This is a genomic window from Arcticibacter eurypsychrophilus, from assembly GCF_001730525.1.
In the GTDB taxonomy this organism is placed as follows: domain Bacteria; phylum Bacteroidota; class Bacteroidia; order Sphingobacteriales; family Sphingobacteriaceae; genus Arcticibacter; species Arcticibacter eurypsychrophilus.
The window spans coordinates 1-57,671 of record NZ_MDFN01000005.1 but is presented as its reverse complement, the minus strand read 5'-3'; the positions used below and the strand labels follow the sequence as shown (position 1 = coordinate 57,671).

General features: G+C 39.4%; 52 protein-coding genes and 1 pseudogene (1 of these 53 running past the window's edge). 27 read left to right on the top strand and 26 right to left on the bottom strand.

The window, feature by feature from the left end; genetic code table 11:
- Positions 1-177: the final stretch of a 5-(carboxyamino)imidazole ribonucleotide synthase gene (locus tag BFL47_RS04185; RefSeq protein WP_069658556.1), read on the top strand. It extends 963 nt beyond the left edge of the window; 177 of the gene's 1,140 nt are visible here — the last part of the coding sequence; its start codon lies beyond the left edge, outside the window; the stop codon is at positions 175-177.
- A gap of 8 nt (positions 178-185) precedes the next feature.
- Positions 186-683, top strand: a complete 498-nt coding sequence (gene purE / locus BFL47_RS04180) for a 5-(carboxyamino)imidazole ribonucleotide mutase (RefSeq protein WP_069658555.1) — start codon at positions 186-188, stop codon at positions 681-683.
- 399 nt (positions 684-1,082) lie between these two features.
- On the opposite strand, the gene BFL47_RS04170 is transcribed toward purE, so the two are convergent.
- The gene (locus tag BFL47_RS04170; RefSeq protein ID WP_069658553.1) at positions 1,083-1,646 is read right to left on the bottom strand and encodes a YqgE/AlgH family protein; all 564 of its coding nucleotides are present in this window, start codon (positions 1,644-1,646) and stop codon (positions 1,083-1,085) included.
- Positions 1,647-1,742: 96 nt separating this feature from the next.
- Between BFL47_RS04170 and pdxH the strand changes: the two genes are divergently transcribed.
- From pdxH to BFL47_RS04155, 3 genes are read left to right on the top strand one after another with little or no spacing between them, the layout of a single operon-like run.
- Positions 1,743-2,399, top strand: coding sequence for a pyridoxamine 5'-phosphate oxidase (gene pdxH, locus BFL47_RS04165; RefSeq protein ID WP_069658552.1), 657 nt, complete (start codon positions 1,743-1,745; stop codon positions 2,397-2,399).
- Between the two features lies 1 nt (position 2,400).
- A complete protein-coding gene (locus BFL47_RS04160) occupies positions 2,401-2,898 on the top strand; it encodes an NADH-quinone oxidoreductase subunit C (protein WP_069658551.1) in 498 nt (165 codons plus the stop codon).
- Positions 2,898-4,073, top strand: a complete 1,176-nt coding sequence (locus BFL47_RS04155; RefSeq protein WP_069658550.1) for an NADH-quinone oxidoreductase subunit D — start codon at positions 2,898-2,900, stop codon at positions 4,071-4,073. The genes BFL47_RS04160 and BFL47_RS04155 overlap by 1 nt, the downstream gene beginning before the upstream one ends.
- A gap of 4 nt (positions 4,074-4,077) precedes the next feature.
- Here the strand turns inward: BFL47_RS04155 and BFL47_RS04150 are convergent, their stop codons facing one another.
- Positions 4,078-5,175 (bottom strand): S1C family serine protease, encoded by a 1,098-nt coding sequence (locus BFL47_RS04150; RefSeq protein ID WP_069658549.1) that lies wholly within the window; start codon positions 5,173-5,175, stop codon positions 4,078-4,080.
- A 10-nt stretch (positions 5,176-5,185) separates the two neighbouring features.
- Positions 5,186-5,752, bottom strand: coding sequence for an RNA polymerase sigma factor (locus tag BFL47_RS04145; protein ID WP_069658548.1), 567 nt, complete (start codon positions 5,750-5,752; stop codon positions 5,186-5,188).
- Between the two features lie 138 nt (positions 5,753-5,890).
- Between BFL47_RS04145 and BFL47_RS19210 the strand changes: the two genes are divergently transcribed.
- The 4 genes from BFL47_RS19210 to BFL47_RS04125 all read left to right on the top strand — a co-directional run bounded on the left by BFL47_RS19210 (position 5,891) and on the right by BFL47_RS04125 (position 8,768).
- Positions 5,891-6,079, top strand: coding sequence for a hypothetical protein (locus tag BFL47_RS19210; protein WP_083256998.1), 189 nt, complete (start codon positions 5,891-5,893; stop codon positions 6,077-6,079).
- A gap of 111 nt (positions 6,080-6,190) precedes the next feature.
- Positions 6,191-6,397: a hypothetical protein gene (locus BFL47_RS04135; RefSeq protein WP_069658546.1), complete on the top strand. Its 207-nt coding sequence runs from the start codon at positions 6,191-6,193 to the stop codon at positions 6,395-6,397.
- 360 nt (positions 6,398-6,757) lie between these two features.
- Complete coding sequence (gene purB / locus BFL47_RS04130; RefSeq protein ID WP_069658545.1) at positions 6,758-8,101, top strand: adenylosuccinate lyase; 1,344 nt, start codon at positions 6,758-6,760, stop codon at positions 8,099-8,101.
- Between the two features lie 115 nt (positions 8,102-8,216).
- Positions 8,217-8,768 carry a NifU family protein gene (locus BFL47_RS04125; RefSeq protein ID WP_083257006.1) on the top strand — a complete coding sequence of 184 codons (552 nt, stop codon included), beginning with the start codon at positions 8,217-8,219 and terminating at the stop codon, positions 8,766-8,768.
- A gap of 261 nt (positions 8,769-9,029) precedes the next feature.
- On the opposite strand, the gene BFL47_RS04120 is transcribed toward BFL47_RS04125, so the two are convergent.
- From BFL47_RS04120 to BFL47_RS04100, 5 genes are all read right to left on the bottom strand, one after another.
- A complete protein-coding gene (locus BFL47_RS04120) occupies positions 9,030-9,824 on the bottom strand; it encodes an inositol monophosphatase family protein (protein ID WP_069658543.1) in 795 nt (264 codons plus the stop codon).
- A gap of 75 nt (positions 9,825-9,899) precedes the next feature.
- Positions 9,900-11,072, bottom strand: coding sequence for a prolipoprotein diacylglyceryl transferase (locus BFL47_RS04115; protein ID WP_069658542.1), 1,173 nt, complete (start codon positions 11,070-11,072; stop codon positions 9,900-9,902).
- 27 nt (positions 11,073-11,099) lie between these two features.
- Positions 11,100-12,422, bottom strand: a complete 1,323-nt coding sequence (gene mtaB / locus BFL47_RS04110; protein WP_069658541.1) for a tRNA (N(6)-L-threonylcarbamoyladenosine(37)-C(2))-methylthiotransferase MtaB — start codon at positions 12,420-12,422, stop codon at positions 11,100-11,102.
- A 32-nt stretch (positions 12,423-12,454) separates the two neighbouring features.
- Complete coding sequence (locus BFL47_RS04105) at positions 12,455-13,018, bottom strand: UbiX family flavin prenyltransferase (RefSeq protein WP_069658540.1); 564 nt, start codon at positions 13,016-13,018, stop codon at positions 12,455-12,457.
- 301 nt (positions 13,019-13,319) lie between these two features.
- Positions 13,320-14,150 (bottom strand): MBL fold metallo-hydrolase, encoded by an 831-nt coding sequence (locus BFL47_RS04100; RefSeq protein ID WP_069658539.1) that lies wholly within the window; start codon positions 14,148-14,150, stop codon positions 13,320-13,322.
- A gap of 158 nt (positions 14,151-14,308) precedes the next feature.
- On the opposite strand from BFL47_RS04100, the gene BFL47_RS04095 reads away from it, so the two are divergent.
- The 6 genes from BFL47_RS04095 (at position 14,309) to BFL47_RS04070 (ending at position 20,046) form a co-directional block, all read left to right on the top strand.
- Entirely contained in the window at positions 14,309-14,572 is a 264-nt protein-coding gene (locus BFL47_RS04095) for a dienelactone hydrolase family protein (protein ID WP_211480927.1), read from the top strand.
- Positions 14,573-14,599: 27 nt separating this feature from the next.
- Positions 14,600-14,890: a GNAT family N-acetyltransferase gene (locus BFL47_RS04090; RefSeq protein ID WP_069658538.1), complete on the top strand. Its 291-nt coding sequence runs from the start codon at positions 14,600-14,602 to the stop codon at positions 14,888-14,890.
- A 118-nt stretch (positions 14,891-15,008) separates the two neighbouring features.
- A complete protein-coding gene (locus BFL47_RS04085) occupies positions 15,009-15,647 on the top strand; it encodes a (2Fe-2S)-binding protein (RefSeq protein ID WP_069658537.1) in 639 nt (212 codons plus the stop codon).
- Positions 15,644-16,630 (top strand): FAD binding domain-containing protein, encoded by a 987-nt coding sequence (locus tag BFL47_RS04080; RefSeq protein WP_069658536.1) that lies wholly within the window; start codon positions 15,644-15,646, stop codon positions 16,628-16,630. Before BFL47_RS04085 ends, BFL47_RS04080 begins: the two co-directional genes overlap by 4 nt.
- A gap of 25 nt (positions 16,631-16,655) precedes the next feature.
- Positions 16,656-18,788, top strand: a complete 2,133-nt coding sequence (locus BFL47_RS04075; RefSeq protein WP_069658535.1) for a xanthine dehydrogenase family protein molybdopterin-binding subunit — start codon at positions 16,656-16,658, stop codon at positions 18,786-18,788.
- A gap of 274 nt (positions 18,789-19,062) precedes the next feature.
- Positions 19,063-20,046 carry a S41 family peptidase gene (locus BFL47_RS04070; RefSeq protein WP_170827262.1) on the top strand — a complete coding sequence of 328 codons (984 nt, stop codon included), beginning with the start codon at positions 19,063-19,065 and terminating at the stop codon, positions 20,044-20,046.
- A 325-nt stretch (positions 20,047-20,371) separates the two neighbouring features.
- On the opposite strand, the gene BFL47_RS04065 is transcribed toward BFL47_RS04070, so the two are convergent.
- Together BFL47_RS04065 and BFL47_RS04060 are read right to left on the bottom strand one after the other, a co-directional pair.
- On the bottom strand, positions 20,372-21,487 hold the full coding sequence (locus tag BFL47_RS04065) for an acyltransferase family protein (protein WP_069658533.1): 1,116 nt from the start codon (positions 21,485-21,487) through the stop codon (positions 20,372-20,374).
- 138 nt (positions 21,488-21,625) lie between these two features.
- Positions 21,626-22,015, bottom strand: a complete 390-nt coding sequence (locus tag BFL47_RS04060; RefSeq protein WP_069658532.1) for a TlpA family protein disulfide reductase — start codon at positions 22,013-22,015, stop codon at positions 21,626-21,628.
- Here BFL47_RS04060 and BFL47_RS04055 point away from each other — a divergent pair.
- The 4 genes from BFL47_RS04055 to metQ all read left to right on the top strand — a co-directional run bounded on the left by BFL47_RS04055 (position 22,014) and on the right by metQ (position 24,972).
- A complete protein-coding gene (locus BFL47_RS04055) occupies positions 22,014-22,232 on the top strand; it encodes a hypothetical protein (RefSeq protein ID WP_069658531.1) in 219 nt (72 codons plus the stop codon). The genes BFL47_RS04060 and BFL47_RS04055 overlap by 2 nt on opposite strands.
- A 221-nt stretch (positions 22,233-22,453) precedes the next feature.
- Entirely contained in the window at positions 22,454-23,485 is a 1,032-nt protein-coding gene (gene metN / locus BFL47_RS04050; RefSeq protein ID WP_069658530.1) for a methionine ABC transporter ATP-binding protein MetN, read from the top strand.
- A 10-nt stretch (positions 23,486-23,495) separates the two neighbouring features.
- Positions 23,496-24,134, top strand: coding sequence for a methionine ABC transporter permease MetI (metI, locus tag BFL47_RS04045; protein ID WP_449371653.1), 639 nt, complete (start codon positions 23,496-23,498; stop codon positions 24,132-24,134).
- A gap of 13 nt (positions 24,135-24,147) precedes the next feature.
- Positions 24,148-24,972 (top strand): methionine ABC transporter substrate-binding lipoprotein MetQ, encoded by an 825-nt coding sequence (gene metQ, locus BFL47_RS04040; RefSeq protein WP_069658528.1) that lies wholly within the window; start codon positions 24,148-24,150, stop codon positions 24,970-24,972.
- 103 nt (positions 24,973-25,075) lie between these two features.
- Here the strand turns inward: metQ and BFL47_RS04035 are convergent, their stop codons facing one another.
- The 3 genes from BFL47_RS04035 to BFL47_RS20340 all read right to left on the bottom strand — a co-directional run bounded on the left by BFL47_RS04035 (position 25,076) and on the right by BFL47_RS20340 (position 29,353).
- Positions 25,076-26,239, bottom strand: coding sequence for a glycoside hydrolase family 88 protein (locus BFL47_RS04035; RefSeq protein WP_069658527.1), 1,164 nt, complete (start codon positions 26,237-26,239; stop codon positions 25,076-25,078).
- Between the two features lie 349 nt (positions 26,240-26,588).
- Entirely contained in the window at positions 26,589-29,039 is a 2,451-nt protein-coding gene (locus BFL47_RS04030) for a glutaminase family protein (RefSeq protein ID WP_069658526.1), read from the bottom strand.
- A 179-nt stretch (positions 29,040-29,218) separates the two neighbouring features.
- A complete protein-coding gene (locus BFL47_RS20340; protein ID WP_262482879.1) occupies positions 29,219-29,353 on the bottom strand; it encodes a hypothetical protein in 135 nt (44 codons plus the stop codon).
- Between the two features lie 129 nt (positions 29,354-29,482).
- On the opposite strand from BFL47_RS20340, the gene BFL47_RS04025 reads away from it, so the two are divergent.
- From BFL47_RS04025 to BFL47_RS04015, 3 genes are all read left to right on the top strand, one after another.
- The gene (locus BFL47_RS04025) at positions 29,483-30,370 is read left to right on the top strand and encodes a hypothetical protein (RefSeq protein ID WP_069658525.1); all 888 of its coding nucleotides are present in this window, start codon (positions 29,483-29,485) and stop codon (positions 30,368-30,370) included.
- 295 nt (positions 30,371-30,665) lie between these two features.
- A complete protein-coding gene (locus BFL47_RS04020; RefSeq protein ID WP_069658524.1) occupies positions 30,666-31,004 on the top strand; it encodes a CidA/LrgA family protein in 339 nt (112 codons plus the stop codon).
- Positions 31,001-31,708 (top strand): LrgB family protein, encoded by a 708-nt coding sequence (locus BFL47_RS04015; protein WP_069658523.1) that lies wholly within the window; start codon positions 31,001-31,003, stop codon positions 31,706-31,708. The genes BFL47_RS04020 and BFL47_RS04015 overlap by 4 nt, the downstream gene beginning before the upstream one ends.
- Here BFL47_RS04015 and cysK read toward each other — a convergent pair.
- The 5 genes from cysK to BFL47_RS03990 form a co-directional block, all read right to left on the bottom strand.
- On the bottom strand, positions 31,705-32,616 hold the full coding sequence (gene cysK / locus BFL47_RS04010) for a cysteine synthase A (RefSeq protein WP_069658522.1): 912 nt from the start codon (positions 32,614-32,616) through the stop codon (positions 31,705-31,707). The two genes, BFL47_RS04015 and cysK, sit on opposite strands and share 4 nt — an antisense overlap.
- Before the next feature lie 515 nt (positions 32,617-33,131).
- The gene (locus tag BFL47_RS04005) at positions 33,132-33,851 is read right to left on the bottom strand and encodes a DUF3826 domain-containing protein (RefSeq protein WP_245681300.1); all 720 of its coding nucleotides are present in this window, start codon (positions 33,849-33,851) and stop codon (positions 33,132-33,134) included.
- 225 nt (positions 33,852-34,076) lie between these two features.
- The gene (locus BFL47_RS04000; protein WP_069658521.1) at positions 34,077-36,935 is read right to left on the bottom strand and encodes a M16 family metallopeptidase; all 2,859 of its coding nucleotides are present in this window, start codon (positions 36,933-36,935) and stop codon (positions 34,077-34,079) included.
- Between the two features lie 227 nt (positions 36,936-37,162).
- Positions 37,163-37,987 carry a PRC-barrel domain-containing protein gene (locus tag BFL47_RS03995; protein ID WP_083256997.1) on the bottom strand — a complete coding sequence of 275 codons (825 nt, stop codon included), beginning with the start codon at positions 37,985-37,987 and terminating at the stop codon, positions 37,163-37,165.
- 31 nt (positions 37,988-38,018) lie between these two features.
- On the bottom strand, positions 38,019-38,666 hold the full coding sequence (locus BFL47_RS03990; protein ID WP_069658519.1) for an OmpA family protein: 648 nt from the start codon (positions 38,664-38,666) through the stop codon (positions 38,019-38,021).
- Between the two features lie 258 nt (positions 38,667-38,924).
- Here BFL47_RS03990 and BFL47_RS03985 point away from each other — a divergent pair, with 258 nt between their 5' ends.
- From BFL47_RS03985 to BFL47_RS03970, 4 genes are all read left to right on the top strand, one after another.
- The gene (locus BFL47_RS03985) at positions 38,925-39,524 is read left to right on the top strand and encodes a TetR/AcrR family transcriptional regulator (protein WP_069658518.1); all 600 of its coding nucleotides are present in this window, start codon (positions 38,925-38,927) and stop codon (positions 39,522-39,524) included.
- Between the two features lie 221 nt (positions 39,525-39,745).
- On the top strand, positions 39,746-40,876 hold the full coding sequence (locus tag BFL47_RS03980; RefSeq protein WP_069658517.1) for an efflux RND transporter periplasmic adaptor subunit: 1,131 nt from the start codon (positions 39,746-39,748) through the stop codon (positions 40,874-40,876).
- Positions 40,877-40,888: 12 nt separating this feature from the next.
- A complete protein-coding gene (locus BFL47_RS03975; protein ID WP_069658516.1) occupies positions 40,889-44,092 on the top strand; it encodes an efflux RND transporter permease subunit in 3,204 nt (1,067 codons plus the stop codon).
- Positions 44,079-45,500 carry an efflux transporter outer membrane subunit gene (locus tag BFL47_RS03970; RefSeq protein ID WP_069658515.1) on the top strand — a complete coding sequence of 474 codons (1,422 nt, stop codon included), beginning with the start codon at positions 44,079-44,081 and terminating at the stop codon, positions 45,498-45,500. The genes BFL47_RS03975 and BFL47_RS03970 overlap by 14 nt, the downstream gene beginning before the upstream one ends.
- A 2-nt stretch (positions 45,501-45,502) precedes the next feature.
- Here BFL47_RS03970 and BFL47_RS03965 read toward each other — a convergent pair whose 3' ends face one another.
- From BFL47_RS03965 to BFL47_RS03955, 3 genes are read right to left on the bottom strand one after another with little or no spacing between them, the layout of a single operon-like run.
- Positions 45,503-47,617 (bottom strand): xanthine dehydrogenase family protein molybdopterin-binding subunit, encoded by a 2,115-nt coding sequence (locus BFL47_RS03965; RefSeq protein ID WP_211480926.1) that lies wholly within the window; start codon positions 47,615-47,617, stop codon positions 45,503-45,505.
- Complete coding sequence (locus tag BFL47_RS03960; RefSeq protein ID WP_069658513.1) at positions 47,604-48,611, bottom strand: FAD binding domain-containing protein; 1,008 nt, start codon at positions 48,609-48,611, stop codon at positions 47,604-47,606. Before BFL47_RS03960 ends, BFL47_RS03965 begins: the two co-directional genes overlap by 14 nt.
- Positions 48,612-48,640: 29 nt before the next feature.
- Positions 48,641-49,429: a 2Fe-2S iron-sulfur cluster-binding protein gene (locus tag BFL47_RS03955; RefSeq protein WP_069658512.1), complete on the bottom strand. Its 789-nt coding sequence runs from the start codon at positions 49,427-49,429 to the stop codon at positions 48,641-48,643.
- Positions 49,430-49,813: 384 nt separating this feature from the next.
- Here BFL47_RS03955 and BFL47_RS03950 point away from each other — a divergent pair.
- Positions 49,814-50,053: pseudogene (locus tag BFL47_RS03950) on the top strand (manganese catalase family protein); the annotation flags it as partial.
- A gap of 138 nt (positions 50,054-50,191) precedes the next feature.
- Here BFL47_RS03950 and BFL47_RS03945 read toward each other — a convergent pair.
- From BFL47_RS03945 to BFL47_RS03925, 5 genes are all read right to left on the bottom strand, one after another.
- Positions 50,192-51,559, bottom strand: coding sequence for a glycoside hydrolase family 43 protein (locus tag BFL47_RS03945; RefSeq protein ID WP_069658510.1), 1,368 nt, complete (start codon positions 51,557-51,559; stop codon positions 50,192-50,194).
- Complete coding sequence (locus BFL47_RS03940) at positions 51,556-53,340, bottom strand: family 43 glycosylhydrolase (RefSeq protein WP_069658509.1); 1,785 nt, start codon at positions 53,338-53,340, stop codon at positions 51,556-51,558. Before BFL47_RS03940 ends, BFL47_RS03945 begins: the two co-directional genes overlap by 4 nt.
- 461 nt (positions 53,341-53,801) lie before the next feature.
- Positions 53,802-54,482, bottom strand: a complete 681-nt coding sequence (locus BFL47_RS03935) for an NADPH-dependent F420 reductase (RefSeq protein ID WP_069658508.1) — start codon at positions 54,480-54,482, stop codon at positions 53,802-53,804.
- A gap of 245 nt (positions 54,483-54,727) precedes the next feature.
- Positions 54,728-57,145, bottom strand: a complete 2,418-nt coding sequence (locus BFL47_RS03930; protein WP_069658507.1) for a glycoside hydrolase family 2 TIM barrel-domain containing protein — start codon at positions 57,143-57,145, stop codon at positions 54,728-54,730.
- Between the two features lie 277 nt (positions 57,146-57,422).
- A complete protein-coding gene (locus tag BFL47_RS03925) occupies positions 57,423-57,620 on the bottom strand; it encodes a hypothetical protein (RefSeq protein ID WP_069658506.1) in 198 nt (65 codons plus the stop codon).
- Positions 57,621-57,671 lie beyond the last annotated feature (51 nt).

The window sequence follows — 57,671 nt, the reverse complement described above, 5'->3', positions numbered from 1 at the left end:
GTATATGAAGGATTAAACGATATCCTGAAGATGGACGGGGTATATGTCCATCTATATGGAAAGAAATTTACAAAGCCTTTCAGAAAAATGGGACATATTACCATTATAGATGAGATCAGGGAAAAGGCGATAGAAAAAGCCCGTATGATTCAGGAAATAGTTAAAGTTAAAGCATAACAAATAAGATGAAGGTTGGAATAATAATGGGCAGCAAATCTGATTTACCAGTGATGCGAGATGCAGCGGACATATTGTTAAGTTTAGGTGTTGAGTTTGAAATCACAGTAGTTTCGGCTCACAGAACTCCTGAAAGGATGTTTCAATATGCTAAAACGGCATCAGAAAGAGGTATTGGGGTGATTATTGCGGGAGCTGGTGGTGCTGCTCATTTACCAGGAATGGTGGCCTCTATTACGCATTTACCTGTTATAGGCGTTCCAATTAAATCATCTAACTCCATAGATGGATGGGATTCGATTTTATCAATTTTACAAATGCCAAACGGTATTCCCGTAGCTACTGTCGCATTAAATGCTGCTAAAAATGCAGGAATTCTTGCCGCTCAAATACTCGCCCTTTCAAACTGTGACTTAACTCAACGACTAAAAACTTATAAAGAAGATTTAAAACTTAAAGTGGAAGAATCAGCTAGAGAAATGGAGCTTTCTTTTAATTCAAAATAGTTAATATTTACGAAGTCGAATTATTTGGGATTGTGGGTGTTTATTCCCTATTTTGCTGAAAGCAACAACTTGATTATAAGCGAATCCAGCTTTATTACCAACACACAATCTGCTAAACTTAATTTGCTTACTGATCTTTTACATTTGTCACGTAGTTATTTTATCTATTGTAATCTCTTTCACAATCGTTATCCAATAGATTTTCTTTTTGGTGATGTCGCTGTTGCATTATCCTGTCCTGTTATTAATGCTTCTTAGTTGGGAAATGTTCTATTGCATTATCCTTGCACAATACAACCTACCTCCAGCATAAAGATATCGAGACCAGATTTGTATGATCTTTGCAGTTCAAATATTAAAATGACATTAAATCTTCAACTTTCTGAACTATAAGACTCTTTAATTCCAAAGTGGATTTTCTGGAAAATTAGCTATATGAGCATATTTGGGACCAAGTTGCGAAACAATCTCTTTCCATAAATTATCAATGTTATTATTAGTAATCATCTCTGGTTTATACGTATTTTGAACAAGCCATGAATTCTGTTCAAGCTCTTTATTTAGTTGACCAGGTTCCCAGCCAGAGTATCCAATAAAAAACTTGATTTCATGTTTTTCAATATGTTTCGCATTAATCATAAGCATAAGCATTTCAAAATCACCTCCCCAATATATCCCTTTGGCAATTTCTAACCCTCCATCCAATCTATCATTACATATATGAAGAAAATGAAGTGTATCTGCTCCTACTGGCCCCCCGATGAAAATAGGAAAATCTGCATCAGGACAATCCGGAATAACATCATTTAAAAAAAAACTACTTTTTTGATTCAATACATAACCAATAGTTCCTTCTTCATTATGTTCTGTAAGTAATAATACGGAACGCTTAAAGTTAGGGTCCATCATAAATGGCTCGGATATAAGCAAACTTCCTTTTAATGGTTGAGCTTTATTTAACATATTTTTCTAACAATATCAATCTATTATATGTTTTTTACAACTTATTATACAAAAATATAATAGTTAAAATTAATCAATGAGTAGATTTGTATACTTATGACCATACATAAAGCAATTATCCAGAATTTAAGGCAAGATTACCGGGCTGCTACACTTTCAGAAGAAGATGTTGCAAAAAATCCTATCAGCCAATTTTCAACATGGTTTTCAGATGCCATGAGTTCTGAAATACATGAACCAAATATTATGACTTTAGCTACAGCTACTGCAGACGGAATACCTTCTGCGCGTATAATGTTGCTTAAAGGATTCGATGATAAGGGTTTCGTATTTTACACCAATTACCTGAGTCGAAAAGGTCAGGAAATAACAAAAAATTCTAAGGCTGCACTTGTTTTCTTCTGGCAGGATCTTGAGCGTCAGGTACGAATTGAGGGTACTCTCGAAAAACTAGATGAAAAGGAATCTGAAACTTATTTTCATTCGCGCCCTAAAGCCAGTCAGATTGGAGCACTTGCATCTCCCCAAAGTCGAGAAATAGACAATAAACAATTTTTACTAAATAACATCCAATTGCTGGAGGAAAAATATAAGGACATTGCTGAAATTCCTAAACCTCCCCATTGGGGAGGATATATTGTGAAACCTTCCCTTATTGAATTTTGGCAAGGAGGGCATGGCAGGTTGCACGACCGTATTGTTTACAAGTTGGCGGGAAATCAAAATTGGAAAATTACACGTTTAGCACCTTAGAATGACTTTTGAAGAAGTAAAAGAATTACTTATAGCAAAATTTGGGCAAGAAGTAATTGTACAGGAGGAGCCCAATGGACATCAGCCGGCTTTAATTATTGCATCTAAATCTATTGCAGCGATTTGCTTAGAGTTAAGAGACAACGAAAAGACCTGGTTTGACTATCTTTCTTGCCTTAGCGGCATAGATTATGGTGTGGATGAGAATATATTCGGAATTGTTTATCATCTGGCATCACTTCCTTACAAAACTACACTTACTTTAAAGGTCAAGCAGTATCATGATCGAAGCAGAGATGAACTTCCATCTTTTCAAACGGTTACGGATGTTTGGAAAGCCGCAGAATGGCATGAACGGGAAGCATATGACCTGCTTGGTATCAGGTTTGAAAAACACCCTGATTTGCGAAGAATATTATTGCCTGATGACTGGGAAGGTTACCCCTTACGCAAAGATTATAAAGTACAAGAATATTACAACGGTATTAAGGTCGACTAATGGAATCAACGCGCTATCAAAAACTCATATCTAATATTGAGCCAACAGAAATGATTCTCAATATGGGCCCTCAGCATCCCTCCACTCATGGTGTACTTCGTTTAGAACTGATTACTGATGGAGAGATTGTAAAAGAAGTAATTCCACATGTAGGTTATCTTCATCGTTGTTTTGAGAAGCATGCTGAAAATCTCACTTACCAACAAACTATTCCATTTGTAGATCGGCTAGATTATCTCGCTTCGATGAATAGTAGTCATGCCTGGGTCATGGGTGTAGAAAAAATGCTGGGTATAGATGGCGACATTCCTAAGCGCATCGAATACATCAGGGTCCTGGTATGCGAGTTAAACCGTATTGGCTCTCATCTCATCGCTTTAGGCACTTATGGTATTGATATAGGAGCCTTTACTCCCTTTCTTTGGTGTTTTAGAGACAGGGAACATATTATGAATATGCTAGAGTGGGCATCAGGTTCCCGCATGTTATACAACTATATCTGGGTAGGTGGTCTTTTTTACGATCTGCCTGTTGGTTTTGAAGAAAGATGCAAGGAATTTATTGCGTATTTTAAACCCAAGATGAACGAGTTAAACGAACTGCTTACTGGCAATCAAATATTTATATCGCGCACCGCAAATGTAGGAATATTGCCACTTCAAACAGCTGTAAACTATGGATGTTCAGGACCCATGTTACGTGGATCAGGTTTAAAATGGGATCTTAGAAGAGTTGATGAATATTCCGCATATCCGGAACTGGAATTTGAAATCCCCGTAGGTAAAGGAGAAATGGGTACTACAGGAGATTGTTGGGACAGATTCAAAGTTCGTACCGACGAAATAAAAGAATCTGTACATATAATAAGTCAATGCCTGGAGCGCTTACAAACCGATTTAAAAAGAACGCCTGATTTTGACCCGAGAGCTAAGCTACCTAAAAAGATCATTCCTAAAGCCCAGGATTATTATGTGAGAGCAGAAAATCCAAGGGGTGAATTAGGCTTTTATTTCATCACCGATGGAAAGACTGAAATCCCTAAGCGGGTTAAAGCTAGAGCACCCAGCTTTTGCAACTTATCTGTCATTTCAGAGATTTCCAGAGGCGTATTAATTGCAGATATGGTGGCTATTATTGGCTCTGTAGACATCGTTTTAGGAGAACTAGACCGATAATGGACTAGTAAACCTTAACCATGTAAATATAATTCTCAATCCTTTTAATCTGATCACCTCTACTCAATGAAGATAGCGTATTTTTAGTGTTCAATATAACCTTTCTGCCTAAACTATCTTTAGGCATAGCTTGTATAGCCTCTAATAAATACGCTGACTTTATCGCAAATGAAGCACCATCTGTCTTGTCCTGTTTTGCATTAACAATACCAACTACATTTCCTTTGCTATCCAATAAAGGGCCTCCGCTATTACCACCATTTACAGAAATATCTACCTGATAAGCAATCGTATCACCAGCATAACCGCTCATAGAACTTAAGTAACCTCGGGTATAAGTAAGGTCATCTTTCGGGTAACCAAGTGTGTATACATCAACCCCCAGATCAGAGCCTGATTTCTTGAAAGAATATGGTAAAGATCGTAATGTTTTAAAAGAAGGATCAATCACTTTTAAGACTGCGATATCGTAAGAAGGATGAATATATACCGTTGTCGCTTTATAAGAAATACCATCGTTATCTTGAATATATACAGAATCAGCACCCTTAACCACGTGATAGTTAGTTATAACGTAACCATCTGTATTTAATGCAAACCCGGTACCACTAAATAAAGAAGGAGTAGATGGGCTTTTTGAAGAGGCATTAATATTTTGTAAGATTTCATTTTGGGAGCGCTTAACCTTCGTATTGATGTCTCTGCTCCATTCTCTTCTTAAGGCATTATAATCTGATCTGATAGAAGTGGCCTGATTGAAAGATCCTGTAGACAATAAAGTAGTTAAGACAGCCAATATAGCTATAGAAGCCGCTACAGCAACATTAGAATGATACTTTTTCCATAATACCTTCATTTTTACCGATGTAGGAATAACCTCTTCGCGAATGGCAGAAATATCTAATCGAGCATGTATTGCATTCATATCGGAAATCAACTTTCGATGCTCCCCATACTCTTTTATTTGCTTCATAAATTGCTCATGCAGGACCACCTTCCGGTCTAAAGAAGGATCTATAGCCCTTGACTGCTCAAATGCAGCTGATTCTTCATCAGACATTTCATTCATCAAATAAGCTTCAATTTGTTCAGTTATGTCCATTGTTTATTGATTATGCTTGAAAAAATAACTTTTTCAAGCGTTGCAGGCATTTGTACTTTTGGTTTTTTGCATTATCTGCATTGGTATAACCAAACTTTTCACATATATCTTGCATTGACTTACTATTCATATAAAAATCCTCTATAATCGTTTTACAAGGTTCACCAAGACGACCTAGAGCAAGTTCCATTAAATCAAACTGTTTATCCCTCTCTTCATGTTGCTCAATATCATCTTCTACAGAGAGCACCTCTTCAAAATCAACTATATTACCCGTTACCCGACTCTTTTGAGATAGCCTTTTTAACCAAAGCCTTCTGCAAACTGAATAAATAAAAGTTTTCAATTTACTATTCAGTACAAAGTCCCCTTTTTTAACTTTATTGTAAAGAACGATAACAGACTCCTGAAATATATCTTTGGCATCATCATCATTTCCATTGTTCATGACAACAAGTTGTAAAATCATTGGAAAATATGCCTCGTACAATTTATCCAGAACGCCTTTCGAGTCATTAAGAATTCCAAGTATAACCTCATTATCACTTGGTTCAAACCTTTTTACCTCTCTGCTCACTATTTATACTTAATTATGAAATTTGTAACCCAATGATAAATGAAATAATAAATAAAAAATATATTCAATCCCATGGGTTACTTTTTACAATCTTAAGTATTAATCTGTAAATTGTTTAAATTAATAATAATCACCAAGATGAAAAATCTAGTAAAATTCGGTTTCATTGCATTAGCAATCACTTTATCAGCATCTGCATGTAACTCTACTAAAGTTGAAAATGGTACTGACTCTACATCTGTAGATTCTGCTACAACTGATACTACAATGTTATCTGATACTACTGCAGTTATTGATTCAGCAGCTGCTGACTCAACTGGCATGTAATTCACTTACCCTTGAAACAAAAACTTTGACTCATACTCAAAGTTTTTGTTTTTTATAAAGGTTACCTTTTGAAAACTTTGGTATTAACGATAAACTATTAAAAAAATAAATATGAAAAATCTATTTAAATTCGGCTTCTTAGCTCTAGCTATTACTCTTTCTGCAGCTGCTTGTAATTCAACTAAAACTGATAGCAGTACTGCTGATTCTATCGATTCTAACGCATCAGCTAGCATTGATTCTATCGACTCTAGCGCTACAGCTAAAACTGATACTATTGACTCTGCAGCAGATGCTACTGTTGATTCAGTTAAATAAGAACTAAATTATTGGTCTTTCTAAGATTCAATGTAATGCAATTAATCAACAGATTAGTTGCATTTTTTTTGTCTTATATTATTTACTATAACAGATTATATCATACCATCACAAGTCATTTACTTCTATAAAGATGAACTAATAGGTGTTTCTAAAATTAGTGATAAAAAAAATACATTTACCTGCTTAAAACTTTACTACCAAGTCCCGAACACTATTGATTTTTAATAACATATTAAAGTTGCAGTACCAACAGTATTCCCCGGATTATACGCCAAAGGTTACCTTTGTAATACTCATTAATAAACAAATACTATTTAAGCTTTCATCCGGAAAGATTAACTTTGCCAAAAATAAAACATGATATTAACTTCATTAAGTGCCATTTCCCCTGTAGATGGTCGATATAATAAAGCAACTCGCGAACTTTCTGCCTATTTTTCTGAAGCTGCTCTAATACGTTATAGAGTATTTATTGAAGTGGAGTACTTTATAAAATTATGTTCCATTCCTCTCCCTCCTCTGAAAGATTTTCCAGCCGGTAAATATGTCGCATTAAAAACCATTTACGAAAACTTTACTGAAGCTGATGCTCAACGGGTAAAAGATATAGAAAGCATCACCAATCATGATGTTAAAGCAGTAGAATACTTTATTAAAGAAGTGTTTGACAAGCTAGATCTTCATGCTTACAAAGAATTTATACACTTTGGACTTACATCCCAAGACATCAACAATACCGCAATTCCATACTCATTTAAACTTGCTGTAGAACAATCCTATCTTCCGGCTGTAGATGAATTGCTTGCTAAACTTAAAGAGCTTGCTGCAACTTGGGAGAACATCCCTATGCTCGCTCACACCCACGGACAGGCTGCCTCTCCAACACGTCTTGGCAAAGAAATCTATGTTTTTGTTGAACGCATTGAAGCACAGCTAAAACAATTCAAGCATATCCCCTTTTCAGCTAAATTTGGTGGAGCTACCGGTAACTTTAATGCCCATCATGTTGCTTATCCGGAAATAAATTGGAAGCAGTTTGCGGATAACTTTGTTAACGATGAGTTGAAATTAAATCGCTCTCAATACACCACACAAATTGAGCACTACGATAATTTTGCCGCTCACTGCGACGCCTTTAAGCGCATTAATAATATCATACTTGATTTAAATCGCGATATGTGGATGTATATCATGATGAATTATTTCGGCCAAAAGATCAAAGCCGGTGAAATCGGATCGTCTGCTATGCCTCATAAAGTTAACCCAATAGATTTTGAAAACTCTGAGGGTAACGTAGGCATCGCTAACGCATTATTTGAACACTTTGCAGCTAAACTACCAGTCTCTCGACTCCAACGGGATCTGACCGATTCTACAGTGCTCCGTAATGTTGGAGTTCCCATCGCTCATACCTTGATTGCCATTAAATCTACCCTCAAAGGACTTGGTAAATTATTGTTAAATCAGAGTGTCATCGAAAGACATCTTAACGAAAACTGGGCAGTTGCAGCGGAAGCCATTCAAACTATTTTAAGAAGGGAGGGCTACCCGAACCCTTATGAAGCTTTAAAAGAGTTAACACGAACCAACGAAAAAGTAAGCGCAAATACGATAGCTAATTTTGTATCAACTTTAAATGTTTCAGAAAGTGTTAAAGAAGAAATCAGGAAAATTAGTCCCCTTACCTATGTCGGCATCTAAATAAAACAAGTCCGAAAGCCCTGCAAATCTGGGTCATCCACACGTAAAAAGCGATCAGAATGATAATTCGATAAGTTATTTTGATATTTTTGTAGTAGAAACATATCCCATGGCAATAAATATAAACGTATATACCGAAACGACACCTAATCCGGCGTCTATGAAGTTTTTGGTAAACAAGCTTTTACTTAACGGAAGTAGTGATTATCCAACTAAAGAAAGTGCTGAATTATCTCCATTTGCAAAAGAGCTGTTTAAGTTCAACTTTGTAAACGGTGTATTTTTCGCTAGTAATTTTGTTACCATTACTAAAACTGAGGACGCAGAATGGGCTGATATCGAACCTATTTTAAAAGAGTTTGTAAAAGGAGCTACAGAATCTGAAATTCAAATCAAGACAGTTGTTACCGATGAAACCACCTCTTTCGAGGGATCCGAAACCGAAATCAAGATCCAGCAAATCCTTCATGACTATGTTCGCCCTGCTGTAGAGCAGGATGGTGGAGCCATAAGTTACAAGTCATATGAAGAAGGGGTGGTTACCGTTGAGCTAAGAGGCTCTTGCAGCGGATGTCCTTCCTCCACCTATACACTGAAAGCAGGAATCGAAAGTTTGTTAAAAAGGATGGTGCCTGAAGTAACAGAAGTAGTTTCAGAAGCCCTTTAATTTAGAGACAAGAATCTATATGATTTTTAAGATCTTTTTCTAATAAAGAGACGAATAAAATTAGAATAAAAAGAAATAAAAAAATGTTAATATGGCTTTTATTTCAGCAAAACGGCTTGGTCATTTGACGCTGAAATATAAGCCATACTTATTTTATTAAGTTCTTTGTAATCCTTTGGCTATGAAAAAGCACCCACATCAAAAGTTATAATTACTGATACTGATACTTTAAAACTCAGAAACCTTAAAAGATCTCACTGTTTACTTTCCAAAATGCTTACTGATTACACGCAACAACTCCGGAGCAATAAATAAATTACCGGCAATGAGTTCCCTTGAGTCAAATAACTCATCCCCTCCTTTAAAGTTGACCACTTTCCCCCCTGCTTCCCTCACGAGAATAACACCTGCAGCAATATCGTACGAATTCAAATTATATTCAAAGAAACCATCAAACCGTCCACAAGCTACATAGGCAAGATCCATCGCAGCAGACCCTACTCTTCGCAAACCATGACTAACCTGTGTAAGCTCGCGAAACACATTGATGTAACACTCTAACTTTTCAAAGTTGTAAAATGGAAAACCTGTTGCCAGTAGCGACTGCGCAAATTCCTTGTTCTGCGTAACATGAATGACCTGTCCATTTAAATAAGCCCCACCATCTTTCCAGGCATAAAAACACTCATCCCTGTTTATCTCATAAACCACACCGAGAACCAGTTCATCACGTTGCTGAAGTGCAATGCTCACACAAAAAGAAGGCAGACCATGAATAAAGTTTGTTGTGCCATCCAAAGGATCAACGATCCAGGTATACTCCTCAGAAACCTTATTAACCGTTTGCTCTTCGGTAATAAATCCTGCACCAGGCAAAAGTTTAATTAAACCCGCAACAATCTTTTCTTCAGCAGTTTTATCCACATAAGAAACCATATCATTAAGCCCTTTGTATTCAATTTTTTTCGCATCAAAACTTAATGCTTCATGACGGATAAATGCGCCTACCGTTTTAGCTAATGCAGCAACCTGACCCGTAAGTTCTTCAAAATTCATATTTTATTAATAAACATGCTTAAATGGAGCTCCATGGACCATTTGTAGCAGATCCTAATTAAAGAGCCCAAAATCCTATTGAGGAGTAATCTCCGGAGATGACTTTTTATAATTATAAATAGACCATATCGCTCCCATGATACCCAGAATCACCATTATGATCGAAATTAGTTCAGCTTGAGTAAAACCTAATCCCAATACATGATACTTCGAATTCACACGGATCAACTCCAAACAGAATCGTTCCACTCCAGCGATGATCAGATAGATAGAAAACATCATACCCGCCGGTTTAATCTTATCACGAAGTGACCACAGTACAAAAAACAGAATTACACCAGCAAAAAATTCATAAAAAGAAGTCGGATAAACCCCTACCGGAAGTTCACTGCAGTATCTTCCCACACATCCAGGAATTGGGATTCCTTCATTGATTACGTTATGCGGAAACTTAAAAGACCAAACCCAATCAGGCGCCCAACTTAACCAACCAGGTTTAGGATTATAATTTTCAATCCCCCAATCGCCATCTCCAGACATGTGGCATCCCATTCGACCCACTCCATAAGCCAGCAACATACCCGGTCCACCCACATCAAGCATATGTACCGGTTTTATACCCTTTTTATTTGCGAGATATAGTACCGCAGCACCACCACAAATTAGCCCACCGTAAAACGTGAGGCCACTAAAACTAAGCAGTCCCCCAATAGGATCCCTCAAAAAATCATCAAAATACTCCAGGTTATGAAATATTTTAGCACCAAGAAAACCCCATACCGCAGCCCATACAATCAGGGTACTCATATACTGATAAGGATGAACCATTTCCTCCACAATCCGAGGTTTAGGCAGTTGAGCCTTCTTTTTATCATTGAAAGCCATGAAAGCAAACGCAATCCCGACAACAATACCACCAATAAAACTTCCCCTCAAAGACAAAATAAAGCTCTGTGGATCATTTACAAAAGCAGCATAATTAAATAGGGCATCAACAAGTTTAAAGCCTAGTACAAAGCCAAAAAAACCATTAAACACCATTTCGGAAGTAGATGCAGGTTCACCAATAGTTACCTTAGTTTTAAACGCATGAATTAAACCCTGCTTCTCTTTTCTCTTCAGATCTTCACTAAAAGCCCAGTAACCCGCCACAAAAGCAAGGGCTACAAAAAATCCAAATGTTTGAATGGGTAATGGAATATTGACACCTGTAAGGTATTCGATAAGATGAGATAAGTTTGGAAACATGTCTGATTTTAAGGTGATTATATTATTTTAATGGATTAATAGCTCTGTATTGCATTCTGTTATCTCTACATCACCATCATCTGTAACAGCGGTTAGCAAAACATGTCGCGTTTCATTCACTAATAAAGGATCAAATTTAACTTTTACCTTCACATAATTAGCCGTATAACCGTGCATAAAGCCATCTTTATGATCCTGCTCAAACAGCACGTCGTAGCTTTTGCCTATTTGTGTACCATAAAAAGCTCTCCGCTTTTTATCAGATAGGATATGCAACATTTTACTTCTGTCAGCCCGCTGAGCTCCTGGTACACTGCCAGTCATTTCTGCAGCCGGTGTATTTTCCCTTTCCGAATAGGAGAACACATGCAAGTACGAAACATCTAATGAATTAATAAAGTTACAGGTATCCAGAAAGTCCTCACGTGTTTCACCCGGAAAACCAACAATCACATCTACCCCAATACAGCAATCCGGCATAATCGCTTTAATCGCTTCTACCCTTTCCTGGTACAGTTCACGTTTGTATCTTCTCCGCATCAGACCTAATATTTTGTTACTGCCCGATTGCAAAGGAATATGAAAATGAGGAACAAATTTATTGGAACCTGCCACAAAATGAATGATCTCGTTAGTCAGCAAGTTAGGTTCGACAGACGAAATCCGAATCCTATCGATCCCTTCCACATGATCCAGTGCCTGCACCAAATCAAAAAACTTACCATCACGCACACCATTACGAATACCAAAATCGCCAATATTAACCCCTGTAAGCACAATCTCCTTCACTCCTGATGCCGCTACAGCATTTGCCTGAGCCATCACATTTTCGATAGAATCACTTCTACTTGTTCCACGTGCCAGTGGGATGGTACAAAAAGTGCATGAATAGTCACAGCCGTCCTGCACTTTCAAAAAAGTACGCGTTCTGTCACGATAAGAAAATGAAGGAATAAATTCGTTTGCCTCCGAAATTGGCTGATTATGGATAATTGTTTTGGGCTGTTTCGTTAAATCGGTCAGATACTCAATTATCCTGAATTTTTCTGCAGCACCCAATACCAGGTCAACACCCGGGATCTCTGAAATCTCTTGAGGTTTCAACTGCGCATAACACCCTACAATCACTATATAAGCATTTGGAGACTGTTTCAAAGCTTCCTTAACCACCTTACGGCATTTTTTATCCGCATGATCAGTCACTGAACACGTATTGATGAGAAACACATCAGGTGTATCTGTAAAATTAACAGATTGAAAACCCGCATCACTGAACAACCTTCCTATTGTAGAAGTTTCAGAATAATTAAGTTTACAACCTAAGGTGTAAAAGGCAACTTTTCTACTCATAATCAAGAACCAAAGATAGTTAAATTTGCGATTTACGCACCCCAGCGATAAGAAGAAACTTCCAAACCGGAGAGATCAAGTACCCGGTCGACTACCGTGGCAGCTAGTTCCTCAAATGTCTTTGGTAAGCTATAAAACGAAGGAGTTGCCGGACAAATAATCCCCCCTGCCTCCGTAACGGTCTTCATATTATTGATGTGGATCAAACTCAATGGCGTATCCCTAGTAACCACAATGAGCTTTCTACGCTCTTTCAGAATCACATCCGCCGCCCTGGTAGTCAGATCATTTGATACACCCGAAGCAATCCGACCTAACGTTCCCATGGAACAAGGACATATAATCATTGTATCATACTTTGCCGAACCCGAAGCAAAAGGTGCATAAAAATCCATTTTCCCATACCGCTTGAAGGGGTAATCATGATACAATTCATTGCCTAGTTCAAATTTCCAGACCTCTAAAGCATTATCAGACATAATCAAACCCACCTCCAGATCTTCTTGCTGCAAGGTCTTTAATTTATCCAATAATACCTTTGCATACACTGCTCCGCTGGCTCCGGTTATGGCAATAACGACTTTTCTTTTTCCCATTTTCTACTTAACAAATAACTGCACGAATTAGTTGTAATAAAAAAGGGTCGAATACAAGTATTCGACCCTACATCTACCTATGAAAAACATGCCCTTTGAGAGGGCATACAAATATAATTAATCGCTTTGCATCTACAAAATATTTCACGTGAATTAAATAACACATTTTTTTTATTATAAAAATCTAATAATCAATAACATACAAATATAAAATAAATAAAACCATCCTATATTTTGATTGTTTTGCAACAATTCAACACTGAACAGGACAAATCATTTCATTTGAACAATAAGATCGATGTTAAAACAAACTATATTGGGTTAATTTATCTTTAACGACTATTTCGGTCAACAAAGTACTATCAGCCCCCGAAATCTGATAAATTTCAGATTCTACAGACCTGGATGCAACCACCACTTTTGTATGTTGGGCATGCACATTAAATAATCGGGAAACCAAATCCGGACTATTATTATCTTTCGACAAATGCGACAAAAGCAAATGGCTTAACAGTGCCGATTTATGATTTACAAACAAGTTAAGCGCTTCAGTATTGGACAAATGCCCCTTATCACTCCGGATTCTATTTTTAAGATAATACGGGTAACTCCCTTTTTGAAGCATCTCTTCATCATAGTTAGCCTCCAAAAAAACCGCATCACAAAGCTTAAAATACTTGATAACCTGTTCACAAGCCTTTCCAATATCCGTCAGCACACCAATCGTTACATTTTCCGATTGAATGATAAAACTATGCGGATCGCAAGCATCATGGAACTTAGGGAATGCCGTAATTTGCATATTACCGATCGTAACCGGGATATGCGCTTCATAAACCTTCACCAGTTCCTTTTCAACACGCACACAACCATTATGAATCATCGTCAGATTCAAGTAAACAGGAATCTGATATTTTCTGGATAACACATCAATACCTCTGATGTGATCCGAATGCTCATGAGATACAAAGATGGCTTTAACCGATTTCATTGCCAATCCCAATCTATTCATGCGCAACTCTATCTCTTTGCACGATATTCCAGCATCAATTAAAACAGCACCTTCCTGATTACCAACATAATAACAATTACCATTACTCCCCGAATTGATTGATGCTATAGAAACAGACATGTATTTATTTTTATTGATTGTAAAATTACTAAAACTATTAGTGGTTAAGCAAAAGCATCAATAATATTATGCAAAAAAACCCTCTTTTTTATACCTGCAACTGCCTTCATTCCTTTCTTAATCTGGGTTAAGAAATAAGATTTCCACAATTCCGATCTTTGATCAACAAACAATTTGAATTAGCTACCGGTTTAGTAGGCGAACATCTTAACCCCAACAATTATGAAGGTGATTTCGATCAAACACCAGTGTTGACCACCACCGGAAATCCCGATGTACATGTACCCTTAACACGGGTAGAAGAAAGGGTGAAAGTTTTGAAAGAGCTAAATGCTGATGTACATCTAAAAATATACCCAGGAAGATCGCACACCATATCCCTGGAAGAAATTATTCTTGCAAACAAACACATTTTTGCTTAATTACGTTATCCCTACTCATTTAAGAAGATGAAATATCAGGATATCGAACTAGTAAATAATAAAAAGGAGCACAGTTTTGAGTTAACGGTAGACGGAAAGCGTTCCTTCATTGATTACAATCACATAAAGGAAACCTATAATCTTCTCCACACCGAAGTTCCTGAATCACAACATGGCCAAGGTATTGCAGAAGCTATTGTCGAAAAAACGCTACAATACCTTGAAGAGAATCACTTCAAAATGGTGCCCTCTTGTTCCTATATACAAGTATTTTTAAAGCGGCACCCTAAATGGAATAAACTTGTAGCTCAAGATTAACAAACCTTGGCACGGAAAAAGCTTATTTAGAATCTTACTAAATTCCAATTTGCAGCTTTCTCTTTAAAACAACTTATAGTGGAGATAGTTATACTTGATCTACACCTATTTATATTATATGTCAAGTAAAAAGCCATGCATGCCGCCTGACTCAGATGGTGTTCCCAATAAAACCCGTCGTGACTTTCTTAAGAAGTCTTCCTTCCTAACTGCTGCAGCTTTTGTGCCCGTTACCGTAGTAAATGCCGCAGTAAATCAGTGGGATGAAAAACTAGCATCTGTTTTTGAAAAGACTTCCTTGCATCTTGAAGTAAACGGCTTAGCCCTCAATTTATCTGTTGAGCCTCGCACGACGTTATTAGATCTGCTTCGCGAGCAGCTCAACTTAACAGGAACTAAAAAAGGTTGCGACAGAGGCCAATGCGGTGCATGTACCGTTCATGCAGATGGCATGAGGATAAATTCATGTCTCAGTCTGGCCGTAACAAACGAAGGTAAAAAGATCACTACCATTGAAGGCCTTTCTAAAGGCCAGGAACTTCACCCCATGCAGGAAGCCTTTATCAAACATGACGGATTTCAATGTGGCTACTGCACGCCGGGACAGATCATGTCAGCCGTCGCATTAATAAAAGAAGGACATGCCGGTTCCGAAATGGAGATCAGAGAATACATGAGTGGTAATATCTGCAGATGTGGTGCCTATCCCAACATTGTAAATGCCATACAGGAAGTTAAAACGGGAGGATTATCATGAATCAGTTTCAATATGTAAGACCTGCTGAAACATCAGGTGCAATCAAATCTATCGCCTTGGATACCAATGCCCATTTCCTTGCTGGCGGCACCAATCTCATTGACTTAATGAAGATGGGGATTATTGCGCCCGAAAGGCTTGTGGATATTAACAATCTACCCTTAAAAACTATAGAAAATATTCCGGGTCACCTACGCATAGGCACACTGGTTACCAATACCCAAGTCGCAGAAAATCAGTTTATCAAGGAAAACTTTCCCCTGTTGTCCATGGCTATCAATGCAGGTGCCTCTCCGCAGTTAAGAAATATGGCTACTACAGGAGGGAATTTACTGCAGCGGACCCGTTGTCCTTACTTTTTCGATACCACAATGCCTTGTAATAAACGAGTACCCGGAAGTGGTTGTGGTGCATTAGAAGGATATAACCGCATGCATGCTATATTTGGTGCAAGCGATAAATGTATTGCGGTTAATCCCAGCGATATGAACGTAGCGCTTACCGCATTGAATGCGCTGGTTCATGTAAGTGGTCCCAAAGCTGCACGCACGATACCATTTGCAGACTTTCACCGCCTGCCGGGTGACCATCCTGAACTGGATACTACCTTACAAAAAGGAGAATTAATCACTTCTGTAGATATTCCCACCGTTCCTTTTACCAAGAATGTATATTATCTAAAAGTCCGCGATCGTTCATCTTACGCTTTTGCCCTGGTATCAGCAGCTGTGGCCTTAAATATTGAGAATAATACCATCCAAGATGTACGTTTAGCCATGGGCGGCGTGGCACATAAACCATGGCGTCTTATTGCTACCGAAACCTTTCTTAAAGGCAAAACAGTAAGTGAAGAAACTTTTAAACAAGCAGCACAGATAGCCATGGAAGGTGCTAAAGCTTATGAGCACAACAAGTTCAAGTTAAAACTAGCTCCCAATGCATTATTGCAAGCATTAAAAACAGCATCAGGCTTAAAAGCATAAGTGTAAACCGTAATTAATAGACAGCATGAAAAAAGATGCAATAGGCGATTCGTTAAGCCGTGTAGATGGAAGACTAAAAGTTACAGGTGGAGCAAAATATTCCGGAGAGTTTAAAATCACTGGTCTAACCTACGGCGTTTTAGTACCTGCTACAATTACGAATGGAACCATAACCAGTATTGATACAAAAGCAGCAGAACGGGCACCTGGTGTTTTAAAAGTAATAACTTACCTAAATGCGACTAAAGTACCCGGATATCAACCCGATGAGTCAAAGCCCGCCTCTAAAGGACTTAAGCTATTTAACGACAATAAGATCCATTTCAATCAGCAACCAATCGCTCTTGTCATAGCAGATACTTTTGAGCGCGCCACTTACGCAGCATCCTTAATTAAAGCCACTTACCAGAAAGAGCCGTTCAAAACGAACTTCCACCAGAACATAGACAATAGCATGGTTCCACAAGGTGGTAATTATAAAGACTACATCCGCGGTGAAGCGGATGCCTATAAAAATGCCCCTGTTAAAATAGAACAAGCTTATTTGTTACCTTCCGAAATTCATAATCCAATGGAATTGCATGTCACCACCGCATTTTGGAACACAGATGGAAAGTTAACGGTATTCACCAAATCACAAGGTGTTATCAGCTCTCAAAAAGCTTTTGCTAATGCATTTAAAATTGAGCAGAGTACCGTACAGATTAACTCCCGTTTTGTTGGAGGAGCATTTGGTTCTTCACTTCGTACCTGGCCACATGAAATTGCAGCTGCACAAGCTGCTAAAATGCTTAACCGGCCAGTCAAACTTACATTAACCAGGGAACAAATGTTTACACTGGTAGGATATAGGCCACAAACCATTCAAAAAATGGGTATAGGTGCTACTCCAGACGGTCAGCTTGTAGGTATCACACACGAATCACTTTCACAATCAGCAGTATATGAAGAATTCACAGAGCGTTCGGTGAATGTTTCCCGTTTTTTATACGCCAGTCCAAATGCCAACACCCGTTATAAAGTAGTGCCTTTACATGTTGGGGTACCAGCCCCTATGCGCGGACCAGGTGAAGCTACCGGCGCCTTTGCATTAGAATGTGCCCTTGATGAATTGGCTTATGCCCTAAATATGGATCCCATCGCATTAAGGTTAAAAAACTATGCAGATGCCGACCCTGAAAAGAACCTGCCCTGGTCAAGCAAATACCTCAAGGAATGTTATCAAAAAGGTGCTGATAAAATAGGATGGGAAAAGCGTTCTTCTAAACCAGGTACTAACCGCGAAGGCGACTGGCTAGTGGGATACGGTATTGGTTGTGGTGCATTTGGGGCCTATCGCAATAAAGCCCAGGCATATATTAAATTATTGGCTGACGGATCGGTCAATATTAAAAGTGCTACCAGTGATATCGGTCCCGGAACTGGTACTTCCATGGTGCTGATTGCGGCTGACATATTGAAAATATCTGCTGAAAAAATAACTTTTGACCTCGGTGATTCTTCACTCCCTGAGGCTCCCACACAAGGTGGTTCAGCTACAGTGTCATCTGTCGGATCTGCAGTACATGATGTTTGCATAGCTTTGAAAAAGAAGCTGAATACCCTTACCGGGAAACCGGAAAATAACGAAGACCTTGATTATGCCAAGATCTTAAAACAGCAAAACTTACCTTTCATCGAGTTAACGCAAGGGTCAGAAGGTACTGATGAAGCTAAAAACTATTCGATGTATTCCTTCTCTGCACATTTCGTACAGGTACATGTACATGCTTTAACCGGTGCATGGCGAATTAAAAAGGTGGTCGCTGTAGTAGATGCCGGAAAAATTGTGAACAATAAAACCGCAAGTAGTCAAATGATTGGTGGAGCTGTAGGTGGTATAGGAATGGCTATGACGGAAGAAGCCATTATAGATGACCGATTTGGCCGCCTGGTAAACGGTAACTTGGCAGATTACCACGTACCTGTAAATGCGGATATTCCTCAAATCGAAGCCATTTTTATTAATAAACCTGATATGCATACCAATCCACTGGGAACAAAAGGTATTGGAGAAATCTCCCTGATCGGTGTTGCTCCTGCTATAGCGAATGCGGTTTATAATGCAACAGGAAAAAGGATACGGGAGTTGCCTATTACGCCTGATAAACTGATTTGATATTAATTTGTCTCTGGTGTAAAGTTATTTAGAGTTAAGCAGGGGCTATTTCTGTGTACCCCATCGCTCCTATTTTACAGTGGTTTCCTAGTACTTGCATATGTGTTATTGCAATTACATTAAAAAAAACAGTTTGATTTTCACCTTTTGTTTAGATATCTGATTTACTGAATATAAAAAGTAACCTTATCTGTCAAAAATTGATAAAATGTTGCATAATTATTATTTTTATTTAGTTTTCATTATCAGATGTCCTTATACAATTTCCGTACTAATGCGCTATAAAATTAAACCGATTCTTATCTTACTCTTTGTCATCATAACTAGTATACCATCCTGCACATCAAGTAAAAATCAAGAAAATTCGACAGAACAGGATATTACACTGCTTATTAATGCAGTGCGAAATAATTTAGAGCAGCAATATTTTGCTAAAATTAAAGCTCATTTCCTATCAGAAAAGCTAAGGATTATGGAACGCGAAAAACTATTTGAGGGCGTTTCAGCTGAGGTTGCGGCTCAGATGATTACCACAATGCTTAGAAAAGAAACACACGACAAACATTTTAACGTTATTTCTTACCAAATTAAACCAGAAAGTGATCAGGAAGCCTTGCAACCTTTGCCATTTACAGGAGGCATCAGCCGCATAATGATACTGAAAAATAATATTGGCTATTTAAAGTGGGATGCTTGTATTGCAGGGGAAGAAGCGTTTAAGAAAATTAGAGCTGCATTGGATTCAGTAGCAGATTGTAAGCAATTAATTATTGATATTACTGAAAACCCGGGTGGAGATGGAGCTAGCAGCGCTTTTATCAACCAATTTTTATACGAATCAAAGGATTATCAAACCCTTCTTATCAAAAAATGTACGGGTGAAGCCAATTGGCATCAAAGCGAGGTCGTCTTTGATTACACTGAAGGCCCTACTTTTTTCCACATCCCTATTTATATTATGGTTTCTGATAATACCTTTTCAGCAGCCGAATATTTTGCCTTTACAGCAAACGAAATGAAAAGGGCAACCATTTTAGGAAAAATAACAGCTGGCGCTGGCAACCCTGGTAGATTTACAGACCAACGATCTCCTGATTCCAGTACCGCTTTCTGGATGTTTATACCAAATTGTCAAATCACAACAAAAGCCGGACGCTCAATTGAAGGTGTGGGTGTTCAACCAGATATACTTCTTAAGTCAGATAACTGGCTTAACCAAACTATTGACTATATAATAAAGATGGATAGGTCAAAGTAGTGAACCATAGATTTCTGCTTAGTCGCTTCTAAATTCTATATTTTACCTCAATCTATACTCACCAGTTATTTGTCAATACTGTGGTTAACCTTCGTTATTATAAGTTTAAAGGTGTTTTAGAGTTTCCGCTGACGAGCAAGTATTGTCTAATTTAATGCTTATCCCCTGTATACTATAATTTTATGATTACACTTCTTGAAACCAAATCGTGAATCGCTCGTCTACTTGGATCGCTAAAAATTGTCAAAAATGGTATCCATCCTAAAAGAACTTTGAATGGATACCAATAGTTACTTTTCGGCTACCATATTGACGTATTCTGATCCTACGCAAACTTTTTCCGTAACCATTTACGAACCGGCTCATCATACCATTTCAATGAGGCATAGGCCAAAACGATCCCACCTATTAAAATGAGTAACGCATAGGGCCACGCCTGTACGATCGTTACCTCTTTGTGATTGCCGATCCAGGCAACGTAAAAATAGACCAGCGGGTAATGTACCAGGTAAAGCGGATAGGATATATCACCTAAGAATTTGCATATCCTGGTCTCTCTTTGAGTTTGCATCACGCCACTGGCGCCAAGGTATACTATAAGCGGGAAAACGATGATAATGCAAACAGATTCATAGATCCCGTTCATCCAAATATGCTCAGCGCCGCCAATGCGCGGCATATAAAGCACCATAGCTACTAAAAGGCTGCACCATAGAAAGGCATTTTTAATTCGTGTCGGCTTCGCTATACGTGAAAGTAACAGACCGGCAAAGAAAGGGTACATGGTACGGGTTAGCCCAATGCGTACTTGTTCCACATTCAGTGTCCAGCCGCCACTGACATCGCCGTTTGTGATTGCCAGGTGTGCAAGTGCGATAGCAGCGATGCCTACTAAGATACTTAATGCCGTTTTGGAAAATTTCCTGATCCAGATCGCATAAAGAATGTTGGCAATGTATTCAAAGAACAATGACCATCCCACGCTATTCAGGGGGTGCATCTCTTCCCAGCCACGTATATCAAGCGATAATGGTACAGGTAGAATAGTATAACCGATCAGCATCACCAACAGCATCTTACAGATAGGAATAGTATGAATGAGCGGCCATAGCGTAGAATCCGTAAAATAGAATCCGATAGCGCCAAGGGTCATCCCCAAAACCACCATTGGTTGAAGACGTTCGATACGGCGTTTGAAAAAATTGCCGACCGTCATTTTATGCCATCTGTCGTCATAGGCGTAGCCGATCACAAAGCCGGACAATATAAAGAAAAAGTCTACGGCCAGATAACCGTGATTGACAAGAATATCTAAATGACCGGTAGCTAATGGCTCTGCCAAGTGAAATGTTACAACAATTATGGCTGCGACACCGCGAAGGCCGTCTAATATGGGGTAGTGTGGCTTGGTGGCCAGCTCAGTATTTAGGTCAGTTCTCATGTAATGGTTTGTAAAAATCGCAATTTGCAAAAAATAGCTAACATTCAGTTATCTGGCTGAATGCTAATTCCACTACAACTACTCGAAAATTTCCATGTTCTATCTGATTTGATACTACTACCATGAATGAATGTGATATTAAAGATTTTTATTTAAAAACAGATTTAACTCAGCAGCACTGATGTTCTTTTCAAGAATATAGCCTTCAGCATTAAGTAAATAATTGGTAGGAAATGCTAGTATAGATAATGCAGTAGCACCTTTACCGTTCAAATCCCAGTACTGCAACCATTTAAGCTTATGTTTTTCAATAGTTATTGGAAGGTCCTTTTTGTATTTTAATGCATCAGTAGCTATACCTACTATCTCAAATCCTTGAGTGTGATAGGTTTCATATACAGTAGATAAAGCCGGGAATTTTGCAATACATTGGCCACAGTTAGTATACCAGAAATCTATCAATGTGTACTTGCTATTTTTAACCTGAATCCCAGAAGTTTTATTTCCGTCAATATCCAACAGTTCCATGAATGGAAATTTATTACCTACGGATAAGATTACTGAAGGACCTGCTTTAGTAAATATCCTGACAGATCCGAATGCCTTAGCGATGCCTCCAAAAACTGATTTTACACAGATGAAAGGTTTTGCTACCTCAATGACGAAAATGATGTTTAATGGAGAAGTGGATGAGGTGATTGCAATTATCAAATCGAACTTCAAACATATTGCGGAAGTGATCTGATACTTATATCGAATAAGGTTTAAACCGTTGTTTTCTATTAAAAACAGACATGTTATGACATTAATTAAACCTATCAAAACTATAGAGTATTGAAAAAATATTTACTTTTGCACTAATGAAGACGTCCCTGTTGTATTCTACACCTTTAACCACATGATAAAACTCATTTCCCAAACCAATCATCATCATGAAGTTTGGTCTTATAATCTTCTCTACGTCTAATGATTGAGTTAAAAAATATTACTAAAGTTTTTTATAAGAAAAATAATGCGATCAGGGCTTTATCCGATATTTCGCTGCATGTACCGGAAGGGAAAATCTTCGGGGTAATAGGTGCTTCAGGTGCGGGAAAAAGTACGCTGATTCGCTGTGTCAATTTACTCGAACAACCTACATCAGGTCAGGTCATTGTGGATGGAGAAAACTTGACGGATTTACTGCCTGCACAGCTTACTCAAGCCAGAAGGAATATTGGCATGATTTTCCAACACTTTAATTTATTATCGTCAAGAACGGTATTTGAAAATGTAGCCTTCACGCTGGAGCTGAGTAATACGCCAAAAGAGGAGATTAAAAAAAGAGTAACCGATCTGCTCAGTTTAGTGGGTTTGGATGATAAGTTAAATGAATATCCGGCAAACTTATCCGGCGGACAAAAGCAACGTGTTGCTATTGCCCGCACACTGGCGAGCAACCCCAAAGTACTTTTATGCGATGAAGCAACAAGTGCACTAGATCCGGCAACAACACAGTCTATTTTGGCTTTACTGAAAGATATCAATCAGCGTTTCAACATGACGATTTTGCTGATTACACATGAAATGAATGTAGTGAAATCTATTTGTGACGAAGTTGCCGTTATAAGTGAGGGTAAACTGATTGAGCAAGGTACGGTTGGAGAGATTTTCTCTCATCCTAAAACAGACTTAACGCGGCAGTTCATTGCCTCCTCCATTCATTTTGCTATACCGGCGGAATATCAGAAGCGTTTAAGTGCATCTTCCGACGGGTCGAATCGGCCCTTGTTGAAGCTTGAATTTACAGGAGAATCAACCTCATTGCCTGCTTTATCAGAAGTTACACGACTTTTTGATGTGAGCAATAACATTGTTAGCGCACAGATGGATTATGTAGGAGGAATAAGGTTTGGCGTAATGTTAATTGAACTTTCAGGATCGGAGCAAAACATTAAAAAGGCTACTGATTATTATATAATGCATCACATTAAGGCGGAGGTGCTGGGATATGTCTGAAGCAATGATCATGATTATCATTAAAGGAACATTAGAGACGATTGTGATGACTTTGGTATCCGGTTTCTTTGGATTTGTAATTGGCCTGCCTACAGGGGTTTTACTTTTCATGACCCGGAAGGATCAGGTATTGGAAAATCGTTCGGTCAACCGTACCTTATCTGTTATCGTCAATATCTTCAGGTCCATTCCTTTTATAATTTTAATTGTGTGGATGATCCCGTTCACACGAATGCTGGTTGGAACGTCTATAGGGGTTTTGGCTGCGTTGGTTCCCTTAAGTATTGGGGCTGCTCCATTTATTGCCAGGATGATTGAGAATAGTTTAATTGAAGTTCCTCATGGACTAATTGAGGCTGCCAGAGCAATGGGGGCTACACCAAAACAGATCGTAATGAAGGTTTTATTGCCTGAAGCACTTCCCTCTATCATTAATAGTGCATCGATTACTTTAATTACGCTAGTGGGGTATTCTGCTATGGGCGGTGCAGTTGGTGCTGGTGGATTGGGACAAATAGGTTATCAATACGGGTATGTGGGTTATGATGTAATGGTGATGAATACAGTATTGGTTTTGCTGGTGACATTGGTTATTCTGATTCAACAGGCAGGGGAATGGTCTGCTAAGAAGGTTGATCATAGAAAGTAAAATTTAAGAAATTATGATAAAGAAATTTAAAGTTATACTAGCGGCTTTTTCAATCGCTTTTGGTTTAGGTAGTGTAACTGGGTGTGGTGGTGGATCTAAAACCAATGACCCTAACCACATTAAGGTGGGGGTTGAATCAGGACCAGAATTTACGGTTGCACAGGCTGCACAAAAAGTGGCGAAAGAGAAGTTTGGCTTAGAGGTGGAATTGATCCAGTTCAATGACTATGTGATGCCAAACGAAGCGCTTCATCAAGGTGATCTGGATGTGAATGCTTTTCAAACCAAGCCTTATCTGGATGTTCAATCTAAACAACGGGGATATAAGTTTGTTATTGTTGGTAATACTTTTGTTTATCCCTTAGCTGGCTATTCTAAAAAGATTAAAAATGTAAGCGAGCTTAAAGATGGTAATACGATCATTATTCCAAATGACCCCACAAATGGCGGAAGGGCATTGCTTTTGTTGCAAAAGGCGGGCTTAATTAAGCTGAAGACTGGTGCGGATCTGTTAACGACAGTAAGTGACATTGTTGAGAACCCTAAGAATTTGAAGATTCTGGAGTTGGAAGCACCTCAACTACCAAGGGCTTTGGATGATCAGAATGTGACGATTGCGGTGATCAACAATACTTTTGCAGCTCCAATGGGATTGGTTGCTAATAGGGATGGGTTGTTTGTAGAGGATAAAAATTCGCCTCATGTCAACATTATCGTTTCCAGAGAAGATAACAAGGATCAAGAAAAAGTGAAGAATTTCGTAAAGGCTTATCAGTCTGTAGAAGTTGAAAAGGCTGCGGAAAAAGCTTTTAAAGGGGGCGCTATTAAAGGTTGGTAGGTTTACCTAAAGTTCTATATAGTTGTACAAAGATCAGTGCTATTAAAGGATAGCAAATCCAACCATGCCATCAAGTGTTTGAGGGCATGGTTGACACATTTAATTACTTTTTCTTACTTCTTAAAAGTGCTTCCAGGTAGTAATAATCGGCATAATTGATAGGCACATCAATTTCACTTTTGGCTGGACGGTGTCCGGTACTATGATCCAGAATAAAACCACCTTTTCCATTAACTGGTGCATGGTATGATTTACTTAAGCTGCTTAAAATAATATCTGCTTTCTTTTTGTAGAGCGGCAACTTAGCATAACCAGCTAATTCATAAAGAGCTGAGGCTGTAATAGCCGCGGCTGATACATCCCGAGAGGTATTGGGTATGGCAGGGTCATTGTAATCCCAATATGGCACAAGGTCTTTAGGAAGATTTGGATTATTCAGAATGAAGTTTGCAATATTTTTGGCCTGATTCAAGTAAAGAGTGTCTCCAGTTTCCCTAAAACATAATGTAAATCCGTACAAAGCCCATGCTTGTCCTCTAGCCCATGCAGATTCATCTGCGTAACCCTGATGGGTCATCTTTTTACGTACTTCACCAGTTTCAGGATCATAATCAACTACATGATAAGAGCTATAATCGGCCCTAAAATGATTTTTAATCGTGGTGTTTGCATGAGTAACCGCTAATTTATAAAAAGAAGAGTCTCCGGTGAGTTTGGTTACTTCAAACAAAAGTTCCAGATTCATCATGTTATCAATAATAACTGGATATTTCCACTGATTGCTATGCTGATCCCAGGAACGAATTAAACCTACTTTAGGGTTAAAACGGGTGGATAATGACTTGGCGGACTGGATAATGACATCTTTATATGCTTCATCCTGAGTTAAACGGTAGCCATTCCCATAACTGCAATACATCATGAAACCTAAATCGTGGGTGGTGGTATTAAACTGCTCCTTAGCTAGTTTTAGCGTATATTCTTTAGCGTTATCCAGCCACTTCTTATCACCTGTATATTCATACAGATACCAGAGCTCGCCTGGAAAGAATCCACTTGTCCAATCTCTTGAGTTGACTAATTTCAACTTACCGTCTGCAAATGTGCGTGGGGATACCTGATCAGGTTTCAGGTCCGCTTTTTTAATCTCTTGCAGCATATAGTCCGTTTGCCTTTGTGCAAAAACGAACTCCTTTTTAACGTTTACTTTTTGTGCATAAATAGTATTAACAAAAAGAAACAGTAGCAAGCCTATTGGGTATTTCATAATTAAAGGGTTTATAAGTCTAAAAATACGGTTTTTAAATCTTTTATTGCGGCAGCAACTGTAGCAGCACCATATGCTGAAAAATGTTTAGCACAAGCGATAACTGCATCTAGATTACCCAATCCTTTACCTTGAAAGCCTCTTACTCTGGCTCCGGCAATTAAAGATCACAGGTAGGTATCTTCTCCTGCGCCTTCCATGACTCTTCCCGATGCGGCAGCTTTTGTTGCTACAACCCTTGCCGATTGCTCAATTGCTTTCAAATCCCAGCTCGACGCTTCTGCAGGAGGAATTGGAAATTAACACGATCATCTATCCTTTAATTTGCATTTAAACATCTTCATATTATCTACTTCTTTAATTTATCATTCAGCATCTTTATATAAAATCCACCCACAACACTCCGTGCTGTAAAATTTAAACGCAGGGCATTCGTAGTTTCATGCCAATCACTCATAGGGACACGATCAGGCGTCTCCAATACATACTTGTAAACAGGTGCAATCAATGCTTCAAAGTCCTTTTGATCAGAAGCAAGCGTAGCCGTCCAGGTAATCCAATCCGATTTAGTATAGGTTTTACGACTATCTAAGGGAAGCCCATATTCCAACTGTTTCGTTAAGTAAAATTTGATCTCCTTATCATACACTTCATGAGGGAAAAGGCCAAGGATAAGCACCTTGTCCCATACCATATTATATTTCTGACTCCAGGTATCTTTATCATCAAATGTCAAGGCATAATGGTCGCCTGCATCTGCCAATAGCACCCATTTATTAGCCATCTCTTTAGCCATAACCGTATACTTTGCTCCCGTAGCCTGGTCACCCAACATATTGGCCATCATACCATAACCACCTAAAGCCACAATTGCCTTAATAGAAAGATTTGCATTCCTTGCAAGGTGACCTGCAAAATCATCTGTAGATAATTGATTAGCCGGATCAAACCCTTCTTTACTAAGATATTCCGCCCAGATCGTAAGCGTTTTCCAATGCTTCTTAGCATAATCAGCATTCCCTTCCACGCGCGCAATTGCAGCAGCAAGAATGATCATATTGCCTGATTCCTCAATAGGCATATCTTCACCATACGCCTGCCCATTAGCTAAAGGATAAGTACCTAAATCGTGCGACGAATAAGGTTTAGTCCACTTTCCGCTTTCACTATAATAGAATATGCCATTCATCATTCCTTTTACCAGATCAGGATTATAGATCAGGAACAAGGGTGCTGATGGATACGTAATATCTACTGTGCCAATTGAGCCATTACTAAAATTCTCTTTTGAAAGAAATAATATTTCTCCCTCTGGACTTTTTACTAGTTTATGAGCAGATATCGCTTGACGATAAGCCAATACACAAATTTGCGCGTAAGCATCACCACCACTCTTCAGGGCATCAGCGTATAGTTTCAAATCAAAATCAGCGCACTTTTGCATTACCGATTGATACTCATCCGCAGCTAAACTCAATTGGTGTTCTATAGTTTCATTACCCGTATGCCACCAAGGCCTTAAATTATTTTTAAAGTATTGAACCGAATACAAATCATCATAACCCAGCATGATAAATTGTTCTTTAGCTGTACTCCCAACCTTGCCTAAAGGGATCATGGTATTCAACATCAGCTTTTTGCCTTTCACTGCTGATGGAGTATTCGACGTTTTATTAAATACAGAATATAAGGCATCAGCAGATGCAGAAATTGTTTGAACACTTTTATATTGTGAAGGAACAGCCAGATACATATAACCCCAGTCAATCCTTACATCATCCCCCTTTCTGATGAGCATAGGCTGGTCAACCGTACCTGCTTTTAAAACCGAAAGTTCGTCTGCACTATAATGCGTAGCATCAACCTGTTGAAAAGCATTGTGTGTAGCAATAGTTGATGAAGCTCCAAAGTATAACTTGACATCATGCATACCACCATCATTTGCTACAACTTTCGTTGATAAATAGGAAACAGGTCTGGAAAGTAAATCCAGATCATCCATTAACAAAGGAGAAGTAAAGGTGACGGTTAAATCTACCTTTCCACAGGTAAACTGATAGATGGTTTGAGTAGCATTGAACTTAATACTTGTTTGTCGTGCATCAACAATCGTAAAAACATCTTTACCTACTGACTCTTGAACCAATCCTGCATCTAAATAGGAAGGACCACCAGTATTCACCGCATAAACGGCCAATACATTCTTTCCTTTTTTTAAGGTCTTCCTTATGGCTTCGTCAAGAGGTATATAAACAAATTTTTCTTCTAGTTTCTTTACATGGTATATCTCTTTTCCATTCAGGTATACAGTAGCATTATCATCATGCTGAATTTTAAGATATAGTGGGTTATTGCTAATCTGATCCAGTACAAACGTTCTTCTTATCCATACTTCATCACCGCGCCACAAGCTTATAGCCTGCCCCGGCACACTGCCTAAAGATCCTGCTCCTGTTTTCCATCCTTTATCGTTAAAGTCAGGTTTCATCCAACCATCCGCCGGTTTAGCTTCTGTAAAACTTAAAGGAAGTGTAAGCTCATCCGTAGTGGGCAAAATAGAATTATATACTTTTTCAGTTTTTCCTAAAAAGCTGTATATTTTCCCATCTACACCTATTAAACCTGTTAATGACTGGTTAGCACCAGTCCAGTGTTTTGTAGTACCTGTATTTAGGCTGTCTGATGACGACCAAATGCTAAAATATGGATCATGCGCCACCAATGGGTAAGCGGGAGCCATACGCTGCTGGCCGAAAACAGCTGAAAAACTAAAGCAAATTAGGAATATAATTCTTTTCATGTTAGTTTGCTAAAACGATTAAATAGTTTCGCAAATTAAGAACTTTATTTAATTATCCGCATTTATTTCAGCCACAATTTTGAGTGCATATGAATTAAAGCAAACATCTTGAAATCGCATACTTTTATAGAAATGAATTCTTACAGAGCAGTTAAGGCATGCTCTTGAGCTGAAAGACTTTAAAATCCCTTATTTCCTGCCACGACCAGGCTGACCTGAAAACGAAATATCCCTCCCTCAATGGTGAAAAATCTTCGAAGTGTACTTGTTTTTATTTTATACTCATGATCGGGCAATAACAGATACTCTTTCATTATTTAATTCAATTCTATAATGAATAGGATTATTTCTCTATTTTACCTTAGCTTTAGCATGAAATTTAACACACGCAAGACCTTCAACGGTATGAATACAATTTTAAATTCGAACCTAACCAATTAGATATGAAGAAAACGATTTACCTATTAACTATTAGTCTTCTGTTCTCCTTTCATGCTTTTTCACAGGACAAAATTTACAAGAAAAATGGAGATATAGTGGAAGCAAAAGTCATTGAAATTGCTGAGTCTGAGATCAAGTATAAAGTATTTACCGATCAGGATGGGCCTATTTATTCAGTAGATAAAGACCGGATTTCCAAAATAATTTACCACAATGGCAGAGAGGAGACCTATCAAAATAGCTTAAAAGACACCTCTCTTTATACGGGTCAGGCTAAAAAAGCGATTAAGTTGAACTTCCTATCTCCTTTAATAGGGTACACACAACTTAGCTATGAACAGAATTTAAAGCCTGGACGGAGCTATGAGCTCACTATGGGAATTATCGGACTTGGCAAACGTCAAAAAACAGAAGAGTACAACTATTACTCGGATGGCATATCCACATCAAACACGTATTACAGAAAAGCTGCAGGTGTTTTTCTTGGTGCAGGTTATAAGTTTATTAAACTCCCTAACTTTGTGCGAAACGGAGATAAATATAGCCATATCCTACAAGGCGCCTATGCAAAACCAGAACTTATTTTAGGAGGATATTCACAAGTTCCTGCAGAAAATTCCTTTTATGACCAATCAAATAATAGGATTGTGGAAAAGGAAACGGTATTATTCGGAGCATTTATTATTAACCTGGGTAAACAATGGATCCTGGGGGAATCTTTTCTTTTAGACCTTTACGGAGGGATAGGCTATGGCGCAGACAATGAAGATAACAGCACGTATGATAGCTACAACGGCAATCATTTCGGATTAAATATCGCCGGTGATAGCGGAATAGGATTCACTGGAGGCTTAAAAGTTGGTCTTTTGCTCAACAAAAAGAAAAATTAGCATCCTTAATTTTTACCGTGGAATACTTCTAAAAGATACCATTCAGAACCTCAACTATCCTAATCAACCAGGATAGTTTTTTTTTAACTTAAATCCTCAGACCATTTAGTACTCCTCTGACTAAATGGAATAAAAATCATATTTGATTAGAATCACTTATTAAAGCTTGTTTTTAGGTAAACCACGTTGTAACTTTGACCCAATACAAGAAAAATCTCCTATTTCAACCCTCATAATTATTATGAGGGATTAATGATCTTTAATTTCTTTTATAATTTAACTTCAATAAATAGATATGATCATTCAATGCGTAATAATATTCGGCTGTCTGGCATTGGGCGAATTAATTGTAAGTGTCACCGGATTGAAACTCCCCTCGAGCATTATTGGTTTAATTTTACTGACAGTCTTCCTGAAGATTGGTTGGGTAAAAATTAAGTGGGTAAAGGGAATTTCAGACTTTTTATCCTCTAATCTTGCTTTCTTTTTCGTACCCTCAGGCGTTGCAATCATGCTCTATCTCGATGTAATCCGGGATTCCTTCCTTCCTATAGTAGTTGCCGCTTTCGGAAGTACTATCATTATTCTGGCTGTAACCGGCTGGGTTCATCAGATTATTCGTAAAAAGCTATGAAAGCATTCTTAGAAGGGCACATATTCATCATCTCTTTTACCTTTTTAGTTTATTTCCTATCGCAAAGGCTGCAAAAGAAAACGAAACTGATCATACTGAACCCTATATTAGTCTCCATCATAATCATCATTGTTTTCTTATCTCTGCTGAAAATCAATTATGAAGTGTATCACGAGGGAAGCAAACTGATTGATTTTTTCCTTAAACCTGCTGTAGTCTCTCTAGGAGTACCGCTCTACCTGCAACTAGAGAAAATAAGAAAGCAAACATTACACATCTTTGTGTCTCAACTAGCAGGCTGTATTGCCGGTATTGTGAGTGTAGTCCTAATCGCAAAAGCAATGGGAGCTCCTCATGAAGTAATCTTGTCTTTAGCACCTAAATCCGTCACCACGCCTATCGCAATAGAGGTTTCAAAAGCAATCGGAGGTATTCCACCCCTCACCGCTTCTGTAGTTATCGTTGTTGGAATCTTCGGATCTATCTTTGGCTATGCGATAATGAAGTTATTTGGAATCAATAATCCCGTTTCCCAAGGTTTATCTATGGGCACGGCTGCTCATGCCGTAGGCACATCAAAGTCTATGGAAATCAGCCCTACTTTTGGAGCTTTCTCCAGTTTGGGACTGATTCTTAATGGTATTTTTACAGCGATCCTAACCCCTTATATTCTGGAATTATTGGGCTTCTGGATTAAATTTTAAAATAAATCTTCTACAGACAAATAACGTTCACCCGTATCATAGTTAAAAGTCAATATGATACTTCCTTCTGGAAATTCAACAGATTTTTTAGCAACTGCCGCTAATGATGCGCCCGTACTAATACCGGATAGAATTCCTTCTTCTTTGGCCAATCTACGTGTGTACTCATATGCCTCTTCTTTATTCACCTGAATCACTCCATCAAGAATATCCATATTCATAATAGAGGGAATAAAGCCAGCTCCAATACCCTGTAGCGGATGGGGGCCTGAATTTCCACCACTTAATACCGGTGAAAGAACTGGTTCAACTGCATACACTTTTATGGCAGGGAAATGAGCTTTTAATACTTCGGCCACACCTGTAATATGTCCACCAGTACCAACACCCGTAATCAGATAATCAATACCATCGGGAAAGTCAGTCACTATTTCCTGAGCTGTAGTTCTGCTATGTACCGATACGTTAGCCGGATTTTGGAATTGCTGAGGGATAAAAGCACCCTTAATTGAGGCAGCCAGTTCTGTTGCTTTTTCTATTGCACCTTTCATTCCTTTTTCACGAGGAGTAAGTACAAACTCTGCACCATAAGCCTGCATCAGTTTGCGACGCTCAACACTCATTGAATCAGGCATAACCAGGATCAATTTATACCCTTTCACTGCTGCTACCAAAGCCAAGCCAAGCCCTGTATTTCCTGAAGTGGGTTCAATGATAACACTTCCCTCGGTAAGGATACCTCTTTCTTCAGCGTCTTCGATCATTGCCAATCCAATCCGGTCCTTTAAACTTCCACCAGGATTGCTTTTTTCAAGTTTGATCCAAACTTGCTGTGTACCTCCAAAAAGTTTGTTCAAGCGAACATGAGGGGTATTGCCTATTGTGGTTAAAATATTTTGATGTTTCATAAATTTATTTTCAGATTCTAATGGATGATATGAAGTATATAAATTACGACGATTAAATCAGCCAAAACAAAGATATACTTTTAGTTAAGCGAGAAATGATGATGTTCGTCATGTAAAACGTATTCCATTATCAAAAAATTCCAATTTGGTTTATGATAAGTTCCTGCTCGTAGTTCCTAAAATTATCTAATCATCTTAAAATCAAAATCTTAAAATCAACAAACCATAAATTAATTAATTTCTTACTCGTAAAAAGCCGTAAAAGTAGACATAATGACACAGCTTTCTTTATGACCTGCATGTGATTGAACGTATAATGAAAGCAATATGAATCTAGCTTAAGTCCCACTTTATGACCTTTAAGTCGGACTTAAACTGGATTCATATTGCATTTTTACTGCTATCATTAAACATTTGTCTACATTTAGCCTACTCACTACCCTTGTTCAGAATGCAATATGAGGAACGTATAGTTCCATCTCAAGCTAAACGAATATACTGATCGTATAATGAAACTAATCTCTCTTTTTAGCTTCTTCGGCTTTCTTGGCTTTAATCTTATTAGTATAGTCTTTATACATCTGTTTCCAGCTTCGACCATTCGAATTAAGGTATAGTTCAGCCTTGGTCTTATAGATCTCAAATATGGCTGAAATTTGATTCATATTCTTATAATCGAGAGCTTGTTCGCGAGCCTGTTTCAAGAAATTCAAAATTGTATACTCTTCTGCAGCAGTTAAATTGGGAACAATAGCTTTATACCCGGCCATTGTAAAAGCTACTTTTCCGACTGTAAACCGATCCATAACGGCTTCAACCTGCGTTTCGCTTAATTCCTTACGTAGACTACTCATCAACTTTTCATGAACGGTTACTGGCATAACTGAGTTAGCAATTACTTGTCTATCGAGGTCAGAAAGCTTATTACCTGTTGCCGGATTTATTCCTGCAGGAACGGTTGTGTATGGGTGTTCATTATGCCAATCGCGGATAGTTTTCAAATGATCAACCACTGCTGCCTTTAGTCGAGCTCCTTTTGCCGCATCATTTAAATCTAAGCCGGCAATCCATTCTGCAGCTTTCTTTTCCTGATCTAAATCTGATTTAGCACGTATATCAGCAGTCATCGTGGTCTGTTGGGCTGGAGCCGACTGGCTTTGCGCATTAAAGGAAAATAGGGTAACAGCCAGAATAGCCATACCAAGAATTTGTACTTGCATTGTTCTTTTCATCATTATCTGTATAATTGGTCCGGGTTCATCCTTTCCCACTTTCCTGCTTTGAGCAAAATCAACCTGCTCATACTTACTCAGGAAAAAATTTCAGGTTACTAATTGATCAGATCAAAGATAATGCAACGGCAACCGGTATTGCTATACCATGTTTTCAATATACTATAATATGTTGTCCTAGGCATGAAGTAAAAAAAAATCCCCTCATACTATAATGAGGGGATTTTTTTAAATTTTAACCGAATTTCCATCAGAGTCAAGCTCCACTATTTCGTAACCTAGTTTTTCTAAACCCGGTTTAATAGTTGCTTTATCTCCCACCACGACAATACTCATTTTATCTATGGGAAGGTATTTTTTGGATAAGGCATTCACTTCATCCTTCGTAATGCTCTGCAAAATGATACTCTGCTGAGACACAAATCCAGGGTCTAAGTTATACCTGATAATATTATTCAGAAATGCAGCTTTCTGAAATGCGGTTTCATATTTACGCGCATCACTTTGACCCATTGCACTTTTTACAAATGCTAATTCCTGATCGGTGATGCCCGTTTCTTCAAAACTTTTAATTTCTTTCATGAACTCGACTATCGAGCTGTCGGTTACATCAGAACGAACTCCGGCATAGGCGGTATATGGACCAGCAGATTCAGAGCCTGAGAAATAAGAACCGGCACCATACGTGTAGCCCTTATCTTCGCGAAGGTTCAGGTTAATACGGCTGTTGAAGGCTCCTCCAAGGATGTAGTTCATGATATTTACCCGATAGAATTCTCCTGTTGCATCAAAAGGTAAAGCGATGTATCCGATCCTTATTTCAGATTGTGCTGCTTTGTCTTTGTTCACCAAAAAGATTTTTGTTTTTTCAATACTTGCTACTTTCGGTGTTGCAGGCATTTCTACCGGTTTGGCTTCCCATTTTGAAAGGAAACCTAACTTTGGCATAATTGTACTTTGGTCAATATCACCTACAATGACGAGGTTCGTAACAGTGGGTGAAAAGTTGTCGCGATAGAAGTTCTTTACATCATCCAATGTTAGGGTACTTACGCTTGCCGTTGTACCAATAACCGGGATAGAAAGAATATTGTCATTACCGTAAACTGTTTTATTGTACACATTGGCGGCTACAACCGATGCTTGAGTGCTTTGGTTGGCAATTGACTCTAATGTTTGCTTTTTCAATCGGTCAAAATCTGTTGAATCGAACCGTGGATTTAGCATCCGCTCCTCTAGCAGGGCAAGGGTAGCATCCAGGTTTTTGGTTAGCGACTGCATGGATACGGTCATCTGATCAGCACCAGCACTAAAATTAATAGAAGAACCCAGTTTATCCAACTGGCTGCTCAATTCTTCGGAGCTGTATTTTTTTGATGATTCATTCAACATAGAAGCTGTAAGCATGGCGATACCTGCCTTACCTGGGTTTTTAGCTTCTAGTTTATGACCTCCTTTAACTAAAAACAGCATAGATACCGTTGGAACTTCATCATTTTTAGTACCAATAACTTTGATTCCATTTCCGGCCTTATCATTCCAGAAAGGAGGCACTTTGATGACGGGGTTTGCACCAGATCCAGGGCGTTTCTTGCGGTCGAATGTATCAGTCGCTTTTACATATTTCAAACCTGCATATTGATCCTTCGGAGGAGTATAACCGGAAGAATCGACCTGGAAGTTATCTGCATGTGCAACATCTGCAGATTTACCTTTAGGTACTACACTTAAAATTACAGCGTGTTTACCTTTAATATATTTGGCATAAACACGCATCACATCTTCGCGCGTTACCGCTTTATAACGCTTCAGATCATTCGGTAAGAAATTAGGGTTGCCAGTAAAAACCTGGTAATTGGCAAGAATAGAGGTTTTACCATCTACACTGGATAACTGGTTAATTTCATTGGCTTCATAAGACACCTTAAAACGGGTAAGCGCATCCTCTGAGACACCTGTCTTTTCGAATTCAAGTAAGGATTCTCTTATTATTTTCTCCATCTCAGCAAGGGTCTGACCAGGGAACGGCAAGGCCGAAATGCTAAATTCACCTGCCAATTCAGTGCATGGGTGTTGTGATCCGGCTTGAACTGCTTTTTGGCTTTTCACTAAATTTTTGTACAAGATTGAATTTTTACCCTGTCCTAGTATTTCGGCCAACAAATCTAAGGGAACTTCATCAGGATGAAAGTTTGGCACCGTAGGGAAGGTCATTTGAAGTAATGGAAAACGGATATTGTCTTCATAAGAAATATACTTATCCTGAGTTAATACAGGAGCGGGTAATTCCATATCTTTAACTTCTACGCCCTTATTGATGGGGCCGAAGTATTTCTCTGCTAATTTGACAACCTGAGCTGGGGTAACGTCCCCGCCAACAGTTAATGTAGCGTTATTAGGACCGTACCAGCGTAAGAAAAAGTTTTTCAGGTCTTGTACGTTTCCGCGATTCAAGTCTCTCAAATAGCCAATGGTGGTCCAGGAATATGGATGACCGTAAGGATATAAAGCTGCTGAGTTTTTTTCAAATACTAATCCGTAGGGACGGTTGTCGTAGTTTTGACCACGCTCGTTTTTAACTGTAGCACGTTGTATTTCAAACTTCTTTTGGGTAACGGCATTCATTAAAAAGCCCATACGGTCTGCTTCTAACCATAAAGCGGTTTCGAGTTGGTTACTTGGCAATGTCTCAAAATAATTCGTGCGGTCGCGATTTGTTGATCCATTTAAGTCACCACCGGCTTCAGAAACGATTTTAAAATGTTCTTCGTCCGCTACGTTATCTGATCCCTGAAACATCATATGTTCGAAAAAATGCGCAAAACCTGACTTTCCAACTTCCTCACGTGCTGAGCCTACATGATAGGTTACGTCCACATGTACGATGGGGTCAGAATGATCTTCATGAACGACTACGGTTAGACCATTGGGAAGGAGGTACTTCTCGTATGGGATAACCAGTTCATCGCCTTTCCGAACTACCTTTTCGACCAGTTTAGTTTTTGCCGGTGTCTTTTGTGCTTGAACCTGAGATTGACAGGTTAATATGCTGAGGAAACATAAGGCTAATTTATAACGTTTAAGCATGAGAGATAAAATTTAGTATAGTGTTATTTGAATTATAGAGGGAAACCCAGGTTGCTAAATCACAAATACATTTCAAAGTATAATTTTAATGAATTTTAAAGATTCAAACCATAAAATTCTAAAATAAATATACCGTTTTAAAGTTTTCGATTGAATCAAGTCAGTATTAAACAAAAAAAGCCGATCTTATCAGGTCAGCCTATATACTTTACATAAAGAATAAATGATTAAAAGGGATCTATCTTCGGATTTGAATCTTTATCACTTCTTTTTGTATCATCTAACCGGATATCATCAGGGTTTGATTGCTCTTCATCCTCATTGATGGTGCCAAACATGGTTTTATTTTTATAAGGATCTTCATTAAGCAGGTTTTCATCTGCTGTTTGCCATGTATCTCCAATTGTTTCTTTATTGATATCCCCTTCTTGAAAATCCGAATCTACTAGTGCATCACTGGATCTTGGCGTTTCGGTAAAACCTCTTTCTGAAGAGATGGCTTCGTCGTCAAAACTTTGTGCCAGAGGGATCGTCTCCTTATCTTGAGGAACCCTGCGGTTGCCATAGAAATTTTCTTCGTTGAAATGGTCGTGCGTATAGAAGTCGGTTGCATTGTAGGCCAATGCATCACCAACCGCCGTTCCTGCCAGAATACTTCTGATAAGCGATTCTGTGATTGGCGTCACATTCCCCTTTTCATATGCAGGGAGTGCAAAAATTTGGTCTGTAGTGACATGAGGCAAAACTACCTCGTCATCCTGTTCATGCAGCTCTGCAAGTCCTATTGGAATTAAAACAGGACCTTCGTTTTTCGCATCAGGTTTAGTGTCAAGCAGACTTGATCCTGGATCATCAAGATTTACAACCAGATAGCGTACTTTGCGTGATTCCGGATCAAAGAGCAATTCCTCTACCTCACCAATCTTCTGTCCTTGTTCATTAACCACATTCCAGCTTATTACATTAGGCTGTCCGTCTACAATTTCAAAATCACTTCCACCCAATTCAATCAGATGCTTATTTCCATTTATTTGATCATCTAAAGCCATCATTTCTATTTTTTAGAGTATTAATAATTCGTATTTATTGATTTACGGCCTTTCCCGCGAATACTACAATTTGTACACTTCTATTTTGTTTTCTTCCTAATGCGCTTGCATTGTCGCTCACTGGTCTAGATTCGCCTAAAGAATGAACTGATATTTTATCTTCCGGAATAGAAGCATTTTTTATCATCCAGCTCTTTACTGCTTCTGCCCTTTCGGCTCCAAGTTGCTTATTATGTCCAGCCGTTCCGGTTGAATCTGTGCTTCCATAAATCCCTATAGCCGCGCCTTTAAAGCGTTTGTCTAATGATGCCGTTATTTGTTTCAACTTAGCGGTCGCGCTTTCCTGTAATGCATTCTGGTCTGTCGCAAAAAGAACATTTTCCCCTAGTGTGTAAATGGTGTATGCATCGTTCCCACTTACTGAAATGTCCTGGTCGGTTACCTCATCATAAGACGATTTAGGTGCGTTGAAGTCCACACTGCCCCAATCGGGTTCTGTAGTAGCCAATACATTTGCGTCATTCATACTGGTAATTGCAGTAGAGTCTCCAGGGCCGACTTTCACATTTTCCTTGTCACATCCTTTGAAGAAGAAGAATAAGATTGCCAAAGCAATCAGAGCAAGTACAATCCAGATCCAGCTTGAATTTGATCGCTTGGGTTGAACATTCAGTTCTGCCATGTTTTTAATGTTTAAGTTTTAAATAGGGTTGGACACATTTTAAAAGGAATGTCCTGCGAAATGTAAAGAGCTATTTAATAAAAATGTTTTATTAAAAACAAAACTGTGTACAGGCATTCTGAGCTGCGTGTCAAGTTGATTATTCAATATACCTCTACTTTTGAATAAATGCGAATACTGACATTACTTTGATGGATATATCAAAATGTAGTAATACTTTTGCTTAACACTGTTAGATTATTTACACTGTACATTCAAATGGCTAGTAAAGATAGAATTCAAAGACTTAAGGAAGACACCCGATGCAATATTCTTGAAGCTGCCTTAGAAATTGTAAATGAAGACGGATGGCAAGCTTTGAGCATGCGAAAGATTGCAGATAAGATTGAATACACTGCTCCCATCATTTATGAATACTTCTCCAATAAAGAAGGTATTTTATTAGAGTTGACACGCAAAGGGAATATAATACTGTTACAGGAATTCAAAGCGGCAAAGGCTCAACATAACTCCGCAGAAAAACAGCTTGAAGCAATGTGGATCGCTTACTGGAATTTCGCATTTACAAATCAACAATTATATAAGTTGATGTTTGGTGTGGATACTAACTGTTGCGAAACAAAGACGATGCTAGCTGAGGTTGTAGAAATCAGGAAACTGGTTCAAGATTCAATCGCAGAGATAATGACTTCAAATCCACCATCTGAAGAAGTAATATGCAGAAAATACTATACATTCTGGTCTATCATTCATGGATTAATCTCAATTAATTTAGTACAAAAAGGGACAAACGAAGAAATGAATCAACACATTTTAAAAGATGCAATTAAGGGCATTATTAAATCAATAAACGACTAATATTTTTTTTATGGAGTACTTAACACTGTTAAATTATCTATTCACTATAAGTTCAAACTCAAGAAGAAGAGTTTCCCATTCAATAAACCTTTTTTTGCATCATCACTTAACAGTGTTAAGTAGTTATACACACGTTAAGAAACTCTCTTCCATCAAGTAAGCATCAATAATTAAAAAAATTTACTAAACCCCTTAACACTGTTAAACAATTGAATATCGTTATGAAAACTACAATCCTCCTATCCCTATTTTTAGCCGGCTGTGCTGGCAAAACCCCGCAAGTTGAGGCACCTGCACCGCAGTCCCTTCCTGTAGTATCAATCAAAAGCAGTACGGAGACTACTTATACTGAATATCCGGCTGCAATACAAGGAGCTGTAGATCTGGAAATACGTCCACAAGTATCAGGCGTACTGGATAAGATCTATGTAAATGAAGGCGCTTTAGTTAAAAAAGGAGATCCACTTTTTAAATTAAATGGGCTTTCTTTTAAAGAAGCATTAAATAATGCTCAGGCTTCATTGCTTGCAGCTCAGGCATCAGTGACGAATGCCCGAATTGAAATTGACAAGTTAACCCCTTTAGTGAAAAACAAAGTTGTTTCAGATTTCCAGCTAAGAAGTGCACAGGCGACTTATGAATCGGCACAAGCCAGAGTAAAACAAGCTAGAGCTGAGGTTGCGGCAGCAAACATCAATTTAGATTATACACTCATCAAAGCGCCGGTTAACGGCTATGTAGGTCTGTTGCCCAAAAAACAAGGAAGTTTAGTATCTACTACAGATCCTCTACCATTAACGCAGCTTTCCGATGTGCATGAGGTACATGTTTACTTTTCATTGGGAGAAGATGATTTTGCAGACTTTAATACAGAACACCCCGGGGGAACGTTAGCCGAAAAATTGAAGGGACTACCTGGTGTATCTCTTGTTTTATCGAATAATAGTGTATATCCACAAGAAGGAAAAATCGACATGGTGGACGGACAGTTTGATAAGCAAACCGGTTCTATTCTACTGAGAGCTACTTTCGCTAATCAACAAGGTTTGTTAAGATCTGGTAATACGGGTAAAATCAGACTTAGTCTGCAACATCAGAATACGTTGCTGATACCACAGGCATCGACTGTAGAAGTACAGGATAAGATGTTTGTCTTTACCGTTGACAAGTCCAATAAAGTAAGTAAGCGACCTATAACTGTTTCAGGCACTAGCGGCACAAACTATCTGGTAAATAACGGATTAGCTTCCGGTGATAGGATTGTCGTAGATGGAATAGACAAAATAAAAGAAGGAGATATCATCCAACCGCAAGTATTTACAGCAGAAAATAACAAAACTGCATCAAGATAATATACCAACATCATGTTTAAAAAATTTATAGACAGACCCGTCTTAGCAACAGTCATCTCCATTTTACTGGTGATACTTGGCGTACTTGGATTACTGAAGTTGCCTTTACAACAATTCCCGGATATTGCACCTCCTGCGGTTCAGGTAACGGCTCTATATCCTGGTGCAAATGCAGAAACAGTTTTACGTTCAGTAGCGCCATCTTTGGAAGAATCGATTAACGGGGTAGAAGACATGAGTTACATGAGCTCTACTGCCAGTAACGATGGTTCTTTAGTGATCACGGTGTATTTTAAGTTGGGAACGGATCCCGATCAGGCAGCCGTAAATGTTCAAAACCGTGTATCTCAGGCAACAAGTCAACTTCCTGCAGAGGTTATTCAAGCAGGGGTTACCACGGCTAAACAGCAGAATAGTCTAATCATGGTGCTGAGTATGTTCACAGACGATGAGAAGAGCTATGACCAGACTTTTATGGCTAACTATGCGGCAATCAACCTTATTCCTGAAATTAAACGTATTCAGGGTGTTGGTCAGGCTGTTATTTTCGGTGGGAGTAAAGATTACTCCATGCGTGTTTGGCTTAACCCGGCTCAGATGGCTACTTATAATCTGGTCCCAAATGATGTGATCTCAAAAATAAAAGATAAGAATCTGGAAGCAGCTCCAGGTATGTTTGGAGAAGGCAGCAAGAATGCTTTTCAATATGTGTTGAAATACAAGGGTAAGTTGACTAAACCGGCTGAATATGAAAACATCATTATTCGTTCTAACTCGGATGGCTCATTTTTGCGACTTAAAGATGTAGCTAGAATCGAGTTTGGGTCTTATACGTATTCGAGTTTAACTCGTATTGATGGTAAGGCAGGGTTGAATATAGCTGTACAGCAGCTAAGTGGCTCAAACGCGAATGAAATTCAGATTGCGGTTGAAAAGTTTATGCAGAAAGCTGAAAAAGACTTTCCAAAAGGCGTTAAGTATATAGTTCTTTACAGTACTAAAGTCTCTCTGGATCAGTCTATCGAACAAGTTATTCATACATTGATTGAGGCTTTTATATTGGTATTTCTTGTTGTATTCATCTTTCTACAAGATTTCAGGTCCACACTTATCCCTGCCATTGCGGTTCCGGTAGCTATACTGGGGACGTTTTTCTTCATGAACCTTTTCGGGTTTTCTATTAATCTATTGACGTTGTTTGCACTGGTATTAGCCATTGGAATTGTGGTCGATGATGCCATTGTGGTTGTGGAGGCCGTGCATTCCAAGATGCATCATAAGAATTTGGCGCCAAAACCAGCTACAGCAGCTGCAATGCATGAGATTACAGGTGCAATCATCTCCATTACGTTGGTTATGAGTGCGGTATTTTTACCTGTAGGTTTCATGGAAGGTTCAACTGGTGTATTCTATAGACAATTCGCCTTTACACTGGCCATAGCGATTGTAATCTCAGCAGTTAATGCATTGACATTAAGTCCTGCCTTATGCGCCTTATTTTTGAAAGAGGTTCCTTCTACAGACTCCTCCAGCACAGTCAAAAGAAACTTTAAAGAAAAGTTCTTCGCAGGATTTAACAAAAGTTTTGATTCACTGACTCAAAGATATGTAGGCAGCTTACGGTTCCTGATCCGTTCTAAATGGATTGGACTGGCGGGTTTGGCTATCGTTGTGCTTGCAACCGTATGGATGGTAAAGAAAACGCCAACAGGATTTATTCCTTCAGAAGATCAAGGCTTCATAGCTATTGCCATGTCAACACCTGCCGGTGCTTCATTGGAAAGAAGTACAGAAGTAGTGAAGAAAGCGGAAGACTTGCTAAGACCATTACCTTTTACTAAGGTATTCAACGGGTTATCCGGTTTTAGTCTCCTTACTTCATCTACAAGTCCTTCAGCAGGAAGTTTATTTATTTTGCTTAAGCCTGCAAAGGAACGTGGTGATGTTAAAGATATTACAGCCATTATGAACATAGTAAGGGGAAAGCTGGCTACGATTAAAGGTGCTAATTTCTTTGTCTTTACCTTCCCTACTGTGCCGGGCTTTAGTAATATCGACGGACTAGACCTTGTATTGCAGGATAAAACAAGTGGTAAACTAGACCGTTTCAGCGGCATCGCTAATAACTTTATCGCAGAACTGATGAAGCGTCCAGAAATAGCAGTGGCTTTTACTTCCTTTAAAGCGGACTACCCGCAACTGGAAATGGAACTGGACGATAACAAAGCAGAACAGCTGGGGGTGTCGACAAAAGATATACTGCAAACTTTGCAGGGTTATTTTGGAAGTGCCCAGGCATCTGATTTTAACAGATTTGGGAAGTACTATAGGGTGATGGTACAGGCTGATATAGATAATCGTGCTGATCCTTCTTCTATGGATGGTGTTTTCGTTAAAAATAAGGATGGCGAAAATGTACCCATAAACACTTTAATTAAACTTAAACGTGTATATGGCACAGAAACAGCGTCACGTTACAACCTGTTTAATTCAATAGGCGTCAACGCAATACCAAAACCTGGATTCAGTTCTGGTGATGCGATCCGGGCAGTAGATGAAGTGGCTGCACAGCAATTGCCGTCTGGATTCTCTCATGAATTCTCCGGAATTACTAAGGAAGAAATTACATCAGGAGGTCAGTCGGTTATCATTTTCCTACTGTGTCTTGTATTTGTGTATTTCCTTTTAGCGGCTCAATATGAAAGTTATATACTTCCATTAGCCGTGATCCTTTCTATCCCTACAGGTATCTTTGGTGTATTCATAGCAATAAGCTTAACCGGGATTGAAAACAATATTTATGTTCAGGTCGCATTGGTCATGCTGATCGGCCTGCTGGCTAAAAATGCCATTCTGATTGTGGAGTTCGCTGTCCAGCGAAGAAGAGCAGGTAAGTCACTTGTTGCCTCATCATTGGAAGCTGCGAAATTAAGATTACGCCCGATTATTATGACTTCACTGGCATTTGTGGTAGGACTAATACCGATGATGCGTGCAACCGGACCTTCTGCACTGGGTAACCATTCCATAAGTATTGGTGCTGCAGGAGGAATGATCACAGGAGTTATTCTTGGTCTTTTCATTATCCCGGTGCTCTTTGTCATCTTCCAATATCTACAAGAAAAAATCACTGGTAATCCAGCACACAAGATCACTAAGGAACACTTAGGATCCATTGAAACAACAAATAGCATTAAAGAATATGATATCGTTTAGAAATATATCGCTTGCCGTTATAGCCCTGCTTCTAACAGCAAGCGGCTGTACGGTCTCTCAAAATGTAGCAAGGCCTTCCAATATGTTGCCTCAGGGTTACAGGAATGGCTTGGCCACAAATGCAGATACATCACGTATTGCAAACAGGCCCTATAAAGATTTTTTCAGGGAGCCTATGATTAAAGAGCTGATTGATACAGCGCTGGTGAAAAATTATGATATGCAGATTGCATTGAAAAATATAGAATCAGCATCATTGATTCTTAGACAATCAAAATGGGGTAATGTTCCTGAGGTTAATCTACGGATAACTGCTAATTCCAACAGGCCCTCTGATAATAGCTTGAATGGATTAACGATTGGTCAGTTTTCGAATGCCAAACATATTGAGGACTATACTGCATCGTTGGGTTTAAGCTGGGAAGCCGATATCTGGAAGAAGATTGCCAATCAGCGGAATCTGGCAGGCGCTTCTTATCTGCAAAGCACAGAGGCCCGCAAAGCTGTAAAAACCAGGTTAGCCTCTAATATCGCACAGGGGTTTTACAGATTGGTGATGCTGGACACGCAAATTGAAATTGCCCAGAAAAACCTGGCCTTAAATGATAGTACACTGAATATAATCAAGCTGCAGTTTAATGCCGGACAAGTGACCTCTTTAGCGGTCCAACAAGCTGAAGCACAGCAATTATTAGCTGCCGGCATAGTTACACAATTGCAGCAAAACATCATTTTAGAAGAGAACGCATTGAGCGTTCTCAGCGGATCTTTTCCTCAACAGATCTTACGTAAAGGGAAATTAAATGATATGATTCTTCCTTCGGAGATCAATACAGGGGTTCCGGCCGAAATGCTTAGTCTTCGGCCGGATGTGCGGATTGCTGAACTGGAATTGGTTAAGGCAAATGCCAGAACAGGTATTGCTAAGGCGAGTATGTACCCTTCATTGGTTATTACAGCAACTAGCGGTCTCAATACATTCACAGCAAGCAACTGGTTTACTATCCCCGCTTCCTTATTTGGAGTGGTTGGAGCCGGGATAGCACAACCTCTTTTGCAGCGTAAACAACTAAGAACACAGTATCAGGTGGCTATGATTGACCGTGACCGGACTGTTCTTGCATTCAGGTCAACTGTTTTGAATGCCGTTGCTGAAGTTTCTGATGAACTAGTTAAGATTGAGAAGTTAAAGGAGCGGTATGCTTTTGCCGAGCAAAGGGTTAAAGTTGTTCAGAGTGGACTGAAGAACGCTAACCTACTATTCAGCAGTGGTATGGCTAATTATCTGGAAGTAATTACAGCGCAAAGTAATGCACTGCAAAGTGAACTGGATCTTGCTGAAGTTAAAAATGCGCAACTGAATGCAGGGGTTGCGCTTTATAGAGCTTTAGGGGGCGGATGGAACTGATGTTAGATTAGTTTATCCGGTGTAATTGGTAAGTGACGGATCCGCTTTCCTGTGGCATTGAAAATAGCATTGGCCACAGCGGCTGCGACGCCCACAATACCAACCTCGCCAATACCTTTTATGCCCATCTTATTCGGGATAATATCATTTTCCCGGATAAAAATGGTCTCCATATCACCAATATCAAGATTTGCAGGAACATGGTAATCAGCAAGAGAACGGGTGATGAAATTACCCCAGCGCGGGTCGATGATAGACTCTTCGGTAAGGGCCATACCTATTCCCCAAATGTTTCCACCTATAATCTGAGACCTTGCGGTTTTTGGATTTAAGATTTTACCTGCTGCGGTGACAGCGAGAAACCGCTTAACTGTTGTCATTCCAGTTGAGCGGTTTACCCATACTTCGGCAAAGTTGGCATTGAAGCTATGTGCAGAATAGGCATCTGCTCCTTCAGGAGACTTCGCGTCCATTCTTGTTTGAAAGGCGTCTATTCCTTCAGACAGCATGAGCTGAGCGGCAGTTGGCCGGACAAAAAACTGTTTTCCTGATTTTGCCAACAACTCATTCGTGATTTTTTCGCAAGCTTCATTCACTGCATTTGCATAACTGGCTGCGCCAACCGAGCCAACAGAACCTGCAGCTGGGGGTAAATCGGAATCGCCTATGGTAACTTGAACCTGACTGATGGGCAGACCTAATCCATCAGCTGCCGTTTGGGTCAGAATGGTATAGGTACCTGTACCCAGATCCGCTGCTGCCTGTTCCACAATAGCCTTCACTTTGTTTCCTGTTCTTATCAGCTTAATGATGGCAGAGCTATCGCGCTGTCTGGCAGGATAAGTTCCACAAGCTACACCATAACCAATAAGATAATCACCTAGCTGCGTTACTCCCGGTTGGGCACTCCGTTTATCCCAACCAAAGGCTTTGGCACCTTCTTTAAGGCATTCTACTAGTTTGCGTGATGACCAGGGTTTACCGTTTGAAGGATCTTTTGCGGGTTCATTTTTTAGTCTAAAATCAATAGGATCCATTTTTAGCTTAAAAGCAAGTTCATCGATTGCTGATTCTAATGCAAAGCTTCCGGTAGATTTTCCAGGGCCACGGGTGTATGTAGGGATAATGATGTTCATGGGTATCACACGATAGCTGATCAGTGAATTCGGAACCTCATACATAACCTTTGAACAATCGCCACAAGGCTCAACAAATTCATCGTTTATTGCGCAATGCGTGGTTGTTTGGTGTGCAAGGGCCAACAGCTTTCCATCTTTGTCGGCCGCAAGCCTGATTCTTTGGTCGTTATGCTGGCGCAACCCTACTGAATTAAACATTTGTTGTCTGCTCAACGCAAGATGAACTGGCCGGCTTATCATTTTTGCAGCAACTGCGGCAAGCACTAAGTTGGCCCATTGTCCTCCTTTAGATCCGAAACCTCCTCCAATATGAGGGGATACAATACGTACATTTTCCGACTTGATATTTAACGTATTAGCAGCCGAAGACTGCGCTCCATTTATTATTTGAGAGCCATTGTAAAGCGTCACTTTTTCGCCTTCCCATACTGCTATGGTTGCATGCGGTTCCATCGGGTGGTGATGTTCGATAGGTGTTGCATACAACTCATCAATTGCAAAATCTGCCTGATTAAATACTGCGTCTACATCTCCCCTCTTTAAATCTTCATTCTTTGAAGGAACGGCATCTTTCTTTAATTTTTCAAAATCTACTTTTGCCTCGGATTTATGGTATTCAACTTTTACCAATCGGGATGCATGACGGGCCTGTTCAAAGGTTTCTGCTACCACGATACCGATATGCTGACCGTAAAATTCAATATCAGGTCCCTGTAATAATGCTCCACCGCGCAATCCACCTTTTTCATTAAGTTTGGGTGCATTTAGATGCGTAATGACAGATAAAACTCCGGGAACTTTTAAAGCTTCAGTTGAGTCTATTTTAGTGATAGTTCCTGCAGCAATAGTGCTTTTAAACAAATAGGCATAAGCCATATTCTTCACCGGATAATCGGTGGCATAAGTTGCTTTTCCTGTTACTTTCAGGAGCCCGTCGATCCGATCTACAGGCGTTCCGGTTAATTTATTTGCTTCCATTATTCATTGCCATATCAAGCGCACGGACAATTGCCCGCTTACCCAGTTCAACTTTAAATCTGTTATACTCTAAAGGTTTTGCCTGATTCATTTCAGCTTCTGCAGCTGCTTGAAAATTGGCTTCTGTGGCTTCCTTTCCTTTTAGCAATTCCTCGGCCCTGAGCGCACGCCAGGGTTTATGGGCCACACCACCTAAAGCAATTTTCGCCTGCACGATATTGTTGCCATTGAGTTCGAGACCTGCCGCTACAGATACCAGTGCGAAAGCATAAGAGGCACGGTCGCGCACTTTGAGGTAATATGAATGACTTGCAAACTTATTTGGAGGTAGCTCTATGGCTGTGATTAGTTCGCCGGGCAGCAAATTGTTGTCCTTTTCAGGGTTCTCTCCCGGTAAACGGTGGAAATCAGTAAAAGCGATACGCCGCTGTTGGCCCTTTGAATTTGCAACCTGAACTGTTGCATCTAATACTGCCAGTGCAACAGCCATATCTGATGGATAAACAGCAATGCATTTTGATGACCATCCGAAAATGGCGTGCATCCGGTTAATGCCTTCCATAGCGCCGCAACCTGACCCAGGCACACGTTTGTTGCAAGGCATATCCACATCATAAAAATACGGGCAACGGGTTCTTTGCATTAAATTTCCCCCATTGGTTGCCATGTTTCTGATTTGCGCTGAAGCACCTGCAAGGATAGCCTGGGTAAGTAATGGATGGTTGAGACGAATAAGTTCATGATTGGCAGTTTCCGTATTGTTGGAAAGCGCTCCTAAAGATACACCGCCTTTATTGGGTCCCTCAGTAATCATTTTTATGTCTGCTACTTTCAAAAAGGTGATATCAAGCAGCTCATCCGGCCGTTCAACATCCTCTTTCATCAAATCTAAGATATTGGTACCTCCAGCAAGGAACTTCGCGTTTGAATGCGTGCTAACAAGTTGTGTTGCTGATTGAACTGTATTTACATGGGTGTACTTAAATGGCCTCATGATACTATTTTATATGGTGTACCTGTATATTAACCTGCGAAATTCCACTTCTGCTCTACTGATTTGCCCGATTGAACTTCACGTATTGCGGCTACAATATTGGGGTAGGCACCGCAACGGCAAATGTTTCCAGACATACGTTCTCTGATCTCATTTTCGGACAGCTGAAGAGGCTTTTTGGGGACATTTACCTGATCGGTAACGTAGCTAACTTCGCCATTTTTAGCTTCAGCTAATAACGCGACCGCCGAACAAATCTGTCCCGGTGTACAATAGCCACACTGAAAGCTGTCATGTTTGATAAATGCAGCCTGTATCGGATGAAGATCAGTGCCATTAGCAATTCCTTCAATCGTGGTTACTGACTTGCCTTCGCAACTGGCAGCTAAGGTGAGACAAGATAAGATCCGCTTTCCATCCACGATCATGGTACAAGCGCCACACTGGCCATGATCACACCCTTTCTTTGCACCCGTCAACTCCATTCTTTCCCTAACAGTATCCAAAAGAGTCATTCGGGAATCAACCAATAAATTTTTATTAAATCCATTCACCTTAAAAGATACTCTAACTCCATTTTCAACTTGTGCAGTTGTTAATTCGTTTAAACTAGGTTGCGCCAATGGTCTCGCCAATAGCTGCTCTGCACCTAGAAGATGTGAGGCCAATACGCCAGTCCCCGCTATACTGATGAGTTTAAGAAAGTGTCTTCTACTAAAACCTGTATCCATGATCTCTTTAAGATCTTCGGGCATGAGATCCTTAAACAATTTCTTTTCGTCTTCTGTCAAGTCTGGATTTTCATTTTCTTGATTCATCGAATTAGTTTAGACTACATCATTAAATTAAGGACTTATTAGCTAATTAAATCAACAATATAAAAATTAATCAGTTTGTATTAAGAAGATTACATTGCCTGATGGGCTTCATCTTAGATCAATGTAATTTTAGTCCAAAACTTCGGCATCTCATATAGTAAACCAGAATGTTGCTCCCTTGCTTATCGTGCTTTTAAACCCCATTTCACCAACATCCTTTTTAACGATTTTAGAAAAAATATACAATATCAGTCCTAAGCCTTAATATTTGTTTTTATTGGTATTGGTACGATAAAATCGGCCAGATAGATAAGCTAAACTTTCTTCCTCGATACCTTTAAAATTAAGTAATATGTTTTATCATGTTCAGAATTTGATCAACCAGATTCATCAGCAGCAAATACACTTCAAGAAGGACTAGGCGGTCAATTTGGAGAAATGCGTACTATGATGCAATACCTTTTTCAAAGTTCCAGTTTCTGTGGGGACGGGATTCCCTACCTGGATTTGATTCAGGGTGCCGGAATTGAAGAAATAAGCCATGTGGAATTAATTACCAAAACAATTTCCAGATTATTGGATGGAGCGCCTGAAACCCTAGAGACGGTAAAGAAAAGTAGTTAAGCCATTGCTGTTTTATGCTTAAGATAGGTAAAAACCATAGGAGGCAAAGTAGACAAATGCTATTAGTAATTGTCTATTTTGCCTCCTATGGTTTTTTGTCCATTTAAATGAGCAAAAATCTGGCTTTCTACAATCATTCTAATGGGTGAATTTCCACCAGTCAAAATTGAACAACTCATCTTGTTTCCCCTTAAAAACAAAGAATATATCATGTACACCATCAATCTTTCGCAATTTAGCAGAATATGCTTTCCAGCTAGTTGCTTTCCCAGTACTTTTAATTGACAGGGAGCCGGCCAGAGGTCCATTCAGACTATCCAGACGTACTTCCATTGCTCCTCCATTAACACTCGCAATCTGTGCCTCAAAAGAAATTGCTCCTTTGCCAAAATCAGCCCCTTTGACTTTAATATAATCGCCATTGCTAATATCCGTTACATAAATGCCTCCGGTAGAACTATCCCTGACTGTTTCAACACCAGATGACCATGCAATAGTCTCAGCTTCAGTTCGAATATAAGGATTCAAGCTGGCAACTTGAGTAATCCCTTCTTCCCGCCACCAGGGCAATTCTGGAATAGTTCCATCAGCATTGTATTGAAACTCCTCCACACAGACTGAACGTCTTTCATGATGTTTGTCCGTCAGCATAAAGTTGAGTCGGTAATTAAAACCGAAAACATATGATTTCCCTTTATAATCGATAATACCCGGATGATTACCAGACGATTTACTATTTGGCCTCATAATATATCCTTTGTATTCCCAGGGTCCTTCAGGGCTGTTGCTCATTGCATAACCTATCCCTTCCGGACAACAGGTAGATGCGTATGCCATATAGTAATGACCATTTCTTTTATAAGCCCACGGTCCTTCCTGATAATGATATGGATCATCACGGTCCTTAACTTTGGCGAAAGATTTGTCTTTAATGGGTTCTCCGGTATAGGACATCATATCCTCATTAAGTTTTACATACCACAGGTTAGGATTCCCCCAGTATAAATAAGCTTGCCCGTCGTCAATAAAAACAGTCGGGTCAATGCTGTCGTACTTATCTCCAATTATGGGCTTGCCAAGAGGGTCTGTAAAAGGACCTAAAGGATTGTCGGCTACAAGCACTCCAATACCTCTTCCCTGAACCGGGCAATACAGGTAAAATTTCCCATTACGTTCAATACATTGAGGGGCCCAGGCTCCGTTGTCCATACCACCCCATCCACTTTTAGTCTTATCAGCCCACTTGAAGTTTTTTAGAGATGCAATACGACCATGGTCCGTCCAGTTTACCATATCGGTTGAGGTATAACACAACCAGTCCTTCATTCTGAATCCTCCCATGCCTACGGGCGCATCATCTTCATCATGACTTGTATAAAGAAAAACAGTATCATGATAAACAAATGGAGCAGGATCTGCGGTAAATTTGTTTTGAATAATTGGATTTTGAGCCAAACAAATGGCACATAAATTTAGGCTTATTGCCAATAAAAATAAGTTCTTCATTTTTTAAACCTCCACCAGTCAAAGTCAAAAAGCTGTCCTTCGCCCCCCTTAAAAACAAAATATACGTCGTGTATCCCGCTTATACCGGTAACACGCGAAGTCCTTGTATTCCAATTCTGTAAACCACCACTATTTTTTACCACACAAATGCCAGCGACCTTTCCGTTCAGACTGTCAAGCCTTATTTCAATCTTCCCTCCTAAGTCGACAGCGACACTTGCTTCAAACGTTTTCGCACCATTCCCAAAATCTACGTTGCGCACTTTAATGTAATCGCCATGATCTATTTCCGTCACATAAACTCCTTTAACGGGATCGCCGGCCGTTTCGACACCTACTTCCCAGGCAATGGTTTCAGCTTCCACACGCATAAAGGGATTAATACTGCCTGCAGCTTTTTTAATACCTGCAGTTGGAGCAACTTCGCGAACGGACCCGTCTGCATTAAAGCTTAACTCATCCACGCAAACAGAACGGTTAAAACCACCGCCGCCCGGTAATGCTCCATTGTGATAAAACAAGTAGGTTTTACCTTTATAGTCAACCACGCCGGGATGGTTAGTAAATGCACCTCTATTATCAATCACGGCCATCACCGTATCGCCGTAAGCCCAATGCGGATTTGAAAGACTCTGGCTTGTAGAATACGCCAGGTGCTCAGGCACGCCTCCAGCAGGATAAAAGAGATAGTAAAGTTTATTGCGTTTATAAATCCATGGGCCTTCTTCGAAAGTAGTAAATCTTTTTTCTGTACTATTTAAGGTTCCTTTGATCTGATTACTAAACCATTCTTGCTTATCAGCCGGAATTCTCTGCAACCCTGACTGCTGGTCATACGAGAGCATATCTTTATCGAGTTTTGCATACCGGAGTTCGGATGTACCCCAGGTAAGCCAAGGTTGCTTTGACTCATCCCAAATGACTGTTGGATTGATATTCCCTTTTTCAAGATCTTCAGTGATCAGTGGTTTACCAAGGACATCTTTGAAAGGGCCAATTGCTTTATCACTTACGGCGACACCTATAACTTTTCTGTTGGTAATTTTGTCGGTTGCGCTCACATACCAATAATATTTATCGTCCGTCTTACTCTTAACGGTGTGTGATTCAAGTCCATTAATTGATTTCGCCCATGCAAATGTGTTGTTTGCATTTAAGATCCGAAGTTTGAAGCCCTCCTCCGTTAAAGAAACTTTTACAGGACCCGCGCTTGGATCATAGGAAACCATATCACTATTGAGCTTAACATAGTACAAATGAGGGTTGCCCCAATATAGATAAGCCTGTCCATCGTCATCAATAAACACGGATGGATCTATGTACCCCCAACCGCCTGAAATAAGCGGCTTTCCAATGGCATCCTTAAAAGGGCCTGTTGGTTTGTCGGATACGGCAACACCAATAGCCATTCCATGGGAATTTTTATCATTTGCGCAAACATACCAGTAGAACTTTCCGTTCCGTTCGATACATTGAGAAGCCCAGGCGTCTTTCTCCGCCCATTTGAAAGTTTCAAGCGATAATGGACTGCCACGATCAACCCAGTTAACCATATCGGTTGTTGAATATGCATGCCAATCTTTCATCGTAAACCAGGTTGAATTTTCTTCGTCATGCCCGGTATATAGAAACAAAGTGTCTTTATATACCAGTGCGGCCGGGTCGGTAGTATAAATGGTTTGAATAATTGGATTTTGTGCATTTACCTTCCCCGCACCTATTATGGTCGTTAAAAAAAGCAACATCACGGCTTGAATTCTTACTCTTATTATATTATTCATTTGTTAGGGGCTCTGTGATTAAAAAATATTGGAGCATAAAAAAGGCATAACTTTAAAATATAATACAAGCCAAACATTATTCTGCCCTTGGTTTATTTAGTTTATACATCGGATAAAATGGGTTCTACCTTGCTCCCATTATGGATCAAATTTATCATAAAAAGGTAAAGGGAGGTAGCAGGTATGTCTAAAAAAGATGCAATAATGTGTAAAACAAATCTGAAGCATACGAATCGGGAATACGCAGTTTGTGAATGCGGAAACTAAGCATCCAGTTATCTAGTTCAGTCAGCATGTAACGACGATTAGATGATTCTTCTAGAAACCTACTCTCAAAGGCATAGAAAAAGCCCTTTTCTTTTGGAAAAGGGCTTTTAAATCGAACCAATCAAAGGATTCAACATCAAATTTCAATGCTCCATACTGCCAATTTCTTAACAGTTTAGTATTCTTTCCAGGCTCTAAAGATATGGGCGTAACTGTTCATCGGCTTTCTCAAGGTTAGCCGCACGCTCACTTAAATCTGCTTTTTGCAACGCAGATTTCAACGCATCTATATCAAGATCCTGACAATATGAGGGAGTACCTGGTTGCTGTCTCCAAGACTCAGACAGTAAGCCGGCGTCAATTGCGTCAAAGCCTATTTTATCAATAAGTTCTAATACAGTTTGCTTTTCTTGCTCATCATTACCAGCCACTGATAAAGCAATTCGAGTTGGCGTTCCTACTGGAACAGCTTTCGATGCTAGACTTGCGGCATAAATGTTGTTAAAAGCCTTGATCACCGGATGGCCAATTACTTTAGCTACCCATTCGCTATCAGTTAATCCACCCTCAATATCAGCGATCTTGCCATCTCGAGATGGGTAGAAATTACCCGTATCAACAATGACGGCCTTAGAAGCAGCAAGAATAGATATCGGAAGGTTAACTACCGCCTTTTCAGGGACAGAAATGATGACGAGATCTTCAGCGCCTGCGGCTTCTTCTGCTGTCACTGGAGTTGCACCTGTTTCGCTAGCAACTTCACTTAAAGTTTCAGGACCTCGTGAGTTTGCAATAATAACGTGATGTCCAAGATTTTTTAGATACCGGGCAAGCGCACTACCAATATTACCAGATCCAATAATTCCTACATTCATATTTATCAATTTAAATTGCTAATTAATTTAAGCACTACTTGCAAATCTATTAAACATTAAGTATTACTTGCTTCTTCAACGTGATGTTTACTTTTAACTGATATAAGACTTTCATTGCACATTAAATACACAAGCTGGCTTGGGCAATTCGAAATTGCCCAAACGTATTATATTCATACTCCGTACAAAATAATTTCTATAATCAGCATCACGATAAAACGCAAAAGCTCATTAATTGACACTGGTTAATCCTTTGCTTTGATCTCGGCACTTGCCTCAGATAATCCAGGCGAACTAACCGTAAGATTAATATCTCCTATATTCCGGGTACTCTTTATTATAACAAGGGCACGGCCATGCCATGTTTTGCGCTGATTAGCTACATAAGGATCAACGTCTTTTAAGCTTGCATTATCAACAGCAGCAATAACGCCCGGACCTTTTAAGGTAAACAACAATTGATTATCTGCGTTTGTCTGGACATTTCCATTCTGATCGGTTATCTCAACTGTAACATACGATAAGTCTTGTCCGCTTGCCTTGATTGTTGTCCGGTCTGCAACTATTTTTATCCTAGCAGCTTTTCCTGCAGTTATTAACACCCTTGGCCCAACCTCCTTGTCTTCCTCAACACCTACTGCCCTTAGCGTCCCTGCGGTATAAGGCAATGTAAACGTTGCTTTAAATTCCTGTTCTTTAGTTGTCTGCCGCTCTCCAATGAGCTTATCATTCAGGTAAAGCCGAACTTTCGGATAACGGGAATACACTTCAACTTGAATATCTTTCCCTTCATACCCAGTCCAGGTCCAGCTTTCCCAGGTAGGCCATACCGACCACATCGTTTCTTTAATTTTACCATTAGCCGGATTTGGTTCTCTTACAGCCATATAAAGCTTTTCATGGCCATTGTACAGCATATCTCTATAGTGTGATATGGGTTTTCTCCAGCCAATCAAATCTATGTCTCCGCAATAAGCTCCATGCCATGGATAGAAATTCTTTTCCCAATGTTCTCCTTCCAGATCGCCCGGATAGTAGTAGCGGCCAATACCTGACTCGCCCAAATAGTCCATTGCTGTCCAAACGAAATCCCCTATTATATATTCATTTTCCTGTACAAGTTTCCAATTTGCAAATGCATCACGTGAATATGATTCTGTTTGGACAATGATACGGGACGGGACACGTACATGATCAGATGCCGCTCTGTGTAACTGATAATTATATCCTGCAATATCGTGTACCGCAAAGAGGGGGTCAAATATCGCCCAGTCTTTATCCCATGTAGTCATAGCCGAAGTTACCGGACGTGTGGGATCATTTTCCCGAATCAAACCAGCAAGCTTTTTGGCAGTTTCAATCGCTTCTGGCGCCTTCCTTTCAATTATTTCATTACCTGTACTCCACATAATAATTGAAGGATGATTTCTGTCACGTTGTACCATGTCCTCAACATCCTGCTGCCACCACTTATCAAAATAACTAGCGTAATCATATGGTGTCTTAGCCGTCCTCCATCCGTCAAATGACTCGTCGATCACTAAAAGTCCCAGCCTGTCGCATGCATCTAAAAATGCCTCTGATGGAGGGTTATGTGATGTTCGAACCGCATTAAAGCCAGCTGACTTCAGTAATTCCACCTTCCTGATTTCAGCTCTGTCATATGCTGCTGCACCTAAGGCTCCATTGTCATGATGTGCACAGCCTCCATTAAGAATCACTTTGCGACCATTTAGCTGGAACCCATTTTCGGTACTGAATTTCAGGCTACGGATTCCAAAAGCATTCACAACTTTATCAATAGTTTTACCTTTGCTAGTCAATTTAATTTGAGCCTGATAGAGATTAGGCGACCCGTGAGACCAAAGCAGCGGTTTATTCACTTTTATATCCTGAACAATTTCCTTTACCGCATTTGCAGGGACTTCAACCTCGACATTATCAAAGCCAGCGTTTTTATTACCGCTATCCATAAGTTGTGTTGACACTTTAAACCGCTGTGTTGACTTTTCCTCATTTTTTATGCGTGTTTTCACCTGAACAGTTGCAGTTTCTTCAGTCACATCAGGAGTCGTAATGGTTACACCCCAATGGTCAATATGTAAGGGGGCAGTTGCATTGATCCACACATGCCTGTAAATCCCAGAGCCACTATACCATCTGCTATTCTTTTGCTGCGAATTATCAACACGAACAGATATAACATTTTCTTTTCCATAAAGCAGGTAAGGCGTAAGATCATATTCAAATGAGGAATATCCATACGGACGTATGCCTAAAAGCTTACCATTAATGAAGACTTCAGCGTTCATATACGCGCCTTCGAAATATATGGAAACATGCCTGCTCTTCCAGATAGAAGGGGCGACAAACCTTTTACGGTACCATCCTGTTCCTGCCGGAAAATATCCCCCATCATTACCCATTGGATTTTTAGGATCTATCTGACCTTCTATGCTCCAGTCGTGCGGAAGATCAAGCGATCTCCAGCTTTTATCGTTAAAAGCCGTCGCACTTGCCTCCGGAAAATCTCCCTGAGCAAACTTCCAGTTGTAATCGAAAAGCTGTCGCCGCTCAGTGGTTAACGCATCCTGGGCATTGCCAATAAGATAACATACAAAGGAAAGTAGGGTAGCAACAAGTACTGAAAGACATTTAATCATAAGATAGTATAGGTTAATTTCAAATTACCAATTCTCAGATAGCAAAGTTTACTTCAACGTTGCTCGTTATGACAACTCAGGGAATTGACGGATTTGGTTATAATTGTAGCGCTAACGTTTAAACAAATATAGATAAAGTTATCTTACACTTCATTGGGTTTCCTGTTGATAAAACAGGTATAAAATCTTCTTTAAATTTCTTTTAAGCTTTTGATGGCTAGTGTCCATACAGTTGATGTAACTTTCTACAGCTCCGGCTCTTTCCATAGAATGTAACCTAAATTACCACAGCATTTTGCCACTTCAGCCTGAATTTGCTTTGAAATATCAGTAGTAATGTTTTGAATTCAATCTGGCAACTCACATTCCAAAAATGAACGTAAATAAAAAGGGCCTGTACCATTTTGTCAATGATACAGGCCCATTCCCGAACTACCAACACCAAAACACGGTGGTCTCTAATGAAGAAATTCATATCAATATATTATATCGATACATTGTTGTCCGATAAAAATAAACGGACTAA

Coding starts and splice junctions, on each gene's coding strand:
- BFL47_RS04035 (WP_069658527.1), bottom strand. CDS start 26,239: ATGAAATACCCAATAGGCTTGCTACTGTTTCTTTTTGTTAATACTATT.
- BFL47_RS03965 (WP_211480926.1), bottom strand. CDS start 47,617: ATGGAAGCAAATAAATTAACCGGAACGCCTGTAGATCGGATCGACGGG.
- BFL47_RS04070 (WP_170827262.1), top strand. CDS start 19,063: ATGCGCTATAAAATTAAACCGATTCTTATCTTACTCTTTGTCATCATA.
- BFL47_RS04105 (WP_069658540.1), bottom strand. CDS start 13,018: ATGGGAAAAAGAAAAGTCGTTATTGCCATAACCGGAGCCAGCGGAGCA.
- BFL47_RS04085 (WP_069658537.1), top strand. CDS start 15,009: ATGTCAAGTAAAAAGCCATGCATGCCGCCTGACTCAGATGGTGTTCCC.
- mtaB (WP_069658541.1), bottom strand. CDS start 12,422: ATGAGTAGAAAAGTTGCCTTTTACACCTTAGGTTGTAAACTTAATTAT.
- BFL47_RS03925 (WP_069658506.1), bottom strand. CDS start 57,620: ATGAATTTCTTCATTAGAGACCACCGTGTTTTGGTGTTGGTAGTTCGG.
- BFL47_RS04160 (WP_069658551.1), top strand. CDS start 2,401: ATGACTTTTGAAGAAGTAAAAGAATTACTTATAGCAAAATTTGGGCAA.
- pdxH (WP_069658552.1), top strand. CDS start 1,743: ATGACCATACATAAAGCAATTATCCAGAATTTAAGGCAAGATTACCGG.
- BFL47_RS03960 (WP_069658513.1), bottom strand. CDS start 48,611: ATGAGGCCATTTAAGTACACCCATGTAAATACAGTTCAATCAGCAACA.
- BFL47_RS03995 (WP_083256997.1), bottom strand. CDS start 37,987: ATGATGGCTTTAGATGATCAAATAAATGGAAATAAGCATCTGATTGAA.
- BFL47_RS04115 (WP_069658542.1), bottom strand. CDS start 11,072: ATGTTTCCAAACTTATCTCATCTTATCGAATACCTTACAGGTGTCAAT.
- BFL47_RS03980 (WP_069658517.1), top strand. CDS start 39,746: ATGAAAACTACAATCCTCCTATCCCTATTTTTAGCCGGCTGTGCTGGC.
- BFL47_RS20340 (WP_262482879.1), bottom strand. CDS start 29,353: ATGAAAGAGTATCTGTTATTGCCCGATCATGAGTATAAAATAAAAACA.
- metN (WP_069658530.1), top strand. CDS start 22,454: ATGATTGAGTTAAAAAATATTACTAAAGTTTTTTATAAGAAAAATAAT.
- BFL47_RS03955 (WP_069658512.1), bottom strand. CDS start 49,429: ATGAATCAAGAAAATGAAAATCCAGACTTGACAGAAGACGAAAAGAAA.
- metQ (WP_069658528.1), top strand. CDS start 24,148: ATGATAAAGAAATTTAAAGTTATACTAGCGGCTTTTTCAATCGCTTTT.
- BFL47_RS04080 (WP_069658536.1), top strand. CDS start 15,644: ATGAATCAGTTTCAATATGTAAGACCTGCTGAAACATCAGGTGCAATC.
- BFL47_RS04135 (WP_069658546.1), top strand. CDS start 6,191: ATGAAAAATCTATTTAAATTCGGCTTCTTAGCTCTAGCTATTACTCTT.
- BFL47_RS03945 (WP_069658510.1), bottom strand. CDS start 51,559: ATGAAGAACTTATTTTTATTGGCAATAAGCCTAAATTTATGTGCCATT.
- metI (WP_449371653.1), top strand. CDS start 23,496: ATGATTATCATTAAAGGAACATTAGAGACGATTGTGATGACTTTGGTA.
- BFL47_RS04120 (WP_069658543.1), bottom strand. CDS start 9,824: ATGAATTTTGAAGAACTTACGGGTCAGGTTGCTGCATTAGCTAAAACG.
- BFL47_RS04065 (WP_069658533.1), bottom strand. CDS start 21,487: ATGAGAACTGACCTAAATACTGAGCTGGCCACCAAGCCACACTACCCC.
- BFL47_RS04055 (WP_069658531.1), top strand. CDS start 22,014: ATGAATGGAAATTTATTACCTACGGATAAGATTACTGAAGGACCTGCT.
- BFL47_RS04100 (WP_069658539.1), bottom strand. CDS start 14,150: ATGTCTGTTTCTATAGCATCAATCAATTCGGGGAGTAATGGTAATTGT.
- BFL47_RS04005 (WP_245681300.1), bottom strand. CDS start 33,851: ATGATGAAAAGAACAATGCAAGTACAAATTCTTGGTATGGCTATTCTG.
- BFL47_RS04170 (WP_069658553.1), bottom strand. CDS start 1,646: ATGTTAAATAAAGCTCAACCATTAAAAGGAAGTTTGCTTATATCCGAG.
- cysK (WP_069658522.1), bottom strand. CDS start 32,616: ATGAAACATCAAAATATTTTAACCACAATAGGCAATACCCCTCATGTT.
- BFL47_RS03975 (WP_069658516.1), top strand. CDS start 40,889: ATGTTTAAAAAATTTATAGACAGACCCGTCTTAGCAACAGTCATCTCC.
- BFL47_RS04060 (WP_069658532.1), bottom strand. CDS start 22,015: ATGGAACTGTTGGATATTGACGGAAATAAAACTTCTGGGATTCAGGTT.
- BFL47_RS03990 (WP_069658519.1), bottom strand. CDS start 38,666: ATGGCAGAACTGAATGTTCAACCCAAGCGATCAAATTCAAGCTGGATC.
- purE (WP_069658555.1), top strand. CDS start 186: ATGAAGGTTGGAATAATAATGGGCAGCAAATCTGATTTACCAGTGATG.
- BFL47_RS03985 (WP_069658518.1), top strand. CDS start 38,925: ATGGCTAGTAAAGATAGAATTCAAAGACTTAAGGAAGACACCCGATGC.
- BFL47_RS04030 (WP_069658526.1), bottom strand. CDS start 29,039: ATGAAAAGAATTATATTCCTAATTTGCTTTAGTTTTTCAGCTGTTTTC.
- BFL47_RS04090 (WP_069658538.1), top strand. CDS start 14,600: ATGAAATATCAGGATATCGAACTAGTAAATAATAAAAAGGAGCACAGT.
- BFL47_RS04155 (WP_069658550.1), top strand. CDS start 2,898: ATGGAATCAACGCGCTATCAAAAACTCATATCTAATATTGAGCCAACA.
- BFL47_RS03935 (WP_069658508.1), bottom strand. CDS start 54,482: ATGAATGTAGGAATTATTGGATCTGGTAATATTGGTAGTGCGCTTGCC.
- BFL47_RS03970 (WP_069658515.1), top strand. CDS start 44,079: ATGATATCGTTTAGAAATATATCGCTTGCCGTTATAGCCCTGCTTCTA.
- purB (WP_069658545.1), top strand. CDS start 6,758: ATGATATTAACTTCATTAAGTGCCATTTCCCCTGTAGATGGTCGATAT.
- BFL47_RS04075 (WP_069658535.1), top strand. CDS start 16,656: ATGAAAAAAGATGCAATAGGCGATTCGTTAAGCCGTGTAGATGGAAGA.
- BFL47_RS04000 (WP_069658521.1), bottom strand. CDS start 36,935: ATGCTTAAACGTTATAAATTAGCCTTATGTTTCCTCAGCATATTAACC.
- BFL47_RS19210 (WP_083256998.1), top strand. CDS start 5,891: ATGAAAAATCTAGTAAAATTCGGTTTCATTGCATTAGCAATCACTTTA.
- BFL47_RS04015 (WP_069658523.1), top strand. CDS start 31,001: ATGAAAGCATTCTTAGAAGGGCACATATTCATCATCTCTTTTACCTTT.
- BFL47_RS03940 (WP_069658509.1), bottom strand. CDS start 53,340: ATGAATAATATAATAAGAGTAAGAATTCAAGCCGTGATGTTGCTTTTT.
- BFL47_RS04025 (WP_069658525.1), top strand. CDS start 29,483: ATGAAGAAAACGATTTACCTATTAACTATTAGTCTTCTGTTCTCCTTT.
- BFL47_RS04020 (WP_069658524.1), top strand. CDS start 30,666: ATGATCATTCAATGCGTAATAATATTCGGCTGTCTGGCATTGGGCGAA.
- BFL47_RS04150 (WP_069658549.1), bottom strand. CDS start 5,175: ATGGACATAACTGAACAAATTGAAGCTTATTTGATGAATGAAATGTCT.
- BFL47_RS03930 (WP_069658507.1), bottom strand. CDS start 57,145: ATGATTAAATGTCTTTCAGTACTTGTTGCTACCCTACTTTCCTTTGTA.